Annotated in this window: 36 protein-coding genes; 21 read left to right on the forward strand and 15 right to left on the reverse strand. The window is 75.8% G+C overall.

All coding sequences use genetic code 11. The features are described from left to right. Both IE170_RS02025 and IE170_RS02030 read left to right on the forward strand, forming a co-directional pair. Window positions 1-858 (forward strand): NAD(P)H-dependent amine dehydrogenase family protein (locus tag IE170_RS02025; protein ID WP_229884552.1); only part of this gene is annotated, 858 nt, incomplete at its 5' end. Window positions 859-863: 5 nt separating this feature from the next. Further along, window positions 864-1,343: a carboxymuconolactone decarboxylase family protein gene (locus IE170_RS02030; protein ID WP_189807614.1), complete on the forward strand. Its 480-nt coding sequence runs from the start codon at window positions 864-866 to the stop codon at window positions 1,341-1,343. Between the two features lie 68 nt (window positions 1,344-1,411). Here IE170_RS02030 and IE170_RS02035 read toward each other — a convergent pair whose 3' ends face one another. Together IE170_RS02035 and IE170_RS02040 are read right to left on the reverse strand one after the other, a co-directional pair. After that, entirely contained in the window at window positions 1,412-3,058 is a 1,647-nt protein-coding gene (locus IE170_RS02035; protein WP_189807525.1) for a GMC oxidoreductase, read from the reverse strand. A gap of 106 nt (window positions 3,059-3,164) precedes the next feature. Then, entirely contained in the window at window positions 3,165-4,673 is a 1,509-nt protein-coding gene (locus tag IE170_RS02040; RefSeq protein ID WP_229884561.1) for a DHA2 family efflux MFS transporter permease subunit, read from the reverse strand. 231 nt (window positions 4,674-4,904) lie between these two features. On the opposite strand from IE170_RS02040, the gene IE170_RS33120 reads away from it, so the two are divergent. The 5 genes from IE170_RS33120 to IE170_RS02065 all read left to right on the forward strand — a co-directional run bounded on the left by IE170_RS33120 (window position 4,905) and on the right by IE170_RS02065 (window position 12,143). Next, complete coding sequence (locus IE170_RS33120; RefSeq protein ID WP_268255632.1) at window positions 4,905-8,489, forward strand: S8 family serine peptidase; 3,585 nt, start codon at window positions 4,905-4,907, stop codon at window positions 8,487-8,489. 200 nt (window positions 8,490-8,689) lie between these two features. Beyond that, window positions 8,690-9,550 (forward strand): hypothetical protein, encoded by an 861-nt coding sequence (locus IE170_RS02050; RefSeq protein ID WP_189807528.1) that lies wholly within the window; start codon window positions 8,690-8,692, stop codon window positions 9,548-9,550. 315 nt (window positions 9,551-9,865) lie between these two features. Further along, window positions 9,866-11,008 (forward strand): cytochrome P450, encoded by a 1,143-nt coding sequence (locus tag IE170_RS02055; protein WP_189807529.1) that lies wholly within the window; start codon window positions 9,866-9,868, stop codon window positions 11,006-11,008. Window positions 11,009-11,058: 50 nt separating this feature from the next. Then, window positions 11,059-11,913 (forward strand): hypothetical protein, encoded by an 855-nt coding sequence (locus tag IE170_RS02060; RefSeq protein ID WP_189807530.1) that lies wholly within the window; start codon window positions 11,059-11,061, stop codon window positions 11,911-11,913. Beyond that, a complete protein-coding gene (locus IE170_RS02065; RefSeq protein ID WP_189807531.1) occupies window positions 11,910-12,143 on the forward strand; it encodes a hypothetical protein in 234 nt (77 codons plus the stop codon). Before IE170_RS02060 ends, IE170_RS02065 begins: the two co-directional genes overlap by 4 nt. A 16-nt stretch (window positions 12,144-12,159) precedes the next feature. Here IE170_RS02065 and IE170_RS02070 read toward each other — a convergent pair whose 3' ends face one another. From IE170_RS02070 to IE170_RS02085, 4 genes are all read right to left on the reverse strand, one after another. Then, a complete protein-coding gene (locus IE170_RS02070; RefSeq protein WP_189807615.1) occupies window positions 12,160-12,663 on the reverse strand; it encodes a gluconokinase in 504 nt (167 codons plus the stop codon). Window positions 12,664-12,695: 32 nt separating this feature from the next. After that, complete coding sequence (locus IE170_RS02075) at window positions 12,696-13,046, reverse strand: hypothetical protein (protein WP_189807532.1); 351 nt, start codon at window positions 13,044-13,046, stop codon at window positions 12,696-12,698. 94 nt (window positions 13,047-13,140) lie between these two features. Then, window positions 13,141-13,524, reverse strand: a complete 384-nt coding sequence (locus tag IE170_RS02080; protein WP_189807533.1) for a VOC family protein — start codon at window positions 13,522-13,524, stop codon at window positions 13,141-13,143. Between the two features lie 109 nt (window positions 13,525-13,633). Beyond that, entirely contained in the window at window positions 13,634-15,517 is a 1,884-nt protein-coding gene (locus IE170_RS02085; RefSeq protein ID WP_189807534.1) for an ABC transporter ATP-binding protein, read from the reverse strand. Between the two features lie 238 nt (window positions 15,518-15,755). Here IE170_RS02085 and IE170_RS02090 point away from each other — a divergent pair, with 238 nt between their 5' ends. After that, complete coding sequence (locus IE170_RS02090; protein ID WP_125540728.1) at window positions 15,756-16,178, forward strand: DUF350 domain-containing protein; 423 nt, start codon at window positions 15,756-15,758, stop codon at window positions 16,176-16,178. Window positions 16,179-16,271: 93 nt separating this feature from the next. Here the strand turns inward: IE170_RS02090 and IE170_RS02095 are convergent, their stop codons facing one another. From IE170_RS02095 to IE170_RS02110, 4 genes are all read right to left on the reverse strand, one after another. Next, window positions 16,272-17,486, reverse strand: a complete 1,215-nt coding sequence (locus IE170_RS02095; protein ID WP_229884553.1) for an acyltransferase family protein — start codon at window positions 17,484-17,486, stop codon at window positions 16,272-16,274. Continuing rightward, a complete protein-coding gene (locus IE170_RS02100; protein WP_189807535.1) occupies window positions 17,483-18,532 on the reverse strand; it encodes an alpha/beta hydrolase in 1,050 nt (349 codons plus the stop codon). Before IE170_RS02100 ends, IE170_RS02095 begins: the two co-directional genes overlap by 4 nt. A gap of 144 nt (window positions 18,533-18,676) precedes the next feature. Beyond that, complete coding sequence (locus tag IE170_RS02105) at window positions 18,677-19,357, reverse strand: response regulator (RefSeq protein WP_189807536.1); 681 nt, start codon at window positions 19,355-19,357, stop codon at window positions 18,677-18,679. Next, a complete protein-coding gene (locus IE170_RS02110; RefSeq protein WP_189807537.1) occupies window positions 19,354-20,733 on the reverse strand; it encodes a sensor histidine kinase in 1,380 nt (459 codons plus the stop codon). The genes IE170_RS02105 and IE170_RS02110 overlap by 4 nt, the downstream gene beginning before the upstream one ends. Before the next feature lie 118 nt (window positions 20,734-20,851). Here IE170_RS02110 and IE170_RS02115 point away from each other — a divergent pair, with 118 nt between their 5' ends. Then, window positions 20,852-21,400 (forward strand): HXXEE domain-containing protein, encoded by a 549-nt coding sequence (locus tag IE170_RS02115; protein ID WP_229884554.1) that lies wholly within the window; start codon window positions 20,852-20,854, stop codon window positions 21,398-21,400. Between the two features lie 169 nt (window positions 21,401-21,569). Beyond that, a complete protein-coding gene (locus IE170_RS02120; protein ID WP_189807539.1) occupies window positions 21,570-21,965 on the forward strand; it encodes a hypothetical protein in 396 nt (131 codons plus the stop codon). On the opposite strand, the gene IE170_RS02125 is transcribed toward IE170_RS02120, so the two are convergent. From IE170_RS02125 to IE170_RS02140, 4 genes are all read right to left on the reverse strand, one after another. Then, entirely contained in the window at window positions 21,919-22,851 is a 933-nt protein-coding gene (locus IE170_RS02125) for a S1 family serine peptidase (RefSeq protein WP_189807540.1), read from the reverse strand. The two genes, IE170_RS02120 and IE170_RS02125, sit on opposite strands and share 47 nt — an antisense overlap. A gap of 24 nt (window positions 22,852-22,875) precedes the next feature. Continuing rightward, window positions 22,876-24,405 carry an FAD-binding oxidoreductase gene (locus tag IE170_RS02130; RefSeq protein ID WP_189807541.1) on the reverse strand — a complete coding sequence of 510 codons (1,530 nt, stop codon included), beginning with the start codon at window positions 24,403-24,405 and terminating at the stop codon, window positions 22,876-22,878. Window positions 24,406-24,686: 281 nt separating this feature from the next. Continuing rightward, window positions 24,687-25,358, reverse strand: coding sequence for a class I SAM-dependent DNA methyltransferase (locus IE170_RS02135; RefSeq protein ID WP_189807542.1), 672 nt, complete (start codon window positions 25,356-25,358; stop codon window positions 24,687-24,689). 11 nt (window positions 25,359-25,369) lie between these two features. Beyond that, complete coding sequence (locus IE170_RS02140) at window positions 25,370-26,911, reverse strand: IucA/IucC family protein (protein WP_189807543.1); 1,542 nt, start codon at window positions 26,909-26,911, stop codon at window positions 25,370-25,372. Between the two features lie 122 nt (window positions 26,912-27,033). On the opposite strand from IE170_RS02140, the gene IE170_RS02145 reads away from it, so the two are divergent. The 9 genes from IE170_RS02145 to IE170_RS02185 all read left to right on the forward strand — a co-directional run bounded on the left by IE170_RS02145 (window position 27,034) and on the right by IE170_RS02185 (window position 39,042). Further along, window positions 27,034-28,596, forward strand: coding sequence for an IucA/IucC family protein (locus tag IE170_RS02145; protein ID WP_189807544.1), 1,563 nt, complete (start codon window positions 27,034-27,036; stop codon window positions 28,594-28,596). 134 nt (window positions 28,597-28,730) lie between these two features. Further along, entirely contained in the window at window positions 28,731-29,507 is a 777-nt protein-coding gene (locus IE170_RS02150; RefSeq protein WP_189807545.1) for a GntR family transcriptional regulator, read from the forward strand. Between the two features lie 317 nt (window positions 29,508-29,824). Next, on the forward strand, window positions 29,825-30,757 hold the full coding sequence (locus IE170_RS02155; protein WP_189807546.1) for a SigB/SigF/SigG family RNA polymerase sigma factor: 933 nt from the start codon (window positions 29,825-29,827) through the stop codon (window positions 30,755-30,757). 276 nt (window positions 30,758-31,033) lie between these two features. Further along, window positions 31,034-32,089 carry a quaternary amine ABC transporter ATP-binding protein gene (locus IE170_RS02160; protein WP_189807547.1) on the forward strand — a complete coding sequence of 352 codons (1,056 nt, stop codon included), beginning with the start codon at window positions 31,034-31,036 and terminating at the stop codon, window positions 32,087-32,089. Next, window positions 32,089-33,888 (forward strand): ABC transporter permease/substrate binding protein, encoded by a 1,800-nt coding sequence (locus tag IE170_RS02165; RefSeq protein WP_189807548.1) that lies wholly within the window; start codon window positions 32,089-32,091, stop codon window positions 33,886-33,888. The genes IE170_RS02160 and IE170_RS02165 overlap by 1 nt, the downstream gene beginning before the upstream one ends. A 756-nt stretch (window positions 33,889-34,644) precedes the next feature. After that, window positions 34,645-34,893, forward strand: coding sequence for a hypothetical protein (locus tag IE170_RS02170; protein ID WP_189807549.1), 249 nt, complete (start codon window positions 34,645-34,647; stop codon window positions 34,891-34,893). 39 nt (window positions 34,894-34,932) lie between these two features. Then, window positions 34,933-35,631, forward strand: a complete 699-nt coding sequence (locus IE170_RS02175; RefSeq protein WP_189807550.1) for a hypothetical protein — start codon at window positions 34,933-34,935, stop codon at window positions 35,629-35,631. A gap of 60 nt (window positions 35,632-35,691) precedes the next feature. Next, on the forward strand, window positions 35,692-36,045 hold the full coding sequence (locus IE170_RS02180; RefSeq protein ID WP_189807551.1) for a hypothetical protein: 354 nt from the start codon (window positions 35,692-35,694) through the stop codon (window positions 36,043-36,045). 159 nt (window positions 36,046-36,204) lie between these two features. Continuing rightward, a complete protein-coding gene (locus tag IE170_RS02185) occupies window positions 36,205-39,042 on the forward strand; it encodes a TIM-barrel domain-containing protein (protein WP_189807552.1) in 2,838 nt (945 codons plus the stop codon). Window positions 39,043-39,048: 6 nt separating this feature from the next. Here the strand turns inward: IE170_RS02185 and IE170_RS02190 are convergent, their stop codons facing one another. Then, on the reverse strand, window positions 39,049-39,588 hold the full coding sequence (locus IE170_RS02190) for a DUF6817 domain-containing protein (protein ID WP_189807553.1): 540 nt from the start codon (window positions 39,586-39,588) through the stop codon (window positions 39,049-39,051). A 176-nt stretch (window positions 39,589-39,764) separates the two neighbouring features. Here IE170_RS02190 and IE170_RS02195 point away from each other — a divergent pair, with 176 nt between their 5' ends. Beyond that, window positions 39,765-40,673, forward strand: coding sequence for a LysR family transcriptional regulator (locus IE170_RS02195; RefSeq protein ID WP_189807554.1), 909 nt, complete (start codon window positions 39,765-39,767; stop codon window positions 40,671-40,673). Between the two features lie 73 nt (window positions 40,674-40,746). Next, window positions 40,747-41,010 (forward strand): DUF6158 family protein, encoded by a 264-nt coding sequence (locus tag IE170_RS02200; RefSeq protein ID WP_189807555.1) that lies wholly within the window; start codon window positions 40,747-40,749, stop codon window positions 41,008-41,010. Window positions 41,011-41,225: the final 215 nt, after the last annotated feature.

A 41,225-nucleotide genomic window follows, 5' to 3' on the forward strand; every position in this document is an offset into this window, starting at 1 on the left:
GCGACCGGCGACACCCGCCCGGACGCCGCCCTCGCCGACGTCACCCGCGCGATCCGCGCCGGCGCCGTCGTCGTCACCCCGGCCCTCTACCCCCTCTACGACCACCGCAACGCCCCGCCCGAGTTCCGCGACCCGGTGGCCGCCGCCGTCGCGGAGGGCGGGGGCTCCCTGTTCGCCTCGGGGGTCGACCCGGGCTGGGGCAACGACGTGCTGCCGGTGCTGCTCAGCGGCCTCGGCACCGCCGTCGACGCCATACGATGCCAGGAGATCTTCGACTACTCGACGTACGACCAGCCCGAATCCGTCCGCGACCTCGTCGGCATGGGCCGCCCCATGGACCACCAGCCGATGATGCTCCTGCCGTCCGTCCCCACCATGGTGTGGGGCGGGCAGATCCGCATGATGGCCCGCGCCCTCGGCGTCGAACTCGACGCGATCCGCGAGACGGTGGAGCGCCGCCCCCTGGATGAGACCGTCACCACCCGCTCCATGGGCGTCTTCGAGGCCGGTACCCAGGGCGCCGTCCGCTTCGAGGTGCAGGGCGTCGTCGCGGGCGAGCCGCGCCTCGTCATCGAGCACGTCACCCGCATCCACGCGTCCTGCGCCCCGGACTGGCCGCTGCCGCCGGGCGGCGGGGACGGCGCGCACCGCGTGGTCATCGAGGGCCGGCCGCGCATCGAGGTCACCGTCGAGGCGGAGGACGACGGCGAGAACCGGTCCGCGGGAGGGAACGCCACCGCCGTCGGCCGCCTGGTCGGCGCGATCGACTGGCTCGCGGACGCCGAACCCGGCCTCTACGACGCCCTCGACGTGCCGCTTCGCCCCGCCGTCGGCCGACTCGGAAGGGAACGGGCATGACGGACATGAGGATCGACGTCCCCGACGGGCAGCACCCGATCGAGTACGTGTGGGGCGACATGGTCCCCGGGATCGGGCCGGCCGCCGCGAACCTCTCCCTCGCGGTGTACGCGCACACGACGCTGGGGCTGCGGGAGTTCGAGGCGGCGCGGCTGCGCGTGGCGCAGATCAACGGCTGCATGTTCTGCCTCGACTGGCGCACCGAGCGCGACGGGCGGAAGGTCGAGGAGGAGTTCGCGGACGCGGTCGCCGAGTGGCGCACCACCGACCGCTTCGACGAGCGGACGCGGCTGGCCGCCGAGTACGCGGAGCGGTACGTCCTCGACCACCACGGCCTGGACGACGAGTTCTGGGGGCGGATGGGCGCGCACTACAGCCAGGTGGAGGTCGTGGAGCTGACCATGAGCATCGGCTCGTGGCTGGCGTTCGGCCGGCTCAACCGCGTGCTGGGCCTCGACGGCGTGTGCGTGCTGCCCGGGCACTGACGGCGGCGCGGCGGCGGTGCGGGGCCGGCCGGTCGGGCGGCCCCGGTCGTCCGCGCGGACGGGCCGCGCTACAGGTCGTGGGCGATGATGTGCTCGATGTTGCGCTCGGCGAGCGCGGTGATGGTGACGAACGGGTTGACGCTGGTGTTCCCCGGGATCAGCGCGCCGTCGATCACGTAGAGGCCCGCGTGGCCGTGGAGGCGGCCGTGGTTGTCGGTGGCCTTGTCGAGGACCGCGCCGCCGAGCGGGTGGTAGGTGAGGTGGTCGCCCCAGACCTTGCCGGCGCCGAACAGGTCGGAGCGGTAGATCGTGCCCTCCTTCGCGTTGATCCGGTCGAAGATCGTCTTTGCCATGTCGATGGACGGCTGCTTCCATGCCCGCTGCCAGTCGAGCTCGACGGCGCCCGTCGCCGCGTTGTACGTGAAGCGGCCGCGGTGCGGGTTGCGGGTGATGGACAGGTAGAAGGAGGCGTACGTCTCGATGCCGGTCGGCAGCGGTGCCACTTCGGCGAAGGCGCCTCCGGCGTCCCAGTTGTCGATGCCGCCGCAGGGGATGGCGGCCTGCACCTTGCCCGTGGGGTCCCACAGGTGGTTGGCGCGGCCGCACATGACGTTGCCGTTCTCGCCCCAGTGCCGGCCGATCTCGCCGTTCAGGCCGGGCAGGGCGCCGGTGGCCTTGAGCCGGACGAGGAGCTTGCTGGTGCCGACGCTGCCCGCGGCGAAGAAGACGCGGTCCGCGGTCACGGTCTTGGCGGCGGTGGTCGCGCCGCCGGTGTCGAGCTGGTCGACGGCGACGGTGTAGCCGCCGCCCGGCGCCGGCGTGACGGAGGTGACCCGGTGGAGCGCCGAGACGGTGACCCGGCCGGTGGCCGCGGCTCGGGCCAGGTAGGTCTGCTGGAGGGACTTCTTGCCGTGGTTGTTGCCGTAGAGGATCTCGCCGGCGACCGCCGACTTCGGGACGGTCCCGGCGGCCTCCTGCTCCATGTAGTCCCAGTCGTACACGTCGGGCACGAACACGAAGGGGAATCCGGCGCGCTGGGCGTGCCTGCGGCCGACGCGGGCGTACTGGTAGCAGGCCGCGGTGTCGAACCAGTCCGGGTCGACGAGGCCGACGCCCAGCTCGGCGTTGGCCCGCGGGTAGTAGGTCGCGTACATCTCCCCGGCGTCGACCGTGGGCAGGACGGCGGCGAAGTTCGGACGCCTGGGGGTGACGGCCATCCCGCCGTTGACGAGGGAGCCGCCGCCGACGCCGCGGCCCTGGTAGACGGTGATCCCGCCCAGCTCCTCGGCGTCGAGGATCCCGGTGTAGCGGGGGATGTCCTTGTCGAGGGGGAAGCCGAGGAAGCTGCTGAGGGGCTGCTTGGTGCGCGTGCGCAGCCAGTATGCGCGCCGGTCGGGGCTGGTGGTGTGGCAGAACACCTTGCCGTCCGGTCCGGGCGTGTCCCACGCCATGCCCATCTCCACCATGTGGACGGGGACGCCGGCCTGGGCGAGCCGCAGCGCGGCCACGGAGCCGCCGTAGCCGGTGCCGATGACGAGCACCGGCACGTGCGCCCCGGACACGAGGGGGCCGGCCGCCGAGGCGGGGCGCGCCGCGGCGCGGGCGGTGGCGGCGCCGGACAGCGCCATGGCACCGAGAAGAGAACCTGTTCCAGCGATGAATCCGCGCCGGGAGATCCCCGGCGATCCTTTTCCGTGCAGGGGATGGTCGTTCATGTGACGTTCCTCACTCTCTGGCGGTGCAACGAGTTCTACTGCCAGCTGCGAGTGAAGTCACGACACGCGTCCCGGTAACTTCCGGGCCGTCTTGAAGGCGCGCGGGTCAGGCGGCGGGCGGGGGAGCGGAGCCCGCACCCCCGGCCGGCGGTTCCAGCGGAGGAGCGGACAGAGAGCAGTGGGTGCGGCACTGCGGGTGGCACGAGGCGGCCGGCCGCGGACGGCGCACGGTCGTCCAGGCCAGGGCGGCGCCCGCCACCAGCACCGCCGCGCACCACACCATGGAGCGCGCGAACGCCTCGTCGAAGAGGTCCGGCGAGCGGTACGCCTCCGGGCCCATCCCGGCCAGCAGGGGGAGGGCGGCCACCGCCAGGAGCCCGGCCGCCCGCGCGACCGCGTTGTTGATGCCGCTGGCCAGGCCCGCCCGGCCCGGGTCCACCGAGGCCAGTACCGCCTCCGTCAGCGGCGCGACCAGCGTCACCATGCCCAGGCCCAGGACGACCATGGCGGGCAGCACGTCCGTCGCGTACGGGGCGCCGGGCCCGGCCCGCAGCATCAGCAGCATCCCGCCGGCGCACAGCAGCGGGCCGACGGTGAGCGGGATCCGCGGCCCGATCCGCTCCCCGAGGGCGCCCGACCGCGCCGACAGCAGCAGCATCAGCACGGTCGGCGGTAGCAGCGCGGCCCCGGAGGCGAGGGCGGAGTACCCGCAGACGACCTGGAGCTGGAGCACCACCAGGAAGAAGAAGCCGCCGAAGGCCGCGTACACGCACAGGGTGACCAGGTTGACCGCGGTGAACAGCCGGGACGCGAAGACGTCCGGCGGCACCATCGGGTGGGCCCGCTTCCGCTCGACGTACACGAACGCGGCCCCGAGCAGCACCGCGCCGACGGCGGAGGCGGTCACGAGCGCGGCCCCGGAGCGGGCCTCGATCAGCGCGTACGTCAGCAGGGCGAGGGCGGTCGCGCCGAGGAAGGCGCCGAGCACGTCGAACCGGCCGTGCGCCGCCGGGTCGCGTGATTCGGGCACGTGCCGCAGGGCGGCCGGCACGCACACGGCGGCCAGCGGCACGTTCAGCAGGAACACCCAGCGCCAGCCGGGCCCGTCCACCAGCCAGCCGCCCAGGAACGGCCCGACGGCCGCGCCCACCCCGCCGAACCCGGACCACAGGCCCACGGCGCGGGCGCGGTCGCCGGGGGCGATCGAGCCCTGGATCAGGGCCAGTGAACCGGGTGTCAGCAGGGCCCCGCCGACCCCCTGGAGGGCCCGGGCGGCGATCAGGACGCCCGCGTTCGGGGCGAGCCCGCACAGCAGGGAGCCGGCCGCGAACCACACGACGCCGAGCACGAAGATCCGCCGCCGCCCGAACCGGTCGCCGAGGGCGCCGCCGACGAGGATCAGGCCGGCCAGGGTGAGCAGGTACGCGTTGACGGTCCACTGCAGGACGGCCAGGTCGGCGCCGAGGTCCTGCCCGATCCGGGGCAGGGCCACGTTGACGACGGTCGAGTCGAGCAGGGCCATCGTCGAGCCCAGCACGGTGACGAAAACGATCCACCGCCCGCGCGCGGTCCCGAGGGGGACGCCGCCCGCGGCCGCGCCGGCGGCCGACGGCACGGCGGACCCGCCCGCCGACGCGGGCCCGGAGGGTGCGGAACCGGTCACTTCCCCAGGCTCGCGCGCCCGGCGGGCAAGGGCCACCCGGCGGGCAAGGGCCGGCGCCGGGGCGGGCGCACATACGGCGCATTAGGCGCTCTTGTAATGAGCATGACTCTCCTTCACCATGACCGCGCACGTCACGCACGCCTTATCCGCACAACCTGCACACGGCGTACGAGGAGACCACACGTGGCCCAACGCAACACACGACGATCCTTACGCGCGGCACTGGCCGCCCTCACCGCAGCACTGCTCCTGCCGCTCGGCGCCGGAGCCGCCGCCGCCGCACCGGACCCCGCCCCCTCCCCGGGCGCGGCCGAGCGCAAGATCGAGCCCAAGCTCCGCGCCCAGCTCGGCGACTCCGCCAAGGCGGCCTTCTGGGTCTACCTGGACAGCGCGGCCGACCTGACCGCCGCCCAGCGCCAGACCACCCGGACCGCCAAAGCGGAAACGGTTCTGCGCACCAAGCGCGACCACGCCGCGCGCACCCAGGCCGAGGTCCGCAAGGCCCTCGACAACGCCAAGGCCGAGTACACCTCCTTCTGGATCGTCAACGCCGTCCGCGTCGTCGGCACCGAGAAGCTCGCGGGCACCCTCGCCCAGCGCCCCGAGGTGTCCCGGATCGACGCCGACGACCGGATCACCCTGCCCACCCCCGCCGAGGGCAAGCGGGAGAAGGCCGCGGCCGACGCCGTCGAGTGGAACGTCGACCGCGTGAAGGCCCCGCAGGTGTGGGAGCAGCTCGGCGTGCGCGGCGAGGGCATCGTCGTCGCCAACATCGACAGCGGCGTCGACCACACCCACCCGGCCGTCGCCGGCCAGTACCGCGGCCGGAGCGCCGACGGCAGCCTCGACCACCACTACAACTGGTTCGACCCCGCCGGCGTCTGCCCCACCGCCGCGCCCTGCGACAACAACGACCACGGCACCCACACCATGGGCACGATGGTCGGCGACGACGGCGGCGCCAACAAGATCGGCGTCGCCCCCGGCGCCAAGTGGATCGCCGCCAAGGGCTGCGAGACCAACTCCTGCTCCGAGGCCTCGCTGCTCGCCGCCGGCCAGTGGATCGTCGCCCCGACCGACCTGAACGGCCAGAACCCGCGGCCCGACCTCGCCCCGCACGTCGTCAACAACTCCTGGGGCAGCTCGGCGCACGACGACTGGTACCGGCAGGTCGTCGACACCTGGCGGGCCGCCGGCATCTTCCCGGCCTTCTCCAACGGCAACGCCGGCCCCGGCTGCTCCACCAGCGGCTCGCCCGGCGACTACGCCGCCTCCTACAGCTCCGGCGCCTTCGACGTCAACGGCACCATCGCCTCCTTCTCCTCCCGCGGCGCGGGCCCCGGCGGCATCGTCAAGCCGAACATCGCCGCCCCGGGCGTGAACGTCCGCTCCTCCGTGCCCGGCGGCGCCTACGAGGCCTTCTCCGGCACCTCGATGGCCTCACCGCACACCGCGGCCACGGTGGCCCTGCTCTGGTCCGCCGCCCCCGCGCTGACGGGCGACATCGCCCAAACGGAGCAGCTTCTCGGCACCACCGCCCAGGACACCGACAACGGCCAGTGCGGAGGGACCGCCGCCAACAACAACGTGTTCGGCGAGGGCAAGCTCGACGCGCTCGCCGCCGTCTCCCAGGCCCCCCGCGGCCCGACCGGCGCCCTCGGCGGAACCGTGACCTCCGGCGGAGCCCCCGTCGCCGGCGCCAAGGTCACCGCCACCGGCCCGATCAGCCGTACGACGACCACCGCCGCCGACGGCACCTACGCCTTCCGCTCCCTCTCCGTCGGCACGTACACCGTGACCGCCGCGAAGTTCGGCTACGGCCAGGAGACCGCGACCGCGACGGTGGCCGAGAACACCACCGCCACCGGCGACCTCACCCTCACCCAGGCCCCCTCCGCCAGGCTCACCGGCACCGTCACCGCGCCGTCCGGACCCGCCGCGGGCGCCACCGTCACCATCGCCGACACGCCCGTCACGGCGACCGCCGACGACCGGGGCCGCTTCGAGGTCACCCTGCCGCACGGCAGCTACGACCTGCGGGCGACCCACTCCTCCCGCTGTGTGAGCCCCGGCACCGCCCGCGCCACCGTCGCCGGCGACACCGCGATCGAGGTCGCCCTGCCCGAGCGCACCGACGCCTACGGCCACGCCTGCGCCGCCTCCACCGGCACAGACCAGCCCGCCGGGGACCGGCAGCTCGCCCTGACCGGCGACAACACCACCGAGCGCGTCGACCTGCCCTTCCCGCTGCCGCTGTACGGCAAGACGTACGGGCAGGCCTGGATCGGCACCAACGGCACCGTCAGCTTCGGCGGCGCCCACACCGGCGACATCAACGGCGACCTGCCGAGCACCGCCACCCCCAACGCCGCGCTCTACCCGTTCTGGGACGACCTCGTCGTCGGCGCGGCCGGCAGCGGCTCCGGCGTCTTCACCGCCGTCAGGGGCACCGCCCCGCACCGGCAGTTCGTCATCGAGTGGCGCAACGTCTCCCACTGGTCGGCCCAGGCGGACAAGTTCTCCTTCTCCGCGGCCGTCGGCGAGGACGGAACCGTCACCTACTCCTACCGCGGCACCGGCGGCACCGGCATCAAGGGGGGCTCCACGGCCACGGTCGGCGTGGAGAACGCGACCGGCACCGATGCCTTCGCCTACTCCTTCAACACGCCCGTCATCAGCGACGGCCTGACCGTCTCCTTCCGCACCACCAAGAGCGGAGTCGTCACCGGCCGCGTCCTCGACGCCAACGACGGCAACGGCGTCGCCGGGGCCACCGTCACCGTCGGCACCGGCGACACCGCCGTCTCGGCGACGACCGCCCCGGACGGCGGGTACGTCGTCCAGAGCCCGTCCGGCAACCGGGCCGTCTCCATCACCGCCCCCGCCTACGAGGCGGCCACCGCCACGGTCGACGTGAAGGCCGCCGACGTCACCCGGGTCACCCAGTCGCTGCGCACCGGGCGCGTCACCGCGGCCAAGCCCGCGGTGGAGGTCGTCCTCCCGGCCGACCAGAAGCGGACCCGCACCCTCGACCTCACCAACCCGGGCCTCGGCACGGACTTCGCGGTGGCCGAGGACGCGCCCTGGCTGACGGCCACCCCGTCGGCCGGCACCCTGCCCACGGGCGGCCGGGCCACGGTCTCCCTGGCCGTGGACAGCGCCGGCCTCGCCGCCGGCACCGTCCTCACCGCCGACCTGAAGATCACCTCGGTGAGCGGGCGCAGCCCCGTCCTGACGGTCCCGGTCAAGGTCGTCGTCCCGCGCTACCAGGCCGCCCTGGACACGGGCTCCGACTACGCCTCCACCGACGCCCTCGGCGACGGCTGGTCCCCGGACCGCAAGTACACCGCCGGCTCGTACGGATACCAGGGCAGCTCGGCGGTGCGCAGCACCGGCCGCACCATCGCCGGCACGGACGACCAGCGGATGTTCCGCAACGCCCGCGAGGGGATGTACGAGTACCGCTTCGACAACGTCCCGAACGGCACGTACACGGTGGAGCTCGGCTTCGCGGAGCTGTCGTCCACCAAGCCGGACCGGCGCGTCTTCGACGTCCTCGTCGAGGGCAGGGAGGTGCTGCCCTCCCTGGACATCGCACTGGAGGCGGGCACCTACACCGCCCTGACGCGGAGCTACACGGTGACCGTCACGGACGGCGTGCTGAACGTCCGCTTCGTGACGCACTCCGGCTTCGGCAAGCCGCTGGTGAACACGCTGCGGGTGACGGACCGCCCCGACCAGGCCCCGCAGGCCGGCCGGGCCCGGTGACCGCGAGCACACCGGCCGCACCGGGCCGCGCCCGCTGACCGGAACCCCGGTTTCTGGTGAGGCGAGGCACGCACCCCGGGGCGGGGCGCCGCACGGCGCCCCGCCCCTTCCGCATGCCGCGCGGGCATTCGGGTGGCCGGAGGGCACCGCGCAGCGGCGCGTCCGGGCGGGCGGGCCGCCGGTCGTTAGCGTGGGGGACCATGACGCTCCAGAGCGACGCCGCCGAGCGGCCGGGGGACCCGTCGGGGCGGCCGGCACCGTCGCCCGCGGAACCGGAAGCCCCGCCCCCGCGGGAGGCGGACGTGCTGGCCGCCCGGGTGCGGGAGGCCCTGCACCGGGCCGGCTCCCGGGCCGCCTGGGCGGTCGGCGGCCCGCACGGCACCCTCGCCGGCTCCACCCCCCGCCGGCCCGCGGACGATGCCGCCCGGTCGGCCGCCCCGCCCGAAGAGGCCCCGTACGACGCCGGCGGCCTGGCCGGCGTCCTCGCGCTATGGCCCGTCCTCGGCGCCCTCGTCGCCGGGGAGACGCTGGGCCTGCACACCCCGCTCGCCGCCTACGGAGACCGCGCCGCGGCCGGGCTCCCCCCGGGGACCACGGCCCACCAGCTCCTCACCCACCGGGGCCCCGCCCACGACGGCGCCGGCGACACCGCCCTCACCCGCCTCGCCGAACACCTCGGCGGCGCCCCGCTCGGAGAACTCGCCGCCACCCTGGTCTGGCAGCCCCTCGCCATGGCCCGCACCCGCCTCGCCGACGGCGCCCTCCACACCACCCCCACCGACCTCGGCCGCTTCCTCACCCACCTCGTCTCCCCTTCCGACCACCCCGTCGCCCGCTCCTGGACCGACGGCTCCCTGCGCCTGCGCACCGGCGAACTCACCCCCGCCCGCGGCCTGCTGTGGCACCCGGCCCCCCACGGCACCTGGTCGTACGGGGACACCGCCGCGGTCTGGGTCAGCCCGCGCCACCGTCGCTGGGCCGTGCTGCTGCCCGCCGACGGGGACGGCCGGCCGCGGGCCGCGTTCCGCGAGGCCGTGTTCGCCCCGCCGACCGCCCCCTGACCCGCCCCGCCCCCGTACCGGGCGGCGCGTCGCCCGGACGGCTGCCGCCCGCACCGGTACCGGGAACGGCCCGGCTCCCGTCCCGCACGGCCCCGCACCGCGACCGGGGCGGCCGTACGGGCGCGCGCTCGGAGCGCGCCCCCTCCAAGATCGACGTACGGTGAGCCCCATGTCACCCACCGCTGGTTCCCCACCGCGCGGAGGCACCCCCTGCGCGACCTTCCCGAACCCGCTCCGTGCGGGCCACAGGGCCCGCAGGGGACAGGGCCGCCGCCGCGGCGGCCGGCGGGCCGACCCGGGGGAGGCGGTGCGGCCGTGACCGGTCCCGGAACGACCCGAGCGGTCGTCGCCCGCGGGCAGCGCGGGACGTCGCCGCGGGCCGGGCGGGCCGAATCCGTCCGGTTCGCCGCCACCCGCGCGCTCCCCTTCTTCGTCCGCGGCGTCCCCGGCACCCGCCCCGCCTTCCCGGCGGAGGTGCTGCGGGAGCTGCGCGACCGCCACGGCGGCGCGCCCGTCCTGGTGCACGGCATCTCCGGGCCCGTCCTCGTCCTGCTGGACCGCCGCGAGATGCGGCAGTTCTACGACCGCCCGGGCGCCGGCGCCCCCGGAGGGCCGGCCCCCGCGCTGCCGTCCGCGGAGGTGCTGCGGACCGTACTCGCCGAAGAGGTACGCGCGCCGGCCTCCGCCGCGACCCTCGAACTCGTCCGCCTCCGGCAGGCCGTCGCCAGGGCCGCCCGGAGGCTCGACCCCACCGCCGGCGCCGCGGCCGCAGCCCCCGCCGAGGGCCGGGCCGGAGCCGCCGGCCTGCTCGGCCGACTGCTGCGCCGCCGCGGGCCGCACCAGTCCGGGCCCGCCCGCGACACCCGCCCGGAACGCCACCCGCACCCCGGCCCCGGATGCCCCGCGCACCCTTGGGCGCCCGTCCTCGACAGCGTCCCCGCAACCGCCTTGCGCACCCTGCTCCTGCTCGGCGCCCACCCGGCCGAGCAGGCGGCCGCCGCCGCCGAGGCCGCCGCCCGCACGGACCCCCACGAACTGGCCCGGCTCCAAGGCTGCGTACAGGAGGCGCTGCGCCTCTACCCGGCGGTGCCCGACCTCGTCCGCACCACCACCACCGAGACCGTGTGGCGGGGCGTGCGCCACCCGGCGGGAACGCGCGTCCTGCTCCCCGCCCACTTCCACCAGCGCGACGCGGAACACGTCCCCGCCGCACACGTCTTCGTCCCCGGGAGGTGGAAGACCCCCGGGGCTGAGGAGGACCTCCGGATGGCCCCCTTCGGCCACGGACCCGGCCGCTGCCCCGGCAACCGCCTGGGCCTGCTGCTCACCACCGCACTGTGCGCCGAGGTGCTGCGCCGCAGCCGCATCACCGGCATCAGGCCGGTGCTCGACCCGCACGGGCCGCTGCCCGCGGTCCTCGACCCGCGCGCCGTCCGGCTCACCCTCACCCGTCGCTGACGCACCACCGGCGACGCCCTCCCCACCACCGACTTCCCCGCGAGGATCCCATGTCCGACGCCGTGACCTCCTCCGCGTCCACCGCACCGGACGCCGAGCTGCTGGGTGCCGTGTGCCGCGAACTCGCCGAGGCCGCCGACGCCGTCGCCGAGGCCGCCCGCTTCGCCACCGAACTCGCCCTGAGCCCCCGCTTCCCCGCCCACCGGCCCGGCCGGCCCCGCACCGGCGGCGCCGGCCCCCGCAGGCCCGGCGGGCACCGCCGCCGCAGGCGCGCCCGCCGCGCCCTGCTGCGCACCCTCACCGACCCCGCCGGTCTGGGCTGGGCCCCGCGCGGCCGCGGCGTCGCCCGGGCCGGCTGGCTCGCGGGCGTCCTCACCGGCCGGGAGAGCCTCGCCGTGAGCCTCGCGGTCTGCGGGCTGAAAGCCCGGATCCGGGCCGCCGGCCTCGACCGCGCCGGGCTGCTCGCCGACCCGGACGGGGCGGCCATCCTGCGCGCCGTGGACGAGGACCGGCAGGCGGCCGCCGTGCGCGGCTTCCGCCGCGTCATGCGCGAGCAGGGCGCGGAGCGGGCGTTCGCCCTGCTCACGCCCTCGTTCGCCGACCTGTTCGCCTGGAACGCGCTGACCGACGCGAACCCGTTCAACGACCACGCCGGCTGGCAGGTCGCGACAGGCCGCGCGGTGACCGCCGAACCGCTCCAGGGGCTCGGGGCGGCCGTACGCGCCTTCTTCGACCGGGACGGCGGGCGCGGGCACGGCCGCCGGCGGGGGAGGGCGCGGCGCCGCCGCACGCCGGCCGGTGCCGCCTCGGCGCGACCGCGGTCGGACCACCGCGGGTGCGTGCACACCCTCGGCCTCCTCGGCACGGGCGGCCTGCTCCTCGTCCAGCCCTGGCGGGCCCGGTGACGGCCGCGCCCCGGCTCCGGGCGGCCGCACCGGACCCCGCCGACGGCCTGCGCGCCCACTGCGAGGCGCTGCGCGTGCACGCGGACCGGCTGCGGGCAGCCGCCGGGGAACTGGAGCGGCAGGGGCCGCCCGCGGCGCCGTTCCGCGCCGAGGTCGCGGCCCTCGCCGAGCGCTGCTCGACCGCGGCGGACGGGCTGGCCCTGGCCGCGGCACGGCTCCAGGACCGCTGACGGCGGCAGCAGGACGTCAGGAAGACCGGGGACGGTCGGTCCACACGGCGGCGAGCGCCGCCAGGGCACCGGCCGCGGTCTCCTCGGGGGTGCCGGAGACGTCGACGACGGCACCGGGCTCGTCCGGACCGAGCGGCTCCAGCACCGCGAACTGCGAGTCCAGCAGGGCGGGGGGCATGAAGTGCCCGGTGCGCGCCGCAATCCGGCCCTCGATCAGCTGTCGGTCGCCCGCGAGGTGCACGAAGACGGCCTCGGGAACGGCCGCACGCAGCCGGTCGCGGTAGGCGCGCCTGAGCGCCGAGCAGGACACCACGGCGCCGGTGCCGGGGGGCCGCCCGCCCAGCCGGGCGGCGACGGCGTCGAGCCACGGCCGGCGGTCGTCGTCGTCCAAGGGGATCCCGGCGGTCATCTTCGCGACGTTCGCCGGCGGGTGGTGGTCGTCGCCCTCCGTGAACGGCAGGCCGAGCGCCTTCGCGAGGAGCCGCCCCACGGTCGTCTTCCCCGTCCCGGCCACACCCATCACCACCACGACGCGCCCGCCGCCCGCCGTACTCACAGGGCGGCCGCGTCCAGGGCGTCGGCCCGTCGCCGGAGGTCGGCGGCGAGGTCGTCCCAGTCGGGTCCGTGCAGGTGGAGACTGTCCGCCGCCTCCCGCATCAGCGCCGGTTCGTCCGGCCTCTGGAGGAGGACGAGCCGGTACGCGAGGTTGCGGATCCGCACGGGCAGGTACCCGTCGACCAGGTGCGGGGAGAGCTGCCTCAGCATGTCCAGGATCGCCTCGGCGTCGGCGAACGTCAGCTCCTCCAGGAAGGAGGCCTCGTCGTGCTCGCGGTCGCACGGCGGTGTCGGCCGGTACTCGTCCCCGAAGAGGCAGCGGGCGTGTTCTGTCAGGGTGGTGTGCACGCGCCCGAGCGTACGGCGCCGTGCTCCGCCGGAGGAGTCCGGGGCGCCGGCCCTGCCGGAGGGCCGGCGCCCGAAGCGCATCCGTGTCAGGCGCTCACGCCTGCGCTCCTGCGTTGCGCGGGGTGGTCTGCTGGACGGACCAGCGGTTTCCGTCCGGGTCGGTGAAGTAGACGAACGAGCCCCAGGGCATGTCCTGGATCGCGGTCGTCTCCACCCCGCGTCCCCTGAGGTCGGCGTGGGCCTCTTCGATGTCCTTGACGACGACTTGCAGGTTGTCGAGTGACCCCGGGGCCATCCGGGTGAGTCCCCGCCCCACGGCGATCGAGCAGGCCGACCCGGGCGGGGTCAGCTGCACGAACCGGATGTCGTCGCTGACCGTGACGTCGTGGTCGGCGTGGAAGCCGACCTGCTCGTAGAAGGCCTTCGCCCGGTCGACGTCGGTGACGGGGACGGCGACCAGTTCCAGCTTGATGTCCATCGCTCGCTCCATGCGTGGGGATTCGGGTCCTTGCGGCATCATGCGCCCCCGGCCGGTGTGCCGCCGCTCGGCGGCACGCCGGCCGGGGGCCTCGGGGGAGGTCCGGCGGTCACACGGCGGCCGGGGCGCCCTCGCCCGCCGCGAACTGCGTCCGGTACAACTCCTCGTACCGGCCGCCTGCGGCGAGCAGTTCGGCGTGTGTGCCGCGCTCGACGATCCGGCCGTCCTCGACGACCAGGATCAGGTCCGCCGCCTGCACCGTCGAGAGCCGGTGCGCGATGACGACGGCGGTCCGCCCGGCCAGCGCCTCGGCGAGAGCGTCCTGCACGGCGGCCTCCGAGGTGGAGTCCAGGTGCGCGGTGGCCTCGTCGAGGATGACCACCCGCTGCCGGGCCAGCAGCAGGCGGGCGATCGTCAGCCGCTGCCGCTCGCCGCCCGACAGCCGGTACCCGCGCTCCCCGACGATCGTGTCCAGGCCGTCCGGCAGCGCCGCGACCAGGTCGTCGAGCCGGGAGCGCCGCAGCGCCTCCCACACCTCCTCCTCGGTCGCGTCCGGCCGGGCCAGCAGCAGGTTCGAGCGGACGGACTCGTGGAAGAGGTGGCCGTCCTGCGTCACCATGCCGACGGTGTCGCGGATCGACTCGGCGGTCAGGTCCCGGACGTCGAGGCCGCCGATGCGGACGGCACCCTCGTCGGTGTCGTACAGCCGCGGCAGGAGCTGGGCGATGGTCGACTTGCCGGCACCGGAGGAGCCGACGAGGGCGACCATGCGGCCGGGTTCGGCACGGAACGACACCTCGTGCAGTACCCGTGTGCCGCCGCGGGCGTCGAGGGAGGCGACCTCCTCCAGCGAGGCGAGGGAGACCTTGTCGGCGGAGGGGTAGCCGAAGGAGACCCGGTCGAACTCGACGGAGACCGGCCCGTCAGGGACGGCCACGGCGTCCGGCTTCTGCGCGATGAGCGGTTCGAGGTCGAGGATCTCGAATACCCGCTCGAAGCTGACGAGGGCGCTCATCACCTCGACGCGCGCCCCGGCCAGCGCGGTAAGCGGGGCGTACAGCCTGGTCAGGAGCAGCGCGAGGGCGACGACGCTGCCGGCGTCGAGGCTGCCGCGCAGGGCGTGGTAGCCGCCGAGCCCGTACACGAGGGCCAGGGCCAGCGCCGAGACCAGCGTGAGCGCGGTGACGAACACCGACTGGGCCATCGCGGTGCGGATGCCGATGTCGCGGACCCGGCCGGCGCGGGCCGCGAACTCCGCCGACTCGTCGGCGGGCCGCCCGAACAGCTTGACGAGGGTGGCGCCCGGGGCGGAGAAACGCTCCGTCATCTGCGTGTTCATGGCGGCGTTGAGCGCGGCCGCCTCGCGCTGCATGGCCGCCATCCGCGTTCCCATCCGCCGCGCCGGCACGACGAACACGGGCAGCAGGAGCAGCGCAAGCAGGGTGATCCGCCAGGAGATGCCCAGCATGACGGCCAGGGCCACCAGCAGCGTCACCGTGTTGCCCACGACTCCGGAGAGGGTGTTGCTGAACGCCCGCTGCGCGCCGATCACGTCGTTGCCGAGGCGGCTGACGAGCGCGCCCGTCCGGGTCCGGGTGAAGAAGGCGACCGGCATCCGCTGCACGTGGTCGAAGACGGCGGTGCGCAGGTCGAGGATCAGGCCTTCGCCGAGCGCGGCCGACAGCCTGCGGGCGAGCAGCCCGAGCCCCGCCTCCGCGACGGCGACGGCGGCGATGAGCAGGGCCGGCCGGACCACGCCGGAGGCTTCCCGACCGTCGACGACGGCGCTGACGACCCTGCTGGCGAGGACCGGGGAGGCCACCGCCAGCAGGGCGGTCACGCTGCTGAGGACGAGGAACAGGGCGAGCCCGCGGCGGTGGGGGCGGGCGAAGGCGGCGATGCGGCGCAGGCTCGCCCGGGAGATCCGGCGGCGCTCCTGCCGGGCGTTGACCATGCCGTGCATCGAGGTCCAGGCGGTGACTTCCATGTCCATGTCCCGAACGGTAGAACCTCGATCTAACTCGAGGTCAACGCCGTGCCTCAACTCTCCCTGTGGCAGCCCTTTTTGCGGCAGTGCGACCGGGGGTGCCCGGAGACGGACCCCGGCCGCTCCCGACCGTTACCGACCTGCCCATGGTCCGGGGCGGGCGCGTGCGATAGATTCGGCCACTGCTCCGGCGCCCGCCACCGGTACCGACGATCCCCCGACCCCCGCGAAGACAGGCTTCTCAATGAGCGACATCATCGACGGACTCGGCCGCACCAGCGCCTACGGCGCGCTCGGCCTGGTCCTGCTGATCCTCGGCATCGTGCTGGTGGACGTGCTGACGCCCGGGAAGCTGCCGAAGCAGATCTGGGAGGAGCGCAACCGCAACGCGGCGATCACGCTCAGCTCGGCGCTCCTCGGCATCGGCGGCATCGTCTTCACCTCGATCTGGACGACGTACGACGACTTCGGCAAGGGCCTGATGTCCACGGCCGCGTTCGGCCTGCTCGGCCTGGTCCTGATGGCGATCGCCTTCGTCGTCCTGGACTGGGTCACCCCGGGCAAGCTCGGCGCCATAGTGGTCGACCCGGAGCCGCACCCGGCGGTGTGGGTGACGGCCTGCTGCAACCTGTCGGTCGCCGCGATCGTCGCCGCGTCCATCGCCTGACGGCCCGACGGGCCGCACCCGCAGAGCGCCGCCCCCCGGCAGGGGAGCGGCGCTCTCGCACGTACGGGCCCGGCCGCCGCTCGAGCGGCCCGGTCAGGCCAGGCCCAGCGCGAACGCCCCGAAGCCCGCCGCCAGCAGACCGGCGGCCGCCCGCCACGCCGCCGACACCCGCGTCCACGGTTCCTCGAACCGCCGCGCGTACCGGGCGATCCCCACCAGCAGCAGCGCGAACACCGGCAGCCACGCGGCCCGCGCCGCGATCCAGGCCGCGCCGTCGGGGGCCGTCGTCAGCCCCGCCACCCCGCCCGCGAACGCGGCGCCGGGCACGGCCGCCGCCAGCATCGCCGTCTGGTGCCAGCACAGCACCGTCATCGCGCACAGGTTGACCACCACCACCGGCGCCCACAGGGCGGGCCGGGCCAGCAGCCGCGCCAGCCGCTCCCGCAGCAGCACCGCCGCACCGGACTGCGCCGCGGCCAGGGCGAGCACGAGCAGCGACGGCGGGTGCGAGTTCGTCCGCGCCGCCCCCGGCACGCCGACCATCGACGCCGGATAGTGGAAGACCAGCAGCAGCACTGCGAACAGCACGGCCCCGCCGGCCAGCAGCAGCCGGGCGCCCCGCCGCCCGATCCGCCCCTCGCCCCACGCGACGCCCAGCTGATAGGCGAACAGCCAGCCCGGCAGCACGTTCAGCACCGCCACCCAGCCGGGCACGGACGCGGCGAACGGCCCGTACCGCAGGAAGTCCACCACGGCCACCGACGCGAACAGCGGGGCCGCCGCCCACCCGCCGAGGCGCCGCGCCGCCCGCACGCAGTACGGGGTCAGCGCCGTCACGACCAGGTACACGCCGACGAACCACAGCGGCTGCACCACGAGCGTCGCCGCGGTCCGCAGCGTCGCCTCCGGAACCCCGGCGGCGTACAGGACCGGCGCGGCCAGCGCCCACACGGCGGCGACCCCGAGCACCGGCCGTCCCAGCCGGGCGCACCTGCCGCGCAGCCACGCCCCGGCCGACCCCCGGCGCCGGTGGTAGGACAGCACCGACGCGTAGCCGCCGACCAGGAAGAAGACGCCGAGCATCTGCAGCACCCAGCTCGCCGGCGCGAGCGCCCCGACCGCCGAGAGGGGGCTGGCGTTGTGCAGGCCGCCGTCCGCGTCGACGGTGAACCCGCCGAGCATCCAGTGCCCGACGGGCACCGCCAGCAGGGCCAGCGCCCGCAGCCCGTCCACCGCCCGGTCCCGGTGCGCCGGCGTACACCGGTCGATCCGCTCGGCCGCCCGCCGCAGCCCGGCCGCGGCGCTCACCGGGCACCGCCCCGCGCGATCGAGGCGAACGCCGCCAGCGTGCCCGTACCCGGTGCGAGGTAGCCGGTGTGGCCGCGGACGTCGCCGGCGGGCACCCGCCGGGCACCGAATCCGGCCGCGACCGGGTCGGCTCCGTGGCCCAGCCCGGCGAAGCGGACGTTCGGCACGTCCGCGATCCAGTCGGACGGCCCCCGCGCCGCCCACACGCGGGCGCCGGTGCGCAGCTCCGCCGCCGACCCGGCGCGCAGCCCGGGCGAGCCGAAGACGACCACGTCCGCGGCGTCCGTGTCCCGCACCGCCAGGGCGCACACCACGGAGCCGTAACTGTGGCAGAACAGCGCCGGGTCGGGTGCGCCGACCGCGTCCAGCCCCCGTGCGAACCGCACCAGCCGCGCCGCGCCCGCCTCCGCGAGCCGGCCCGTCGCCGCGTCCAGGCCCACCCCGACAGGCGTGGTGTACCCGGCCCAGGCCACCACCGCCGTGTCCTCCCCGGCCGCGGCCCGCAGCGAACGGGCCATGCCGGCCGGGCCGGTGTGCGGAGCCCGGCCCGCGTCGTCGAACGTGGCGGCGTCGCTGTCGGACCCCGGTACCACCACGGCGAGGTGCCGCGCCCGCTCCAGGTCCCCGAACACCTCGGCGACGAGGCCGCGCCCGCGCGGGTCGAAGGCCAGCACCTGCCGCTGCGGCGACGCGAACGGCGCCCACCGGGCCTCGCCCGTCGCGAGCGCGGCCCGCCGGTTCGCCTCGTACCTCAGGGCGACGGGGGCGCCGTCCAGATTGCCGAGCACCAGCGGGTGGCGGCGCAGCAGCTCCTGCCGGCCCGCCCCGTCCAGCCCGGCGAAGAACCGGGCCACCTCCTGCGGCGAGGCCGTCGCCGGATCCGGCAGCGCACGCCCCGACACCGAGTCGGCCCGCCAGGCGGACGAACCCGGCGGCGGGCCGGCGACCACGGCCTGCCGGTCCCCGCCCGCTGCCCAGCCGGCGCTGCCCGCCACCACGGCCGACGCCAGTGCGGCCGCGGCCAGGGTCCTCGCGAAGCGGCCCATGTCCCCATCCCCTTTCCTCGTGGTGCCGAGGAAGGTAGGAAGGAGGTGCCGGCGGGCACGTCAGACCGGGGAGCCAACCCGCATGTCATACCCCGGTAGGGGGTGGAGGAGGCGCGGAGCGGTGCCGGGGAGGCTCCGGAGGGCTCAGTGCGTGTCGCCCGGCCGCACCAGCCCCGCCTCGTACGCGAAGACCACCGCCTGCGCCCGGTCCCGCAGGTCCAGCTTGGCCAGGACCCGCCCGATGTGCGTCTTCACCGTCTGCTCGGCCACCACCAGGCTGCCCGCGATCTCCTGGTTCGACAGGCCCCGGGCGATCAGCTCCAACACCTCCGTCTCACGGGGCGTCAGCCCGTTCAACCGCAGGGCGGGGTCCTTCCGCGGCGCCGGCCGCTGCTGCACGAAGTCCGCGATGAGCCGCCGCGTCACGGACGGCGCCAGCAGCGCCTCGCCCGCCGCCACCACCCGCACCGCCGAGATCAGATCGGCGGGCGGCGCGTCCTTCAGCAGGAACCCGGACGCCCCGGCCCGCAGGGCCTCGTACACGTAGTCGTCGATGTCGAAGGTGGTCAGCATCAGCACCTTCGGCCGGTGCACCACCCCCGGCGGCGGATCGAGGATCTCCCGCGCCGCGCCCAGCCCGTCCAGCTCCGGCATCCGCACGTCCATCAGCACCACGTCGGGCCGCGTCGCACGGGCCACCTCGATGCCCCGGCGCCCGTCCGCCGCCTCGCCCACCACGTCGATGTCGGACTGCGCGGACAGCAGGGCGGCGAACCCGGCGCGCACCATGGCCTGGTCGTCGACGATGATCACTCGGATGGTCAACTGGCTTCCTCAATGGGCGCGTCAAGGGGCAGGCGGGCGGCGACCCGGAAGCCGCCGCCGGGCAGCGGACCGGTGTCCAGCGTGCCGCCCGTCAACCGTACGCGCTCCCGCATCCCCACCAGCCCGTGCCCCGTCCCGCCGCCCGAGCCCTCCACCACCGGAGTGCCGTCCTCCGACGGCCCGTTGGCGACGACGACGAGCACCTCCCGGGCATCGTGCGTCACAGACACCCGGGTCCGCGCCCCCGGAGCGTGCCGCACCACGTTCGCGAGGGCCTCCTGCACGATCCTGTACGCCGACAGGTCCACGGCCGGCGGCGCCGCCCGCTCGGCCCCGGCCGCCAGCGACAGCTCCACCGGCTGCCCGGCCCGCACCGTCGCCTCCACCAGCTGCCGGATCCGGCCGATCCCCGGCTGCGGGGCACGCTCCCCGTCCGCCCCGCCGCTGCCCGCCCCGTCGCTGCGCAGCACCGACAGCAGCCGCCGCATCTCGCCCAGCGACTCGCGCGCACCGGCCGCGATCGCCGCGAACTCCTCCTGCACCGGCTCCGCCATGCCCGGCAGCCGGTACGGCGCCGACTCCGCCTGCACCGTGATCACGGACATGTGGTGCGCGACCACGTCGTGCAGCTCGCGGGCGATGCGCGCCCGCTCCTCCAGCAGCGTCCGCCGCGCCCGCTCCGCCTCGCTGATGCTCTCCTGCTCGGCGATCCGCCGCTGGGCGTCGCCGAGCCCGCGCAGCACGCCGGCCAGCGCGAGCAGGCACCCGGCCAACACGAACAGCAGGGCGGCGGTCTGGGACACCCCCTCCGGCGCCATGAACCCCAGCACGACCCCGACGGCCCCGGTCGCCAGCCACACCCCGACCATGGTCCGCGCCGGCTCGCGCAGCCCCAGGAACACCATGAGCGCCAAGTAGCCGACCACGGTCATCGGCGGCCACGGCCAGGAGTGGCCCGCGACCCGGTCGGCGCCCGTCAGCACCAGCGCCCCGACGGTGTCGGCGCCCAGGACCAGCGCCCACGCGGGAAGCGGCCGGGCCACGGCCAGCAGCAGCGGCACCGTCTGGGCCACGCCGAGCGCACCCGCCCAACCGCCGTCCAGCCCGTAGTCGCCGGCGAGGACCGTGATGGTCACCGGCAGCAGCGTCGCGACGAACACGGCGGCGACGGCGTACGGCAGCATCCGCTGCCACGCCTTCGGGGCCTGCGCGAACAGCGGCTCGCCGGGGCGGGCCGGTGCACGCAGCACCGCCGCGAAGGGGCTCGCCCCGCGCGGCGGCCCGGAGCCCGGCCCGGAGCCAGCCGCGGCGGCGGGCCGGATGAGGCGGCGGGAGGGGCGGGGGCTCGTGCGTGGCTCGTCGTCGCGATCGCTCATGGTCCGACCAGCCTATGCGCCGCCGCACGCGCCCCGGGTGGGTCACACCAGCCCCTGGAGACATGCCAGTTGTCCGAAAAACCACCCGTCCCAGCCCTCGCCCCGGCAGACTGGCCCGGTGAAGGAATCGAACAAGGTGACGGCGTCCGTCACGCTCGGACTGCTCGCCGCGTGGGCCCTCCACGACGCCGAAGAGGTCGCGACGATGGGCCGCTGGTCCCGCGAGCAGGTGCCCGTCCTGCGCGGGCGCCGCCCCGGCCTGCTGCCCGACCGCGTCTGGGACCGCCTCGGCTCCGTCGACGGCCGCGAGTTCGCGGCGGCGGTCGGAATGATGGCCCTGGTCGTCGGCGCGGCAGCGGTCGACGGCCACCGCACGGGCGGCCGGTCCGCCTTCTACCAGGCCTCGCTGACCGGCTTCGGCCTGCACGGCCTCGTCCACATGGGGCAGGCCGCCGCCGTCCGCGGCTACACGCCGGGCGTGGTGACCTCGCCGCTGATCGTCATCCCGTTCAGCCTGTGGGCCCGCAACCGACTGCGGCGCGCAGGCGTACTCCGCCCCACCCGGCCCCGGGACGCGCTGCAGGGCCTCGCACTCGCGGGCGCCGCCGCAGCAGGCGCCAACGCAGCGGGCCGCCTCCTGCTGCGCAGACTCCGCGGCACCCGCTGAGCACGGCGGGTCAGTCCTCGTCGGGAATGGTCCGGGCGCCGTCCCGTCCGGCCATCCGGACGAACGCGGGGCTGGTCGAGACCGCCGCGGTCAGCGGGACCAGGTGCACCGCCGGGCGATCCGGGGCCGTGGGTCGTTCCCCGGGGCGGGGGGCGCTCGTTGAGGCGGCATGGAGCAGTTGCCGATCACCGCGGCGCCGGGCGTCGGGGAGCGGGCCGACGCCGCGGCCGATGCCGCGTGCCACCTCTACGACGCCGTCGCGCCCTGGAGCGGCTCCGGGGCCGGCGGGTGGAGCCGTACGGCCGCCGAGGACGCCGCCGAGACCATCGAGACGACCGCGCACGCGCTGGCGCGCGTCCACCCGCGCGCCGAGGTCATCCTGGCGCCCGTCCACGCCGCCCTCGCCGACCTGCGCCGGCAGCTCGCCCTGCCGCCCGCCGACCCGCTGACGGCGGAGGAGGCACCGGCCCTTCCCCGCTCCGTCGGAAACCCGCGGCGGACCCGGTGGGTGCGGGTGGTCACCCCGACGCTGCCCCGGCAGCCGCCTGTCGGTACAACGTCCTGACCTCCGCGCCGAAGTACGGGCTGTAGGAGGTGTCGGCGGTGTCCCCGCCGGTCTTCCAGCCGCCGATCACGCCCACCACGTCGCCGGTCTCGGTCCGCTTGTCGAAGCGCGTCAGGAACGGGCCGCCGCTCGTCCCGCCCGGGTAGCCGGTGCAGTCGATCCGCAGGAACGATCCGGGGATGCCCGGATCGGAGCTGGTGAACCGCGTCGTGCGGTTCACGCACAGCCGAGGGCGTGCCGCGGAGGCCGGATAACCGACCAGCGTCACCTGCGGGTGCGCGAACGGCCCGCCCGTGACGAGGCGGTTGCCGCCGACGACGTCCTCCACCGTGAAGCCGTCCGCGTCCGGCCCGACCTGCGCGAACGCCACGTCCAGCGTCGCCGCCAGGTCCGCGCCCCTGCTCCGGTAGCGCGGGTCGATCCACACCTTCGACCGGCCCCGGGCGTCGCGCAGCACCGGGAACATGCCGTACGGCTGCGGGTTCTCGGCCGTGTACCGGGGGACGAAGGCCACCTGGCGGGCGTCCGTGCCGAGCAGGCAGTGGGCTGCGCTCAGCACCAGGTTCCGGCCGGGGGAGGAGACGACGCTCGCCGTGCAGAAGTAGGCGCCGCCGCCCTTCATGACGAACATCCGGCCGACCGACGGGATCCCGTCGAAGTCCTTGCCCGTTCCCGGTTCGGCCGCCGCGGCGGCCGCGGCGGGCCCGGCCGGGTTGACGGGGGCCGCCGACGCCATGCGGTCGGCCGTCCAGAACCGTTCCGCCTCCTCGGCGGACCAGCGGCCGGTCGAGGCCGGCCGGCCGCTGCCGGCCTCGGCCACGGGCGTCGGTCCGCCGGGCAGCAGCAGGGCGGCCACCAGCGCCGCCACCGTCAGCGTTCGTCGCATGCAGGACTCCTCGGTGCTCCTCGTTCACACGGCCTGGGGGAAGCGGAACAGCCGGCCGGGGTCGCGGGCGCGCCGCACCGCCTCAAGCCGGGCGAGGTTCGGCCCGTAGTAGGCCGCGCGCCAGTCGGGCAGCCCCGGGTCGGGGTAGTTCTGGTACGCGCGCCCGCTCGCCCAGGGGCGCAGGTCCTGCCAGAGGCGGTCGAGCCACGCCAGGTGGCGGGCCGTCACGGCCGGGGCGGCGGTGGCCGGCCAGTAGGCGAGGTACTGGGCGAGGAAGGCGCTGTCGCGGTGCACGAACGCGGTGGCGGCCGGCGCCGGCCGGTTCAGGGCGCCGCCGCACTCGCCGGTGAACTGCACGACCCCGGTGCCGCCGGCCGGCACCCGCTCCGCGTACGACCGCACGGCGGCCAGCACGGTGTCGATGCCGGCGGCGGGCAGCCCGGCCGCGGTCCAGAAGTCGGAGCGGGCCCCGTACGACTCGCGGGCGACCCGGCCCGCGGGAGAGCGGCCCGGCAGCCTGCCGGGCAGCCGGCACTGCCCGGCGGTGTCCTGCCCGCAGCCGGACATCTCCCGCAGGGTGTCCCCGTAGCCGCGCACGGTCGTGCGGACGTCCTGCGGGGGGCGGCCGACGAGGGCGGCGAGCCGGTCCAGCTGGCCGTCGAGCTCGGCGGGGCCGTCCAGGCACAGGACGCGGACGGCCGGGGGTGCGGGCGGGCCGCCGTCGAGGAGGAACTCGATGCGGCTCCAGAACGGTTCGGGCAGGTCCGGCAGCCAGCGCTGCCAGCCGTGCAGCAGCGCCGCGCTGTCGTTGTCCGCCCAGCGCAGCTCGGCGAGGGCGCAGTCGGGGGCCGGGTGGGGCGCGAAGCGGAACTCGGTGACGACGGCGAAGTTGCCGCCCCCGCCGCCGCGGAGGGCCCAGAACAGGTCCGGGTCGGCGCCGTCGTCGACGTCCCGGACACGGCCGTCCGGCGTGACGGCGGTGGCGCCGGTGAGGCGGTCGCAGGTGGCCCCGTACGCGCGGGAGGCGGGCCCGAGGCCGCCGCCGAGGGTCAGCCCGGCGATGCCGACGGTGGGGCACAGCCCGGTGGGGATGCCGAGGCCGCGGGCGGCCAGGGCGTTGTGGACGTCGCCGATGCGGGCGCCCGCCCCGACGCGGACGGCCGTCCCGTCGACGGCGGTCCTGTCGAGGGCGCCGAGGTCGACGACGAGCCCGCCGGCGCGCGTCGACCAGCCGGCGTAGCTGTGCCCGCCGCCGCGGGGGACGACGGGCACGCCGGAGCGGCGGGCGAACTCCAGGCAGGCGGCGACGTCGCCGGCGTGCGCCGGGTACGCGACCGCGGCCGGGGCGATGCCGTCGTAGCGAGGCTGGAAGAGCTGCCGGGCCTCCGGGTAGTCCGGGTCGTCCGGGAGGACCACGCGCCCGTCCAGCCCGCGGGCGAGGGCCGCGCAGTCGGGGCCGCGGGAGGAGCCGGCCGCCGCCGGCCGGCCCGCTCCGACGGCCGCGAGGACCGCGGCGGGCGCGCTGCCGAGGAGCCGGCGTCGGTGGAGGGCCATTCCTCCTTCCTGCCATCGCCTGCGCCGATCCCGGCGCAGGCGGCCCCCTGGCCCGCCGCACAGCCCCCCGAACGGCCCACGCCGCTGCCGGCCGGGCGCAAGGCGGCCCGCCGGCCGTGTCGTCTCCTGCTGATCCTGCCGGTCAAGCCCGCGCCGTCCGGTGCCTGCCCCGCGGCAGGGCTGAGCGTCGTCCGCGTACGGGGGCGTGCGGGCGGCCCGACAGCGCGGCGAGGCGCGGCGCGGGACGGCGCACGTGTGCCGGCACCTCCCGGCGGGGCTCCTCAAGCGGCGGGGTAGGCCTTGCGGGTCAGGAGGAAGCCCTGGGGGCAGTCCTCGCCGGCCTCGGGCTGCCGGACGAGGCGGGCCGACTCCGCGAGCCCGGCCCCGGACAGCAGTTCGGCGACCCGGTCCGGCGGCATCCGGTGGACGGTCAGGTCGACGGCGTGCCCGTAGGCGCGGTCGAGGCGCACCCGGCCCTCGCCCGCCTCGAAGGCGATCAGCAGGTGCCCGCCGGGCGCCAGGACCCGCGCGAACTCCTCGAACAGGGGCGGGAGTTCATCCGGCGGAGTGTGCATGGTGGAGTTCCAGGCCACGGCTCCGCCGAGGGCGCCGTCCGCCACGTCCAGGGCGCCCATGGCGCCCACCTCGAACCGCAGCCCCGGGTGGCTCCGCCGGGCCACCGCCACCATGGCGGGCGAGAGGTCCACGCCGAACGCCCGTACGCCGAGCCGGTTGAGGTGCGCCGTGATCCGGCCCGGCCCGCAGCCGAGGTCCGCGACGGCCGGGCCCGCCGCCCCCCGCGGCGCCCCGGACCGTACCGATTCTGCGAACGCCGCGAGCAGGGCCCGGTCGAGCGGTCTGCCTTCCAGGGCCGTCCCGAGCAGCCGGGCGCAGTCGACGGCGACGGCGTCGTAGGACGCCCGTACGGAGCTCAGGTACGCGGTCTCGCTCATGCCCCCGGAGACTAGCCCGCCCGGACTGCGCGCTCACCCCCCTCAAGGGGGTTGTCGAGGGCCGTCCACTGGTCGCCCGGGACTTCCGGGCTCAGCCGCATCAGGGTGAGGGCCTTCGCCGGCAGGGGGTCCGCCAGCAGCGCCGCCGTGTCGTCCGTGGCGGGCAGCTCCGGTGCCGCCGCGGCCAGAAGCCGGCCGAGGGCCTCCGCCGAGCCGGCGGTCGCCGCCAGGGCGCCCGCGACGAGGGAGCCGAACAGTTTCCGGCGCAGCGCCACCGGGTCGTCGGTGACCAGCCGGCCCGTGACCGGCGGCGCCGCGAGGCCGTGCCGGGCGAGCCGGGCCGGGCTGATCCGCACGTCGGCGAGGTCCCGGTAGACCAGCCGCAGCGGCTCCCCGCCGGGGGAGAGGACGACGAGCAGGTTCTGCCCGTGCGCCTCCAGGGCCACCCCCAGCTCCAGCACCCGCAGGCACACCGGCAGCGCGAGGCGCGCGAACCCGGCCTGCCAGTCCGCCGATCGGGCGAACGGGGCGAGGGTCAGCGCCGCGACCGGCACGACCTGCTCGCCGGCCGCGGCGTCCGCGTACGCCTCCGGGGGCTCGCGCAGCACCGCGGCCAGGTCCGGGCCGTGGGCGGTGGCTGCGGCGAGCGTCCGGGTGAAGTGCAGCCGCCCGTCCAGCCGCCCGGCGAGCTCCTGGGCGAACGCCGACACCGCGGCGGCCGTCTCCACCGAGTAGCGGGAGATGTCCCGGACGGAGGAGGTGAGGCGGGTGCTCAGCGCGGTCTTGACGTGCGCCCCGCCGCCGACCGGGCTCAGGGTGCGCAGGGCCATCAGCGGGTGCGCCGCGGCTCCGGGCAGCGGGACCCGGTCCGCCTGCTTCAGGACGTGCTCGGCCTGCCACGGGTGCACGGGCAGCAGGATCCGGCCGCCCTGGCGCAACTCCGCCGGCCACGCGCCCGTGACCAGGCATTCCGAAGCCGGCACGGACACCCCTGCGAGCTCGACCACCGGCCGGTGCTCCGGCGCGTACGCCAGCTGCTCGGCCACCGTGAAACCGGGTCGGGAGCGGCAGTTGGGGTGGTAGGGGTGGCCGTCGACGATCCGCTGCTCCCACTCCCAGGCGGACGCCGGCGCCTCCTCGGGCCCTTCGGGCCGGCCGGCCAGGGACAGCGCCAGCGAGGCCGTGCTGTCGTCCAGCTCCGCGGCGAACGCCTCGCCGTGCGGCACGCCCAGCGCCCTCACGAGCCGTCCCGCCTGCGAGAACACCGTCCCGTCGAGGCGGAGCCCGGTGACGTGCGGTGCGGTGGCGTACGGGTCGGCCGGCGGCCCCTCCAGGCGCCGCCCGTCGACCAGGAGGACGGACGTGCCGCCGGGGCCCCGCTCGCGGCGCACCACCCACGGCAGCGGCTCGAACGCCAGTGCCCGCCAGAGCCGGGTCAGCACGGCGGCCCGGGCGCCGCCGAGCGCCGCCCCGTACGCGGCTGCCAGTGCAGGGCGCACCTCGGCCAGTTCGGCGGAGACGGCCTCCTCGGCCGGGGAGTCGGGGAGGTTCATGCTGGGGTGCGACACCCTGTTCCTCTCACGGGACGTTGTGGTGATCACGTCATCATCGCGGATACTGAAGATCACGGCCGGGGACGCGCGCAGCGGACCTCCGGCACACAGGATGGACCCGAATGGAATCCGTGGACCTCAACGCCGCAGCCGACGAACTCGCCGCCGCACCCCTGCTCAACTGCCTGCTCAGGGAGGCGGCCGACCCCGAGGGCGGAGGCGTCCACCGGCTGCGGGCCACCGGGCGGCTGCTGCGGGTCCGCGGCGGACGCCGGCCCGAGCGGCCCGAGCTGCGCACCCCGGACGGGTGGCGCCCCCTCACCCACAGCGAGCTGGTGAAGCTCACCGCCGACGAGCTGTACCGGTACACGGGCGTTCCGAACGACGAGCTGCCCGTCGAGATCGCGGACAGCCGGGCCGCCGTGGCCGCGCTGCTGGCCGCCCGCCGGGCCGCCGAGCCGCCGCAGGACGCGTACGTCCGCTCCGAGCAGGCCCTCGTGATGGGCCACCCCCACCACCCGGCTCCCAAGGCCCGCGGCGGGGCGCCCGCGGCGCGCTGGCTGGCGTACGCGCCGGAGGCGCACGGCCGGTTCCCGCTGGCCTTCCTCGGACTGCGCGAGGACCAGGCCGCCGAGGAGGGCGGGGCGGCCGCGGCCGACGCGGTCGATGCGCTGGCCGGCCTCCTGGACGGACCGCGCCCGCCCGCCGGCTACCGGCTGCTGCCCGCCCATCCGTGGCAGCTGGAGCTGGTCTCGGGGTCCCCGGCGGTACGGGCGGCGTTCGCCGACGGGCGGCTGCTGCGGCTGGGCGAGAGCCGCCTGCCGGCCTGGCCGACCGCCTCGGTCCGCACCCTGTACGTGCCCGGGGGCGGCGGGTCCGGCGGCGGGCGCGGCGACCTGTTCGTGAAGTTCAGCCTCGACGTGCGGATCACCAACGACGTCCGCCGGCTGTGGCGGCACGACCTGGTGAAGCTGCGCCGTACGGACGAGGCCGCCCGGGCCGGCTTCGAGGCGCTGCGCCGGGCCGGTTCGCCGGCGGCCTGGCTGTCCGACCGCGGCTACCGCACCGCGGCGTTCGCCTTCGAGGAGCTGGCGGTGCTGGTCCGCGACGGGCTGCGGCAGCACCTCGTGCCGGGCGCCACGCCGGTGCTGGCGGCGGCACTCGCCGAGGGGTACGAGGGCAGCCCGCTGGCCGCCGCGGCCGACCCGGAGGCCTGGTGGCGGGCGTATCTGCGCCATGTCGTGCCGCCGGCGCTCGAGCTGTTCGCCCGGCACGGCGTCGTGCTGGAGGCACACGCGCAGAACACCGTGGTGGCGTTCGACGTCCGGGGCACGCCCGTCCAGGCACTGTTCCGCGACGCGGAGGGCGTGAAGCTGCCGGCGCACGGTGACCGCGCGGCGGCCTGGCAGCGGCTGGTGTACTGCCTGGTCGTCAACCACCTTGGCGGCGTGGGGGCGGCGCTCGCCGAAGCCCACCCCCGGGCCGCCGGGGCGGTGTGGCCGGCGGTGCGCGAGGAGTTCCGGCGGCACGCGGCCGAACGGGACCTGCCCGAGGCGGCGGAGCTGCTGACGGCGCCGTCCCTGCCGGCGAAGACGAACCTGCTGCTGCGGTGGACCCGAGCCGACGGCGCGGACGCGCGGTACATCCCGCTGCCGAACCCCCTGCTGGCGGACGCGGAGGAGTAGGACGGCCCCGGGCGGCGGGAAAGAATCCGGCCAAGGTGGAGGGAGGGCCACCCTCCTGTCTCACCGAGAGGTATAGACCAATGCTACGTTGGTGGAGACCGCGCAATCCTTGACCGACCGTCAGAGGAGAAGCCATGTCCTCGTCCCCGCGGGTCGGCGGCCCGGCCGCCGTACCCAAGTACCAGCGGATCGCCGCGGCGCTGCGGCAGGAGCTCCGGGACGCCGCCCACGGCCCCGGAGGCAGACTCCCCTCCGAGCGCACCCTGGCCGCCCGGTACCGCGTCAACCGGCAGACCGTCCGCGCCGCGCTGCAGCAGCTGCGCGACGACGGCCTGATCGTCACCGAGCGCCGCGGCACCCGCTCGGCCGGCCCCGGCCCGGCCCCGGCCGCGGCACCCGCCCCGGCCCCGCCCGCGGTGGCGCCCGACGCCGGCGGGCCGCCCGACGCCGTACTGGTGCAGAGCTGGCTCGCCCGCGTCACCGTCCCACCCTCCCTGGCCGCGCTGCTCGGCATGCGCGGCGGCGAACGGACCCTGGTCCACCACCGCCGCGAGCGCGGCCCCGCCGGGCAGACCCTCCAGCACGCCGTCACCTACATCTGCCCCCGCGCCGTGGCCGAGGCACCCGAGCTGGCCGCCTACCGCCGCGCCGCGGCCGTGCGGGACGAGGACCCCGGACCCCTCGACCGCTGGCTCGACCGCGCCGCCCGGGAGGGGCGCGTCGCCGAGACCATCACCATGACCCGCAGCAGCCGCCCCGTGTCCGCGGCCGCCGCCGGCGGCCTGTCCGTGCGCCGCACCCTGCACGACGACGCCGGCCGGCTCCTCGCCGTGACCGACCTCTCCTTCCCCACCTGGGACCGGCTGACCTTCCACCGCGACCGGGCGGTCAGCGGCTTCCAGGTCAGCTGACACGCCGCCCGCCGGCCGCCGCCGCCGGAGGGCCGCCGCACCGTACGCGAGGCCCCGGCACCCGCCGGATCCCCGGCCCCCGCGACCCGTACCGCCGCATGCCGACGCGCCCCACCCGTCGGCACGCACCTGTCGGCACACGCCGCATCCGCGCCCGGCCCGCATCCGCCGGCGGGTCCGCGCCCGAACGCACGCGCGTGTATAACCCGGCCGTGCATAACCGGCAAATCTTGACGTACCCCAGGTGGAGCGACAAACATCGGGTCGAAAGTCAAGGTCACGCGCCGCAAGCCGACAAGCCCAAGGAGCGCAACCCCATGCGAGCCCCTGCCCACACGCCCGCCGCCGAAACCGCCGCAGTGCCCCGCCCCCGCCCCGCCTCCGCGGCGTCCGGGATCGCGGACCTGCCGTGGATCGAGGAGCCGAGGGAGGTGGCACCGGCCGACGCGCGCGAGCTGTCCCGGGTCTTCTTCAGGCGGCTCCAAGAGCTCGAAGAGGGCACGCCGGAGCGGCGGTACGTCCGCAACACGCTCATCGAGATGAACGCCTCCCTCGTGCAGTACGCCGTCCGCCGCTTCCGCGGCCGGGCCGAGGCGGACGACATCGAGGACCTCGTCCAGGTGGGCACGATCGGCCTCATCAAGGCGATCGACCGCTACGACCCCTCCCGCGAGAACGAGTTCGCCACCCTCGCCATGCCGTACATCACCGGCGAGATCAAGCGGCACTTCCGCGACACCACCTGGGCCGTGCGCGTCCCGCGCCGCCTCCAGGAGCTGCGCATCGACATCGCCAAGGCGAAGGAGGAGCTGACCGGCACCCTCGACCGCTCGCCCACCGTCGCCGACCTCGCCGCGCACCTCGACCTCACCGAGGAGGAGGTGGTCGAGGGCCTCTTCGCCGCCAACGGCCACACCAGCGGCTCCCTCGACGCCCCGCAGCCCGCCTTCAGCGAATCCGGCGGCGACCCCGCCGAGGGCCAGACCCTCGCCGACGTCATCGGTGCCGAGGAGCCCGCCCTGGAGCGCGTCGAGGACATCCAGACCCTCGCGCCCCTGCTGGAGCGGCTCAGCGCCCGCGAGCGCCGCATGCTCCAGCTCCGCTTCGGTGACGAGCTCACGCAGGCGCAGATCGGCGCCGCCCTCGGCATCTCCCAGATGCAGGTGTCGCGGCTGCTGACGCGCGTCCTCGCCCACCTGCGCGCCTCCATGCTGGCCGACCCCGCAGAGGACGGCGCCGCCCGCGGCTGACGCCACCGCTGCACCGTCCGGAATGTGGCCGGGATCACATCGGCACGGACCGTTGGTGATCTTCGCCACACCGTGCGCCGCCCGTCCGCGTGAGGTGGGTCACCAGGGCGTTTGCCCTGGTTCGCGCCGGGCAGCGGGGCTACCGGAGCGCACCCCTCCGCCGGCCGCGGCACGGCCGGCGGCAGGGGGCGGGCGGATCCCGCACCGCTCCACGGCCCGCCCCGCACCCACCCCCGCGCCGGCACGGGCCGTACCCGTACGACCCGTGAGGTGCATGTGTCCACGCTGCAGGCCGAACACGTCTACAAGGTGTTCGGAAGACGACCCGGCGCGGCGGTCCGCGCGCTCCGAGACGGCGCGAGCCGCGAGGAGCTGCGCGCCGACGGAGTGACGGCCGCCGTGATCGACGCCTCCTTCCGCGTCGAGCCCGGCGAGATCTTCGTCATCATGGGCCTGTCGGGATCGGGCAAGTCCACCCTGCTCCGCATGCTCAACGGACTGCTCGAACCCACCGAGGGGCGCATCCTCTTCGACGGCCGCGACCTCACCGCGCTCTCCCGCCGGGAGCTGCGCCACGTCCGCTCCACGAAGATCAGCATGGTCTTCCAGCACTTCGCGCTCTTCCCGCACCGCAGCGTCCTGGAGAACGCCGCCTACGGCCTGGAGGTCCAGGGAGTCGACCGCGCCGACCGCGAGCGCCGCGCCGCCGAAGCCCTGGAACTCTGCGGGCTCTCCGGCTGGCAGGACTCCTGGCCGGACGAGCTGTCCGGCGGCATGCAGCAGCGCGTCGGCCTCGCCCGCGCCCTCGCCACCGACGCCGACCTGCTGCTGATGGACGAGTCCTTCAGCGCCCTCGACCCGCTGATCCGCCGCGACATGCAGGACCAGCTGCTCGAACTGCAGAAGACCCTCGGCAAGACCATCGTCTTCATCACGCACGACCTCAACGAGGCCATGCGCCTCGGCGACGGCATCGCCGTCATGCGCGACGGCCGCATCGTCCAGCAGGGCACCGCCGAGGACATCCTCACCCGCCCCGCCGACGACTACGTCGCCTCGTTCGTCCAGGACGTCGACCGCTCCCGCGTGCTGACCGCCGACGCCGTCATGACCGGCCCCGACACCGGCGCCGGCTGCTCCTGCGGCTGCCCGACCGTCACCGCCGACACCCCGCTCGCCGACCTGTGCGCCGTCAGCGCCCGCGTCCCGCACCCCGTCGCCGTGACCGGCACCGACGGCGTCGTCGTCGGCACCGTCGCGCAGGACCGGCTCGTCGCCTTCATCGGCGACGAACACCGGGCCCCCGTGCGCTGTGAGGAGGCGGCCGCCTGATGCCCCGTCTGAACCCCGGCGCCTGGGCCGACTCCGCCGTCGACTTCCTCCAGCGGCACCTGTCCTGGCTCTTCGACGCCGTCAGCGCCGTCGTCACCGGCCTCTACGACGGCATCCACGCCGTCCTGTCCGCCCCGGCCCCGCTGCTGCTCGCCGGCCTCCTCGCCGTGGCCGCCTGGTGGCTGCGCGGCCTCCTCGCCGCCGTGCTCGCCTTCGCCGGCCTCGCCCTCGTCGACTCCGTCGGCCTGTGGGGCGACGCCATGGCCACCCTGTCCCTGGTCCTCGTCGCCACCCTGGCCACCCTCGTCATCGCCGTCCCGATCGGCATCCAGGCGGCCCGCTCCCCGCGGCTCGGCGCCGCCCTGCGGCCCGTCCTGGACTTCATGCAGACCATGCCCGCGATGGTCTACCTCATTCCGGGCGTGGTCTTCTTCGGCATCGGCGTGGTCCCCGGCATCATCGCCACCATCGTCTTCGCGCTGCCGCCCGGCGTCCGCATGACCGAACTCGGCATCCGCCAGGTCGACCCCGAACTCGTCGAAGCCGCCGACGCCTTCGGCACCACCCCGCGGAAGACGCTCCTGCGGGTCCAGCTGCCGCTCGCCCTGCCCACCGTCATGGCCGGCGTCAACCAGGTCATCATGCTCGGCCTGTCCATGGTGGTCATCGCCGGCATGGTCGGCGGCGGCGGCCTCGGCGGCGCCGTCTACAAGGCCATCGGCAACGTCGACATCGGCCTCGGCTTCGAGGCCGGCCTCTCCATCGTCATCCTCGCCATGTACCTGGACCGGATGACCGCCGCCCTCGGCCGCCAGGTCTCCCCGACCGGCCGCCGCACCCTCGCCCGCGCCCGCTCCGCCGCCACCGGCGCCGCCCGCCTGTGGCAGCACCGCCCCCAGCCCGCGTACGCGGTCACCGCAGCGACCGTACTGGCCCTCCTCGCCGGCGGACTCCACACCTTCGGCGGAGCCGGGACCGGCACCGCGGCCGCCGCAGGCCCCGGCAAGGGCCGCACCCTCACCATCGGCTACATCCCGTGGGACGAGGGCATCGCCTCCACCTACCTGTGGAAGGAGCTGCTGGAGCGCCGCGGCTTCCGCGTCGAAGCCCGCCAACTGGAGCTCGGCGCGCTCTTCACCGGCCTCGCCGGCGGACGCGTCGACTTCCAGACCGACGCCTGGCTGCCCGTGACGCAGGCCTCGTACTGGGAGAAGTACGGGAACCGGATCGACGACCTCGGCGCCTGGTACGGGCCGACCTCCGTCGAGCTGACCGTCCCCTCCTACATGAAGGACGTCCGCTCCCTCGCCGACCTCAAGGGCAAGGGCGACCGGTTCAAGGGCCGCATCATCGGCATCGAGCCCAGCGCGGGCGCGATGGGCATCCTCAAGGAGCGGGTCCTGAAGGAGTACGGACTGGAGGGCGAGTACGAGGTCGTCGACGGCTCGACGCCCGGCATGCTCGCCGAACTCCAGCGCGCCCAGGCCAAGCAGGAGCCCGTCGTCGTCACCCTGTGGTCCCCGCACTGGGCGTACGCCTCGTACGACCTGCGCAAGCTGGAGGACCCCCGCAAGGCCTGGGGCCGGGGCGACGGCATCCACACCCTCGCCCGGAAGGGCTTCGCCGAGGACGAACCCGAAGTGGCGGCCTGGCTGCGCTCGTTCAAGCTGGACGAGAAGCAGCTGACCGGCCTGGAGGCGAAGATCCAGGCGGGCGGCAAGGGCAAGGAGCAGGAGGCGGTCCGCGCCTGGCTCGCCGAACACCCGGAGGTCGCCGAGGCGGCGACCACGACCGCCTGACGCCGCCCCGCCCGCCCACCCCGCGACCGCCCGCGGCCCCCCTTCTCGTGCGGGGCCGCGGGCGCGTCCTCGGGACGCCGGGCCGCCGCCGACGCCGGCGGGTACGGGCACCCGGGCACGGGGACGCGCCGAAGGGCCCGTGCCGGCGACGGGGCGCGCAGCGGTGCGCGGCCGCGGGCGCAAGGGCCGCCGGGGGGAACGGTCGGGCAGCGCCGCCACGGCGGCCCTGGGTACCTCCGACGCGGACGAGTACGTCGTCGCCGCGCTCCGCTCCGAGGCGTGCGGCTTCCTGCCCGAGGACGTCCCGCGGAGGCGCCGCTCCCGGCCGTTCGCGTCCTGCACGCCGGGGAGGCGGCGGCCGCGCCGCGGCTGCCGATGCGGCTCGTCGCCGCCTGCGCCCGCCCCCGCCTCCGGGGCGGGCCGCGGGAGCCGCCCCGTCCGCGCCCGCGGACGCCGCCGGGCTGACGCCGCGCGAGCGGGACATCTGCCGGCTGGTCGCGGCCCGCCCGGACGACGCGGGGATCGCGGCGGGGGCCGGGGCCCGGCGACCGTGGGGAACCACGTCACCGGCGTCTTCGCCGAGCTCGCGGTCCACGACCGGGCCCATGCCCTCGTCGCGGCGTGCGAGCCGGGGCCGGCGGGGGCCGGGGGCGCGGGCGCCGCGCGCCGACCGGTGCGGCAGGGGACCCGCCCGTGCACGGCGGGCCGGTCCGTGGCACAGTGCCTGCACGACGTCCGCCGGGACCAGGAGCCGCCATGCCCGATCCGCACCCCGTGCCGCCGCTCGCGGCGGTCCCGGAGCGCGCCCCGGAGAGCGGGCCCGAGCCGGGCCCGCTGCCGCGCTGCCCCGTGTGCGCGCACCTGCCGGAACGTATCTCCTGGCGGCAGCAGCCCGGCCGCCCGGTGGTGCTCGCCTTCGACCCGTGCGGCCACCGGCACACTTCACCGGCCGCGCCCGTCCTGGCCGTCACGCCGCCCCGCCCGCCGGCACCGCGCCGCCCCTGACGCCGCCCGGCGGCCGCCGGCGTGCCGCAGACTGGTGCGGTGATCACCGCCCGGCCCGTCCTCGAACTCCACCGCCTCGACGGCTTCTCCCTCTGGCCCGCCGCCTTCCCCGAGGAGCCGTACGTCCTCCTGCCGCTCGGCGCGGGCCTCACGCCCGCGGAGGTCGGCGCCGTGGTGGCCTGCCTGGCCGACGCCCACGCGGAGGCCTCCGAAGCCGGTGGGGAACCCCTTGCCGGCACGCAGGCGGCCCCGGTCCCGAGCCCGGACCGGGACCCGGCCGGATCGTTCCTGCGCGGCCTGCTCGCCGGCGGCGAGGACCTCCACCTCGCCGGAGGCGTCCGGATCACAGACACGACGACCGGTGCGGTCGTGGACCCGGGCTGCTGCCACGGCCTCCAGGAATGGGGCACCTGGCGGGAGTTCGCCGCCGGATCCGATTCCTGCTCCGTCTGGTTCGGCCACTCCCCGACCCCGGGGGCCCGCCTCGTCGGCGACATCGTCCGCCTCACCGCCGACACCGACTCCGCGGCGAGCCCCGTCATCGAGCTGCCCCTGCCCGAACTGCACCGCCTGCTCGACGACGTCGAACACCGGCTGCACGCCTTCCTCGCCCTCGTGCGGGACTGGGCGGCCCGCGAGGTCCCCGCCCACGCGGCCCCGCTGTACGCCGCCCTGGCTGCGGCACTCGTCCCCCCGGACCCGGAAAACCCTTGGTCAGCGTGGGTGCGGCGGCGGTAGCGTCCGGGGTCCCGGCAGGCCGCCACGGGGCGGCGCGTCCCGTACGGAAAGAGCGGCTCCATGACCGAGCGGCAGGCCACGACGACCCTCTGGCGCCCCACCGGCCCCGAGGAGCTGGAGCTGGTCCGCGCGCTCGACTGGCGCGGCTGGCCGCCCCGGCTGCCCGACCAGCCCCTCTTCTACCCCGTGCTCAACGAGGAGTACGCGGTGCGGATCGCCCGCGACTGGAACGTGCCGCACTCCGGCGCCGGCTTCGTCACCCGCTTCGAGGTCGGCTCCGCCTTCCTGAGCCGGTACCCCGTCCGCCAGGCCGGCGGCCGCACCATTCTGGAGCTGTGGGTTCCGGCCGAGGAGCTGGAGGAGTTCAACGCGCACATCGTCGGACGCATCGAGGTCGTCCACACGTTCACATGAGCCGCGAACGGCGGGATTGAGTCCGCGCCGTGCGCAAAGCTGCGTGAATGCAGCCGTCTTCGAGCAACTTCCTTCAAGTGATCTCGCCCGGGCGCTATGTTGCCATGCGCATGCCACATCGGTGTGTCCGCCCACACGGACCGCACGAGGAGCTGCCCGATGACAGTGATCAGCGTCCGCACCATTCCGCGCAGGCGACGGCGCAGCCCCCGGGCCGCGCTGCTCGCCGGACTCCTCGCCGTGGCGGGCCTCGCCGGCGCCGGGCCGGTCGCCGGCCAGGCCGCCGCGGCAGCCGCCGCCCCGGCCCCCGCGACGGCCGGCAACGCCACCGGCATCACCCGTTCCGGCAACACGTTCACCGTCACCTCCTCCAGCGGTGCCAAAGCCAGGGTGGTCGTGGCCCGCGCCGACATCTTCCGCCTCTGGCTCTCGCCCGACGGCCGCTTCACCGACGACCCGGCCGGCTCGGACCTGGCCCGGACCACCGACTTCGGCCCCGTCCAGGCCGCCGTCACCGACGCGGGCGGCCACTACCGCATCACCACACCCGCCCTGAACATCCGCGTCAACAAGTCGCCGCTGAAGTTCTCCGTCTACCGGGCCGACGACCGCACCCTCGTCTGGGAGGAGAGCCGGCCCACCTCCTGGACCGCCACCCGCACCACCCAGTACCTCTCCCGCGGCGCCGACGAGCAGTTCTACGGCACCGGGCTCCGCCTCGGCGAGTGGGCGCTGCGCGGCAAGACCGTCCCGGTGGCCGTCGACAACCGGTGGCGGGAGAACGACAACGCGAGCCCGGCCCCGTTCTACATGTCCACCAACGGCTACGGCGCCATGCGCAACACCTGGGCCCCCGGCTCGTACGGCTTCCACGCGCCGGCGGCCCTCGCGCACGACGAGAAGCGGTTCGACGCCTGGTACTTCACCGGGGACTCCCTCAAGGCGGTCCTCGGCGGCTACACCGACGTCAGCGGCAAACCGTTCCTCGCCCCGATCTGGGGCCTGGAACTGGGCAACGCCGACTGCTTCAACGCCTCCAACCCCGACTACCAGGGCGACCACGACCGCCCGCGCCACCAGACCACCCCGGACGTGGCCGGCTACGCCGCGGACGCCCGCGCCGCCGACATGCCCTCCGGCTGGTTCCTCCCCAACGACGGCTACGGCTGCGGCTACACCGAACCCCTGAAGGCGACGGTCGACGCGCTCGCCGCGAAGGGCTTCCGCACCGGCCTGTGGACATCGACGGGGTTGGCCCGCATCGCCGAGGAGGTCGCCGCCGGCTCCCGCGCGGTGAAGACGGACGTGGCCTGGATCGGCGGCGGCTACAAGAGCGCGTTCGCGGGCGTCCAGCAGGCCGTCGACGGCATCGAGAAGAACTCCGACGCCCGCCGCTTCGTGTGGACCGTGGACGGCTGGGCCGGCACCCAGCGCAACGCCGTCGTCTGGACCGGAGACACGCACGGCACCTGGGACGACATGCGCTGGCACGTCCCCGCCATCGCCGGCGCCGGTCTGTCGGCCCTCAACTACGCCGCCGGCGACGTCGACGGCATCTTCGGCGGCAGCCCGCAGACGTACGTGCGCGACCTGCAGTGGAAGTCCTTCACCCCGGCCTTCATGACCATGTCGGGATGGGGCGCCACCCATCCGGAGCCCGGCTACCGGGACAAGCAGCCCTGGCGGTTCGAGGAGCCGTACCGGTCGATCAACCGCCGCTACCTGCAACTGAAGATGCGGCTGATGCCGTACCACTACACGATGAGCCGCACCGCCCACGAGACGGGCGTCCCCGCCACCCGCGCGATGGTCCTGGAGTACCCCGACGACCCCGTCGCCCGCGGCAACCTCACCAGCGGCCAGTTCATGGCGGGCGACTCCTTCCTCGTCGCGCCCGTCGTCTCCGACACCGCCGTCCGTGACGGGATCTACCTGCCCGCCGGGACGTGGACGGACTACTGGACGGGGAAGACGTACGCCGGCCCCGGCCGGCTGAACGGCCACCGGGCGCCGCTCGACACGCTCCCGCTGTTCGTCAAGGGCGGCGCGATCGTGCCGATGTGGCCGCAGATGAACCACACGGGCGAGAAGCCCGTCTCCGTCCTCACCTACGACATCCACCCCCGCGGGTCCTCGTCGTTCAACCTGTACGAGGACGACGGCCTGACCCGCGCCCACCAGTCCGGCGCCTACGCCCGCCAGCGCGTCGACGTCTCCGCCCCCGCCTCCGGCGCCGGGACGGTCACCGTCTCCGTCGGCGCCCCGATCGGCAGCTACACGGGCAAGCCGGCCTCCCGGGGGTACGAGTTCACCCTCCACGTGCCGACCGCGCCCGCCCGGGTGGACCTCGACGGCGCCCCGCTGGCCCGCCACGCCTCCAAGGCCGCCTACGACGCCGCCGCGACGGGCTGGTTCCACGACCCCGCCGACCGCGGCGGCATCCTGTGGGTGAAGGCCGGCCGGAAGGCGGGCGCGTTCACCGTCACCGCGACCGGCACGTCCGTCCCGGCCGCCGAACCGGTCCCCGCGGCCTCCGCGCCGCTCCCGCAGGCCGACTGGCGCCTGCTGTCCGCGGACAGCCAGGAGACCGCCGCCGAGAACGGCGCCGCCGCCAACGCGTTCGACGGCGACCCGGCCACGATGTGGCACACCGCCTGGTCCGGCTCCGCATCCGCCCCGCTCCCGCACGACATCGCCGTCGACCTCGGCGCCCGCCACACCGTGGACGGCCTGGGCGTGTTGCCCCGCCAAGACGGCGGCGTCAACGGCCGCATCGGTCGCTACGAGCTGTACGTCTCCGACGACCCCGCGACCTGGGGCCCACCGGTCGCGACCGGCACCTTCCCCGACACCCCCGCAGCCCACACCGCGGCCGTCCCCGCCACGACGGGACGCTACGTACGGCTGCGGGCCCTGACCGAAGCGGGCGGCCGCGGACCGTGGACGAGCGCCGCCGAGATCACCCTCACCGGCCGCCCGGCTCCACCCGCCCGCTGACGCCGCTCAACCGCCGAGCACGGCCCGGCACTCCCGCCGGGCCGGCTCGCTCAACAGCCCCTCCCACCGCCGGAACAGCGCCGCCAGCTCCCCGCCCCACGCTTCCCGGAACACCGGATCGGTCCGCGCCAGGTCCAGCTCGTTGGCCGCGGTCAGCTCGGCGAAATCCCGCACCTCCTGCGCTCCCGGCCGGCGCTCCTCCCCGGTGAACCGGTCCCGGAAGACACCCCCCGCGCCCAACCCCGGATACGACACCCCCCGGTCGCAGCTCGCGTACACGTACGCAAGGCGCTCCGCCTCCGGGCCGACGGCCTCGGCCACCACGGCCCGCCGCCCGAGCGGCAGCAGCGCCGCCGGAAAGCCGTCCGTCCCGTACACCGCGTGGCACAGGCCCACGAGCCGCAGCTCGGGCCGCGCACCCCACGCGCCGAGCAGATCGCGGACCCGCCCCAGGTGCGCCAACAGCGTCCCCCCGGGATGCGCGACCCGCTCCGCGCCGAGCCCGCGCAACAGCACCAGCGCCCGCTCTTCCCGCGGATCACCCATCCCCGACTCCCCTCCCTCACGGGTCGGCACCCGCCCCTGCCCCGGATGCAGAGGCAGGGTTGCCGCCCTTGAATCCCCCCACGAAGGATCTTGCTCGCCCGCCCGGACCCAAGTCAATCCTCCACATTCCTTCCCACCCCCAAGCTCAACCTAAGGGCAGCGGCTACCCTCCCCGCATGACCCTCGACGACCTCCGCGTCTTCGTCGCCGTGTGCCGGGCCGGCAGCCTCAGCGCCGTCGCCCGCGACCTCGACCGCACCCAGTCCGCCGTCAGCCAGCACGTCCGCCGCCTGGAACGGGAGACCGGCACCAGCCTGCTGGAACGCCACGCCCGCGGAGTCGCCCCCACGGAAGCCGGCCGCATCCTCCTGGCGGCAGCCGCCGACGGCATCGCCGGCCTCGACGGCGCCCTGCGCCGCCTGGACGACCTCGTCCGCGGGGAGGCCGGCTCGGTGCGCATCACCACCGGCGCCACGACCGTCCGGCACTTCATGTCGGAAGCGGTCGTCGGCTTCCGCCGCCGCCACCCGCACATCACCCTGGAGTTCCGGACCGCCGACTCCAGCCGCAGCTGCTTCGACGCCCTCGCCGCCGACGACCTCGACCTCGCCTGGATCACGATCGGCGACCCGGTCCGCGGCGTCGAGCAGCGGCCCGTCATGGAGCTGCCGTGGGTGCTCGCCGTCTGCGCCGACGACCCCCTCGCCGCCCGCCCCCACCTCACCCCCGCCGACCTCGCGGGCATCCGCCACATCCGGCTGCCGGACAACTCGACCTCCCGCGCCCACCTCGACACCGCGCTGGCCCGGGCCGCCGTCACCATCCGCTCGGACACCAGCGTCGCCGACTGGGACACGGCCCTGCTCCTCGCGGAGCTCGGCCTCGGCCACGCCGTCGTCCCCGCCCTGCCCGGCTGGCAGGTCCCCGGCACGGACGGCCCGCTGCGCCTGGTCCCCATCCCGGGCCTGCCGCCACTGCCGGTCGGCTGGGCGGTCCGCCGCTGGTCGGCCCTGTCCCCGCCGGCCCGCCTCTTCGCCGACGACGTGGCCCGCACGTGCCGCGCGAGGGCCGTGCGCGGGCGGTAGCGCGCCCACACAGCCGAATACGGCACCACGGGCGATGATGGAAGGACCGGCCGATTCAGGAGGTGGTGCGGCCATGGCGGCACACGACGGCGGCCCGTCGGCGCGAGAGCTGGAGGAGGGCAGGCTCCTGAAGGAACTGGAGGCGATCCACCGCACCCGCCACGAAACACTGCTGCACGGCTCGGACGACGCGCTGGTCACCCACACGCAGCGCATGAACGAACTGGAACACGAATACGTACGCCGCCATCCGCAACGCGCCCAAACGGCCTCCCGCACCCGCTCGGGCGCCCGCGCCCGCAAGGCCAGCGACGAGGAGACGCCGGGGGACACGTAGGGGTGTTTCGGCGGCTCGGCCGCGGCGAAAGGGGACGGGGGAGCGGGGCGCGGGTGGGGCGGGAGCCGACGACACGGTGTCGGTGTCGTGACTGGGGGCTTCCCGGCTGCCCATCGTCCTTCCGGCGCGGGCCGGCCTGTCAAGGGCGCTCCCTGCGGTCGCGTCGCTCCGCGATGGCCTGACGGCCACCCTTGACAGGCCGACCCACACCGGAA

Origin of the sequence: Streptomyces toxytricini (assembly GCF_014649915.1) — a bacterium.
In the GTDB taxonomy this organism is placed as follows: domain Bacteria; phylum Actinomycetota; class Actinomycetes; order Streptomycetales; family Streptomycetaceae; genus Streptomyces; species Streptomyces toxytricini.

Excerpts from the sequence above, each read along its gene's own strand:
- IE170_RS02190 (WP_189807553.1), bottom strand. The coding sequence starts at position 39,588 with ATGGGTGATCCGCGGGAAGAGCGGGCGCTGGTGCTGTTGCGCGGGCTC.
- IE170_RS02035 (WP_189807525.1), bottom strand. The coding sequence starts at position 3,058 with ATGAACGACCATCCCCTGCACGGAAAAGGATCGCCGGGGATCTCCCGG.
- IE170_RS02165 (WP_189807548.1), top strand. The coding sequence starts at position 32,089 with ATGCCCCGTCTGAACCCCGGCGCCTGGGCCGACTCCGCCGTCGACTTC.
- IE170_RS02155 (WP_189807546.1), top strand. The coding sequence starts at position 29,825 with ATGCGAGCCCCTGCCCACACGCCCGCCGCCGAAACCGCCGCAGTGCCC.
- IE170_RS02090 (WP_125540728.1), top strand. The coding sequence starts at position 15,756 with ATGAGCGACATCATCGACGGACTCGGCCGCACCAGCGCCTACGGCGCG.
- IE170_RS02120 (WP_189807539.1), top strand. The coding sequence starts at position 21,570 with ATGGAGCAGTTGCCGATCACCGCGGCGCCGGGCGTCGGGGAGCGGGCC.
- IE170_RS02030 (WP_189807614.1), top strand. The coding sequence starts at position 864 with ATGAGGATCGACGTCCCCGACGGGCAGCACCCGATCGAGTACGTGTGG.
- IE170_RS02060 (WP_189807530.1), top strand. The coding sequence starts at position 11,059 with ATGTCCGACGCCGTGACCTCCTCCGCGTCCACCGCACCGGACGCCGAG.
- IE170_RS02050 (WP_189807528.1), top strand. The coding sequence starts at position 8,690 with ATGACGCTCCAGAGCGACGCCGCCGAGCGGCCGGGGGACCCGTCGGGG.
- IE170_RS02130 (WP_189807541.1), bottom strand. The coding sequence starts at position 24,405 with ATGGCCCTCCACCGACGCCGGCTCCTCGGCAGCGCGCCCGCCGCGGTC.
- IE170_RS02135 (WP_189807542.1), bottom strand. The coding sequence starts at position 25,358 with ATGAGCGAGACCGCGTACCTGAGCTCCGTACGGGCGTCCTACGACGCC.
- IE170_RS02150 (WP_189807545.1), top strand. The coding sequence starts at position 28,731 with ATGTCCTCGTCCCCGCGGGTCGGCGGCCCGGCCGCCGTACCCAAGTAC.
- IE170_RS02140 (WP_189807543.1), bottom strand. The coding sequence starts at position 26,911 with ATGAACCTCCCCGACTCCCCGGCCGAGGAGGCCGTCTCCGCCGAACTG.
- IE170_RS02125 (WP_189807540.1), bottom strand. The coding sequence starts at position 22,851 with ATGCGACGAACGCTGACGGTGGCGGCGCTGGTGGCCGCCCTGCTGCTG.
- IE170_RS02200 (WP_189807555.1), top strand. The coding sequence starts at position 40,747 with ATGGCGGCACACGACGGCGGCCCGTCGGCGCGAGAGCTGGAGGAGGGC.
- IE170_RS02195 (WP_189807554.1), top strand. The coding sequence starts at position 39,765 with ATGACCCTCGACGACCTCCGCGTCTTCGTCGCCGTGTGCCGGGCCGGC.
- IE170_RS02080 (WP_189807533.1), bottom strand. The coding sequence starts at position 13,524 with ATGGACATCAAGCTGGAACTGGTCGCCGTCCCCGTCACCGACGTCGAC.
- IE170_RS02185 (WP_189807552.1), top strand. The coding sequence starts at position 36,205 with ATGACAGTGATCAGCGTCCGCACCATTCCGCGCAGGCGACGGCGCAGC.
- IE170_RS02100 (WP_189807535.1), bottom strand. The coding sequence starts at position 18,532 with ATGGGCCGCTTCGCGAGGACCCTGGCCGCGGCCGCACTGGCGTCGGCC.
- IE170_RS02170 (WP_189807549.1), top strand. The coding sequence starts at position 34,645 with ATGCCCGATCCGCACCCCGTGCCGCCGCTCGCGGCGGTCCCGGAGCGC.
- IE170_RS02180 (WP_189807551.1), top strand. The coding sequence starts at position 35,692 with ATGACCGAGCGGCAGGCCACGACGACCCTCTGGCGCCCCACCGGCCCC.
- IE170_RS02145 (WP_189807544.1), top strand. The coding sequence starts at position 27,034 with ATGGAATCCGTGGACCTCAACGCCGCAGCCGACGAACTCGCCGCCGCA.
- IE170_RS02110 (WP_189807537.1), bottom strand. The coding sequence starts at position 20,733 with ATGAGCGATCGCGACGACGAGCCACGCACGAGCCCCCGCCCCTCCCGC.
- IE170_RS02070 (WP_189807615.1), bottom strand. The coding sequence starts at position 12,663 with ATGGGTGTGGCCGGGACGGGGAAGACGACCGTGGGGCGGCTCCTCGCG.
- IE170_RS02085 (WP_189807534.1), bottom strand. The coding sequence starts at position 15,517 with ATGGACATGGAAGTCACCGCCTGGACCTCGATGCACGGCATGGTCAAC.